General features: G+C 69.1%; 57 protein-coding genes, 1 tRNA gene and 2 pseudogenes (2 of these 60 only partly in view). 38 read left to right on the top strand and 22 right to left on the bottom strand.

What is annotated here, in order from left to right:
• Window positions 1–1,309, bottom strand: the 5' portion of a protein-coding gene (cobT, locus tag AC2SGK_RS02630; protein ID WP_488322046.1) for a cobaltochelatase subunit CobT. Its footprint begins 560 nt before the window's first position; only the first 1,309 of its 1,869 coding nucleotides appear in the window; its start codon is at window positions 1,307–1,309; the stop codon falls past the left edge of the window.
• Between the two features lie 126 nt (window positions 1,310–1,435).
• On the opposite strand from cobT, the gene AC2SGK_RS02625 reads away from it, so the two are divergent.
• Window positions 1,436–2,014, top strand: a complete 579-nt coding sequence (locus AC2SGK_RS02625; RefSeq protein WP_488322045.1) for an NADPH-dependent FMN reductase — start codon at window positions 1,436–1,438, stop codon at window positions 2,012–2,014.
• Here the strand turns inward: AC2SGK_RS02625 and AC2SGK_RS02620 are convergent.
• Window positions 2,011–2,601 carry a hypothetical protein gene (locus tag AC2SGK_RS02620; RefSeq protein WP_488322044.1) on the bottom strand — a complete coding sequence of 197 codons (591 nt, stop codon included), beginning with the start codon at window positions 2,599–2,601 and terminating at the stop codon, window positions 2,011–2,013. The genes AC2SGK_RS02625 and AC2SGK_RS02620 overlap by 4 nt on opposite strands.
• Complete coding sequence (gene cobS, locus AC2SGK_RS02615; protein WP_488322043.1) at window positions 2,601–3,572, bottom strand: cobaltochelatase subunit CobS; 972 nt, start codon at window positions 3,570–3,572, stop codon at window positions 2,601–2,603. The genes AC2SGK_RS02620 and cobS overlap by 1 nt, the downstream gene beginning before the upstream one ends.
• A gap of 157 nt (window positions 3,573–3,729) precedes the next feature.
• Here cobS and AC2SGK_RS02610 point away from each other — a divergent pair, with 157 nt between their 5' ends.
• The 10 genes from AC2SGK_RS02610 to AC2SGK_RS02565 all read left to right on the top strand — a co-directional run bounded on the left by AC2SGK_RS02610 (window position 3,730) and on the right by AC2SGK_RS02565 (window position 12,571).
• The gene (locus tag AC2SGK_RS02610) at window positions 3,730–4,284 is read left to right on the top strand and encodes a sigma-70 family RNA polymerase sigma factor (protein WP_488322042.1); all 555 of its coding nucleotides are present in this window, start codon (window positions 3,730–3,732) and stop codon (window positions 4,282–4,284) included.
• A complete protein-coding gene (locus AC2SGK_RS02605) occupies window positions 4,281–4,988 on the top strand; it encodes an anti-sigma factor (protein WP_488322041.1) in 708 nt (235 codons plus the stop codon). The genes AC2SGK_RS02610 and AC2SGK_RS02605 overlap by 4 nt, the downstream gene beginning before the upstream one ends.
• A gap of 104 nt (window positions 4,989–5,092) precedes the next feature.
• The gene (locus tag AC2SGK_RS02600; RefSeq protein ID WP_488322040.1) at window positions 5,093–5,659 is read left to right on the top strand and encodes a fasciclin domain-containing protein; all 567 of its coding nucleotides are present in this window, start codon (window positions 5,093–5,095) and stop codon (window positions 5,657–5,659) included.
• Window positions 5,660–5,868: 209 nt separating this feature from the next.
• Window positions 5,869–6,870: a DUF808 domain-containing protein gene (locus tag AC2SGK_RS02595; RefSeq protein WP_488322039.1), complete on the top strand. Its 1,002-nt coding sequence runs from the start codon at window positions 5,869–5,871 to the stop codon at window positions 6,868–6,870.
• 108 nt (window positions 6,871–6,978) lie between these two features.
• Window positions 6,979–8,292 (top strand): sn-glycerol-3-phosphate ABC transporter substrate-binding protein UgpB, encoded by a 1,314-nt coding sequence (gene ugpB, locus AC2SGK_RS02590; protein ID WP_488322038.1) that lies wholly within the window; start codon window positions 6,979–6,981, stop codon window positions 8,290–8,292.
• A 78-nt stretch (window positions 8,293–8,370) separates the two neighbouring features.
• Window positions 8,371–9,249 (top strand): sn-glycerol-3-phosphate ABC transporter permease UgpA, encoded by an 879-nt coding sequence (ugpA, locus tag AC2SGK_RS02585; RefSeq protein WP_488322037.1) that lies wholly within the window; start codon window positions 8,371–8,373, stop codon window positions 9,247–9,249.
• A complete protein-coding gene (gene ugpE / locus AC2SGK_RS02580) occupies window positions 9,249–10,097 on the top strand; it encodes a sn-glycerol-3-phosphate ABC transporter permease UgpE (RefSeq protein WP_488322036.1) in 849 nt (282 codons plus the stop codon). The genes ugpA and ugpE overlap by 1 nt, the downstream gene beginning before the upstream one ends.
• Before the next feature lies 1 nt (window position 10,098).
• A complete protein-coding gene (locus AC2SGK_RS02575; protein ID WP_488322035.1) occupies window positions 10,099–11,106 on the top strand; it encodes a sn-glycerol-3-phosphate import ATP-binding protein UgpC in 1,008 nt (335 codons plus the stop codon).
• A gap of 87 nt (window positions 11,107–11,193) precedes the next feature.
• Window positions 11,194–12,264 (top strand): M4 family metallopeptidase, encoded by a 1,071-nt coding sequence (locus tag AC2SGK_RS02570; protein ID WP_488322034.1) that lies wholly within the window; start codon window positions 11,194–11,196, stop codon window positions 12,262–12,264.
• 28 nt (window positions 12,265–12,292) lie between these two features.
• A complete protein-coding gene (locus tag AC2SGK_RS02565; protein WP_488322033.1) occupies window positions 12,293–12,571 on the top strand; it encodes a protealysin inhibitor emfourin in 279 nt (92 codons plus the stop codon).
• Here the strand turns inward: AC2SGK_RS02565 and AC2SGK_RS02560 are convergent.
• The 7 genes from AC2SGK_RS02560 to AC2SGK_RS02530 all read right to left on the bottom strand — a co-directional run bounded on the left by AC2SGK_RS02560 (window position 12,568) and on the right by AC2SGK_RS02530 (window position 17,608).
• Complete coding sequence (locus tag AC2SGK_RS02560; protein WP_488322032.1) at window positions 12,568–13,530, bottom strand: magnesium transporter CorA family protein; 963 nt, start codon at window positions 13,528–13,530, stop codon at window positions 12,568–12,570. The genes AC2SGK_RS02565 and AC2SGK_RS02560 overlap by 4 nt on opposite strands.
• A 130-nt stretch (window positions 13,531–13,660) precedes the next feature.
• Complete coding sequence (locus AC2SGK_RS02555; RefSeq protein WP_411837211.1) at window positions 13,661–13,858, bottom strand: CsbD family protein; 198 nt, start codon at window positions 13,856–13,858, stop codon at window positions 13,661–13,663.
• Window positions 13,859–13,918: 60 nt separating this feature from the next.
• Window positions 13,919–14,866: a 2-hydroxyacid dehydrogenase gene (locus AC2SGK_RS02550; protein ID WP_488322031.1), complete on the bottom strand. Its 948-nt coding sequence runs from the start codon at window positions 14,864–14,866 to the stop codon at window positions 13,919–13,921.
• The gene (locus AC2SGK_RS02545; protein ID WP_488322030.1) at window positions 14,863–15,192 is read right to left on the bottom strand and encodes a tRNA-binding protein; all 330 of its coding nucleotides are present in this window, start codon (window positions 15,190–15,192) and stop codon (window positions 14,863–14,865) included. Before AC2SGK_RS02545 ends, AC2SGK_RS02550 begins: the two co-directional genes overlap by 4 nt.
• Window positions 15,189–15,998 (bottom strand): pyrroline-5-carboxylate reductase, encoded by an 810-nt coding sequence (gene proC / locus AC2SGK_RS02540; protein WP_488322029.1) that lies wholly within the window; start codon window positions 15,996–15,998, stop codon window positions 15,189–15,191. The genes AC2SGK_RS02545 and proC overlap by 4 nt, the downstream gene beginning before the upstream one ends.
• 25 nt (window positions 15,999–16,023) lie before the next feature.
• Window positions 16,024–16,524 carry a type III secretion system chaperone family protein gene (locus AC2SGK_RS02535; protein WP_488322028.1) on the bottom strand — a complete coding sequence of 167 codons (501 nt, stop codon included), beginning with the start codon at window positions 16,522–16,524 and terminating at the stop codon, window positions 16,024–16,026.
• 139 nt (window positions 16,525–16,663) lie between these two features.
• On the bottom strand, window positions 16,664–17,608 hold the full coding sequence (locus tag AC2SGK_RS02530; protein WP_488322027.1) for an alginate O-acetyltransferase AlgX-related protein: 945 nt from the start codon (window positions 17,606–17,608) through the stop codon (window positions 16,664–16,666).
• A 116-nt stretch (window positions 17,609–17,724) separates the two neighbouring features.
• On the opposite strand from AC2SGK_RS02530, the gene cobD reads away from it, so the two are divergent.
• The 6 genes from cobD (at window position 17,725) to AC2SGK_RS02500 (ending at window position 21,813) form a co-directional block, all read left to right on the top strand.
• The gene (cobD, locus tag AC2SGK_RS02525; protein ID WP_488322026.1) at window positions 17,725–18,687 is read left to right on the top strand and encodes a threonine-phosphate decarboxylase CobD; all 963 of its coding nucleotides are present in this window, start codon (window positions 17,725–17,727) and stop codon (window positions 18,685–18,687) included.
• Window positions 18,688–18,752: 65 nt separating this feature from the next.
• On the top strand, window positions 18,753–19,214 hold the full coding sequence (locus tag AC2SGK_RS02520) for a hypothetical protein (protein WP_488322025.1): 462 nt from the start codon (window positions 18,753–18,755) through the stop codon (window positions 19,212–19,214).
• A 54-nt stretch (window positions 19,215–19,268) separates the two neighbouring features.
• A complete protein-coding gene (gene ppk2 / locus AC2SGK_RS02515; RefSeq protein ID WP_488322024.1) occupies window positions 19,269–20,171 on the top strand; it encodes a polyphosphate kinase 2 in 903 nt (300 codons plus the stop codon).
• A gap of 12 nt (window positions 20,172–20,183) precedes the next feature.
• Window positions 20,184–21,041, top strand: coding sequence for a PhzF family phenazine biosynthesis protein (locus AC2SGK_RS02510; protein WP_488322023.1), 858 nt, complete (start codon window positions 20,184–20,186; stop codon window positions 21,039–21,041).
• Window positions 21,038–21,331, top strand: a complete 294-nt coding sequence (locus AC2SGK_RS02505; protein WP_488322022.1) for a DUF1330 domain-containing protein — start codon at window positions 21,038–21,040, stop codon at window positions 21,329–21,331. The genes AC2SGK_RS02510 and AC2SGK_RS02505 overlap by 4 nt, the downstream gene beginning before the upstream one ends.
• 32 nt (window positions 21,332–21,363) lie before the next feature.
• The gene (locus AC2SGK_RS02500; RefSeq protein ID WP_488322021.1) at window positions 21,364–21,813 is read left to right on the top strand and encodes a tellurite resistance TerB family protein; all 450 of its coding nucleotides are present in this window, start codon (window positions 21,364–21,366) and stop codon (window positions 21,811–21,813) included.
• On the opposite strand, the gene AC2SGK_RS02495 is transcribed toward AC2SGK_RS02500, so the two are convergent.
• The 3 genes from AC2SGK_RS02495 to AC2SGK_RS02485 are packed head-to-tail and all read right to left on the bottom strand — an operon-like array spanning window position 21,802 to window position 25,153.
• Window positions 21,802–23,097: an NAD(P)/FAD-dependent oxidoreductase gene (locus AC2SGK_RS02495; protein WP_488322020.1), complete on the bottom strand. Its 1,296-nt coding sequence runs from the start codon at window positions 23,095–23,097 to the stop codon at window positions 21,802–21,804. The genes AC2SGK_RS02500 and AC2SGK_RS02495 overlap by 12 nt on opposite strands.
• Complete coding sequence (locus tag AC2SGK_RS02490) at window positions 23,094–24,449, bottom strand: glutamine synthetase family protein (RefSeq protein WP_408593331.1); 1,356 nt, start codon at window positions 24,447–24,449, stop codon at window positions 23,094–23,096. Before AC2SGK_RS02490 ends, AC2SGK_RS02495 begins: the two co-directional genes overlap by 4 nt.
• Window positions 24,446–25,153 carry a type 1 glutamine amidotransferase gene (locus tag AC2SGK_RS02485; RefSeq protein ID WP_488322019.1) on the bottom strand — a complete coding sequence of 236 codons (708 nt, stop codon included), beginning with the start codon at window positions 25,151–25,153 and terminating at the stop codon, window positions 24,446–24,448. Before AC2SGK_RS02485 ends, AC2SGK_RS02490 begins: the two co-directional genes overlap by 4 nt.
• 138 nt (window positions 25,154–25,291) lie before the next feature.
• On the opposite strand from AC2SGK_RS02485, the gene AC2SGK_RS02480 reads away from it, so the two are divergent.
• The 6 genes and pseudogenes from AC2SGK_RS02480 to AC2SGK_RS02455 all read left to right on the top strand — a co-directional run bounded on the left by AC2SGK_RS02480 (window position 25,292) and on the right by AC2SGK_RS02455 (window position 29,470).
• Window positions 25,292–26,437, top strand: a complete 1,146-nt coding sequence (locus AC2SGK_RS02480) for an aminotransferase class V-fold PLP-dependent enzyme (protein ID WP_488322018.1) — start codon at window positions 25,292–25,294, stop codon at window positions 26,435–26,437.
• Between the two features lie 57 nt (window positions 26,438–26,494).
• On the top strand, window positions 26,495–26,956 hold the full coding sequence (locus AC2SGK_RS02475) for a GNAT family N-acetyltransferase (RefSeq protein WP_488322017.1): 462 nt from the start codon (window positions 26,495–26,497) through the stop codon (window positions 26,954–26,956).
• Window positions 26,957–27,101: 145 nt separating this feature from the next.
• Complete coding sequence (locus tag AC2SGK_RS02470; protein ID WP_488322016.1) at window positions 27,102–27,839, top strand: calcium-binding protein; 738 nt, start codon at window positions 27,102–27,104, stop codon at window positions 27,837–27,839.
• 346 nt (window positions 27,840–28,185) lie between these two features.
• Window positions 28,186–28,407: pseudogene (locus AC2SGK_RS02465) on the top strand (integrase core domain-containing protein); the annotation flags it as partial.
• Window positions 28,408–28,427: 20 nt separating this feature from the next.
• A pseudogene (locus AC2SGK_RS02460) lies at window positions 28,428–28,735 on the top strand (DDE-type integrase/transposase/recombinase); the annotation flags it as partial.
• Window positions 28,736–29,393: 658 nt separating this feature from the next.
• Window positions 29,394–29,470, top strand: a tRNA-Arg gene (locus tag AC2SGK_RS02455).
• Between the two features lie 246 nt (window positions 29,471–29,716).
• Here AC2SGK_RS02455 and AC2SGK_RS02450 read toward each other — a convergent pair.
• A complete protein-coding gene (locus AC2SGK_RS02450) occupies window positions 29,717–30,778 on the bottom strand; it encodes an SDR family oxidoreductase (protein WP_488322015.1) in 1,062 nt (353 codons plus the stop codon).
• A 190-nt stretch (window positions 30,779–30,968) separates the two neighbouring features.
• Between AC2SGK_RS02450 and AC2SGK_RS02445 the strand changes: the two genes are divergently transcribed.
• The 8 genes from AC2SGK_RS02445 (at window position 30,969) to AC2SGK_RS02410 (ending at window position 38,602) form a co-directional block, all read left to right on the top strand.
• On the top strand, window positions 30,969–31,310 hold the full coding sequence (locus tag AC2SGK_RS02445; RefSeq protein ID WP_488322014.1) for a winged helix-turn-helix transcriptional regulator: 342 nt from the start codon (window positions 30,969–30,971) through the stop codon (window positions 31,308–31,310).
• A gap of 120 nt (window positions 31,311–31,430) precedes the next feature.
• Window positions 31,431–32,576, top strand: coding sequence for a hypothetical protein (locus AC2SGK_RS02440; protein ID WP_488322013.1), 1,146 nt, complete (start codon window positions 31,431–31,433; stop codon window positions 32,574–32,576).
• Window positions 32,577–32,675: 99 nt separating this feature from the next.
• On the top strand, window positions 32,676–33,758 hold the full coding sequence (fni, locus tag AC2SGK_RS02435; RefSeq protein ID WP_488322012.1) for a type 2 isopentenyl-diphosphate Delta-isomerase: 1,083 nt from the start codon (window positions 32,676–32,678) through the stop codon (window positions 33,756–33,758).
• A gap of 30 nt (window positions 33,759–33,788) precedes the next feature.
• Window positions 33,789–34,532 (top strand): fatty acid desaturase, encoded by a 744-nt coding sequence (locus AC2SGK_RS02430; RefSeq protein ID WP_488322011.1) that lies wholly within the window; start codon window positions 33,789–33,791, stop codon window positions 34,530–34,532.
• Complete coding sequence (locus tag AC2SGK_RS02425; RefSeq protein WP_488322010.1) at window positions 34,529–35,017, top strand: sterol desaturase family protein; 489 nt, start codon at window positions 34,529–34,531, stop codon at window positions 35,015–35,017. Before AC2SGK_RS02430 ends, AC2SGK_RS02425 begins: the two co-directional genes overlap by 4 nt.
• A complete protein-coding gene (crtY, locus tag AC2SGK_RS02420) occupies window positions 35,014–36,174 on the top strand; it encodes a lycopene beta-cyclase CrtY (RefSeq protein WP_488322009.1) in 1,161 nt (386 codons plus the stop codon). The genes AC2SGK_RS02425 and crtY overlap by 4 nt, the downstream gene beginning before the upstream one ends.
• The gene (locus AC2SGK_RS02415) at window positions 36,171–37,676 is read left to right on the top strand and encodes a phytoene desaturase (protein ID WP_488322008.1); all 1,506 of its coding nucleotides are present in this window, start codon (window positions 36,171–36,173) and stop codon (window positions 37,674–37,676) included. Before crtY ends, AC2SGK_RS02415 begins: the two co-directional genes overlap by 4 nt.
• Window positions 37,673–38,602: a phytoene/squalene synthase family protein gene (locus AC2SGK_RS02410; protein ID WP_488322007.1), complete on the top strand. Its 930-nt coding sequence runs from the start codon at window positions 37,673–37,675 to the stop codon at window positions 38,600–38,602. The genes AC2SGK_RS02415 and AC2SGK_RS02410 overlap by 4 nt, the downstream gene beginning before the upstream one ends.
• Here the strand turns inward: AC2SGK_RS02410 and AC2SGK_RS02405 are convergent.
• Window positions 38,584–39,459 (bottom strand): polyprenyl synthetase family protein, encoded by an 876-nt coding sequence (locus tag AC2SGK_RS02405; protein WP_488322006.1) that lies wholly within the window; start codon window positions 39,457–39,459, stop codon window positions 38,584–38,586. The genes AC2SGK_RS02410 and AC2SGK_RS02405 overlap by 19 nt on opposite strands.
• Window positions 39,460–39,629: 170 nt before the next feature.
• Window positions 39,630–40,619 carry a LacI family DNA-binding transcriptional regulator gene (locus tag AC2SGK_RS02400; RefSeq protein ID WP_488322005.1) on the bottom strand — a complete coding sequence of 330 codons (990 nt, stop codon included), beginning with the start codon at window positions 40,617–40,619 and terminating at the stop codon, window positions 39,630–39,632.
• A gap of 215 nt (window positions 40,620–40,834) precedes the next feature.
• Here AC2SGK_RS02400 and AC2SGK_RS02395 point away from each other — a divergent pair, with 215 nt between their 5' ends.
• The 6 genes from AC2SGK_RS02395 (at window position 40,835) to AC2SGK_RS02370 (ending at window position 46,843) form a co-directional block, all read left to right on the top strand.
• On the top strand, window positions 40,835–41,872 hold the full coding sequence (locus tag AC2SGK_RS02395) for an ABC transporter substrate-binding protein (RefSeq protein ID WP_488322004.1): 1,038 nt from the start codon (window positions 40,835–40,837) through the stop codon (window positions 41,870–41,872).
• Between the two features lie 55 nt (window positions 41,873–41,927).
• Window positions 41,928–42,734, top strand: a complete 807-nt coding sequence (locus AC2SGK_RS02390) for an ATP-binding cassette domain-containing protein (RefSeq protein ID WP_488322003.1) — start codon at window positions 41,928–41,930, stop codon at window positions 42,732–42,734.
• Window positions 42,731–43,966: a sugar ABC transporter permease gene (locus tag AC2SGK_RS02385; protein ID WP_488322002.1), complete on the top strand. Its 1,236-nt coding sequence runs from the start codon at window positions 42,731–42,733 to the stop codon at window positions 43,964–43,966. The genes AC2SGK_RS02390 and AC2SGK_RS02385 overlap by 4 nt, the downstream gene beginning before the upstream one ends.
• 16 nt (window positions 43,967–43,982) lie before the next feature.
• On the top strand, window positions 43,983–44,708 hold the full coding sequence (locus tag AC2SGK_RS02380; RefSeq protein WP_488322001.1) for an SDR family oxidoreductase: 726 nt from the start codon (window positions 43,983–43,985) through the stop codon (window positions 44,706–44,708).
• 22 nt (window positions 44,709–44,730) lie between these two features.
• Window positions 44,731–46,341, top strand: a complete 1,611-nt coding sequence (locus tag AC2SGK_RS02375; RefSeq protein ID WP_488322000.1) for an FGGY-family carbohydrate kinase — start codon at window positions 44,731–44,733, stop codon at window positions 46,339–46,341.
• 103 nt (window positions 46,342–46,444) lie between these two features.
• Window positions 46,445–46,843 (top strand): hypothetical protein, encoded by a 399-nt coding sequence (locus AC2SGK_RS02370; RefSeq protein WP_488321999.1) that lies wholly within the window; start codon window positions 46,445–46,447, stop codon window positions 46,841–46,843.
• A 285-nt stretch (window positions 46,844–47,128) separates the two neighbouring features.
• On the opposite strand, the gene AC2SGK_RS02365 is transcribed toward AC2SGK_RS02370, so the two are convergent.
• The 3 genes from AC2SGK_RS02365 to AC2SGK_RS02355 form a co-directional block, all read right to left on the bottom strand.
• On the bottom strand, window positions 47,129–48,130 hold the full coding sequence (locus tag AC2SGK_RS02365; RefSeq protein ID WP_488321998.1) for a TerC family protein: 1,002 nt from the start codon (window positions 48,128–48,130) through the stop codon (window positions 47,129–47,131).
• Window positions 48,131–48,340: 210 nt separating this feature from the next.
• Complete coding sequence (locus AC2SGK_RS02360) at window positions 48,341–50,587, bottom strand: methyl-accepting chemotaxis protein (protein ID WP_488321997.1); 2,247 nt, start codon at window positions 50,585–50,587, stop codon at window positions 48,341–48,343.
• Window positions 50,588–50,698: 111 nt separating this feature from the next.
• Window positions 50,699–51,355, bottom strand: a complete 657-nt coding sequence (locus tag AC2SGK_RS02355; RefSeq protein WP_488321996.1) for an HAD family hydrolase — start codon at window positions 51,353–51,355, stop codon at window positions 50,699–50,701.
• 128 nt (window positions 51,356–51,483) lie between these two features.
• Here AC2SGK_RS02355 and AC2SGK_RS02350 point away from each other — a divergent pair, with 128 nt between their 5' ends.
• Window positions 51,484–51,909, top strand: coding sequence for a GlcG/HbpS family heme-binding protein (locus tag AC2SGK_RS02350; protein WP_488321995.1), 426 nt, complete (start codon window positions 51,484–51,486; stop codon window positions 51,907–51,909).
• Window positions 51,910–51,918: 9 nt separating this feature from the next.
• On the opposite strand, the gene AC2SGK_RS02345 is transcribed toward AC2SGK_RS02350, so the two are convergent.
• The 3 genes from AC2SGK_RS02345 to AC2SGK_RS02335 all read right to left on the bottom strand — a co-directional run.
• Complete coding sequence (locus AC2SGK_RS02345) at window positions 51,919–52,572, bottom strand: ceramidase domain-containing protein (RefSeq protein WP_488321994.1); 654 nt, start codon at window positions 52,570–52,572, stop codon at window positions 51,919–51,921.
• Between the two features lies 1 nt (window position 52,573).
• Window positions 52,574–53,797, bottom strand: a complete 1,224-nt coding sequence (locus AC2SGK_RS02340) for a YeeE/YedE family protein (protein ID WP_488321993.1) — start codon at window positions 53,795–53,797, stop codon at window positions 52,574–52,576.
• A 93-nt stretch (window positions 53,798–53,890) separates the two neighbouring features.
• On the bottom strand, window positions 53,891–54,286 hold the end of the coding sequence (locus AC2SGK_RS02335; RefSeq protein ID WP_488321992.1) for a M10 family metallopeptidase C-terminal domain-containing protein. It continues 1,674 nt past the right edge of the window; 396 of the gene's 2,070 nt are visible here — the last part of the coding sequence; its start codon lies off the right edge, out of view — the gene reads right to left on this strand; it ends in the stop codon at window positions 53,891–53,893.

The following is a 54,286-nucleotide window of genomic DNA, read 5'->3' as shown; positions in this document are numbered from 1 at the left end:
CCTTGACGTTGCAGCGCTCAAGCGTGCGGGCCAGCACGTCGGCGCAGATCGCCGCGATGCTGATCGGGCGGCCGCGCATCGACCCGGAATTGTCGATCAGCAGCGTCACGACCGTGTCGCGGAACTCGGTGTCCTTCTCGATCTTGAAGGACAGCGGCATGGTGGGGTTCGCCACCACGCGCGCCAGACGGCCTGCGTCCAGGACGCCCTCCTCCTTGTCGAACTCCCAGCTGCGGTTCTGCTGGGCCTGCAGACGGCGCTGCAGCTTGTTGGCCAGGCGGCTGACCGCACCGCGCAGGGGCTCCAGCTGCTTGTCCAGATAGGCGCGCAGACGCTCCAGCTCGGCCGTGTCGGCCAACTCCTCGGCGCGGATCTCCTCGTCCCAGGTCTGGGCGAAGACGGTGTAATCGGGGCTGGCCTCGCTGACCGGCGGCGGCAGATCGGGCGGCATGTCGGCATCGGGCATCTCGGCCTCGTCCGCCATCTCCTCGTCCGAGCTGTCGTCCATGCTGACCTGGGCCTGACGCTCGTCCTGGGTCTGCTCCTGGCTGCGCTCGGGGCTGGCCTCGGCCTCCTCGCTATCATCCTGGTCGCGCGACTGGTTGTCGCCCGACTCCTCGTCCTGCTCGGCATTCTCCTCGGCGTCGTCATTCTCGGGCTGGTCGGGATCGTCGCCCAGCTGGTCGCCATAGCCCAGATCGCTGATGATCTGCCGCGACAGGCGCGAGAACGCCGCCTGATCGGCCAGCGCGCCGTTGACGTCGGCCAGCGCGCCCGCCGCCTGGCTCTCCACGAAGGGACGCCACAGGTCGGCCACATGCTGCGCACCGGCGGGCAGCGCGCGCCCCGTCGCCGCCTGCCGCAGGATATAACCCGCCGCGACCGACAGCGGCGCATCGGCCGGCGCCTTGATCTGGGCATAGCCCTTGCGGTCGGCCTCCGCGCCGATCCGCGCGTCGATGTTCGACAGCGCCCCAGGCATGTCCCGCGCGCCCAAGGCTTCGCAGCGCGCCGTTTCCATCGCGTCGTAGAGCTCGCGCGCCATGGGACCGGCCGGCGCGTAGCGCGCATGGGTGCCCGCGTCATGGTGCCGCAGCTTCATCGCCAGCGCGTCGGCGGTGCCGCGCGCCAGCAGCACCTCGTCGCGGCTCATCCGACGGCTGACCTGCGGCAGGCGCATCGTGTCGCCCGCGACGCCCGCCGGGTCCGCGCTGAAGGTCACGGTCAGATCCGCGTCGTCTGCCAGGGCGCGGGTCGCCTCGGTCAGGGCCTTCTTGAACGGATCGGCGGGATTGTCGGACTTTTTCATGGTCTTTATAGACCACCACCCGCCGCGCCAGACAAGGCCCCGCGACAACCCTGCGCGCAGCGATCGCTGAACCCGGGGCGGGTTTTGGGTGTTGGCTCCACTCATATGTCCTGCAGGAGCCCCGCCATGTCTAAACCCCGTATCGCCGTCATCATCAGCTCGACCCGCGAAGCCCGCTTCGCCGACAAGCCCGCCGCCTGGCTCATGGAGAAGGTCAAGGACCACGACGCGCTGGAGTTCGAGCTGGTCGACCTGCGCGAGCAGGACCTGCCCTTTTTCGACGAGGCCGCGTCGAACCTCTGGGCGCCCTCCAAGGACCCGCGCGCCGTCGCCTGGCAGCAGAAGCTGGCCGGATTCGACGGCTTCATGTTCGTGGTCGCGGAATACAACCGTTCGGTCACCGGGGCGCTGAAGAACGCGCTGGACCAAGCCTACAAGGAGTGGAACCGCAAGCCGATGACCGCACTGGCCTATGGCAGCCTGGGTGGCGCGCGCGCGATGGAGCAGCTGCGCCTGATCGCGATCGAGCTGCAGATGGTCCCCTGCCGCAACGCGGTCCATATCGGCGGCGGCGACTTCTTTAAGGTCTCGCCCTTGGGCGAGGACGCGCCCATCAGCACCATCGAGCAGAACCTGAAAGGCGCGCTGGACGCCACGCTGGAGGAGCTGGCCTTCTACGCCAAGCTGCTCAAGGACGCGCGCTAATCGCGGCAGACATCCGGGGTCCGGTCTTCGGGTCCCGCCCACTTGCTCAGCGCGATGCGCGAGGGGGCGCCGATCTCCTCGCGCCGGGTGCCGTCGCCCCGTTCGACGATGATCCGCCCCGACAGCAGGTTCCAGTCGCAGCGCAGGCTGCTGCCGTCGATGCGGTCATAGTTTTCCTGCGTGACGCCCGCCACGACCAGCGCGCCGCCACGCTCGGCCACGGTCAGGCACCGCGACCAAGCGTCGCTGCCGATGGCACTGTTGCCCGACACTATCTGCAACCCGCCCGCCGGGCTGACCTCCAGCACGGCGACCTGCCTGGCCATCGGTCCGGTCCAAGCGATTCCCCGCGCGACCAGCAGCGGCTTGCCCGCCCGGTCGTCGGGGGCGCCCGCCACGATCACCAGATCGGCCATGTCGGGGTCGGCCCCCGCCATCAGGATGGCGCGCTCCTCTCCCATGGTGACGGCCACCATGTCCAGCACCTGTACCGACAGGATGCGTGGCAGGACGGCGGCCTCATCAGGGGTCAGTTCGGCTGCGGCCGGCGCGGCTGTCATGAGCAGCAGCGCCAGCGCGGCCCGCATCAGCCGGCCTTAGCCGCCGCGCTTTCGGGCAGCTCCTCGTCGAACAGGCGCTGATAGAACTCGGCCACGGTCTGGCGCTCCAGCTCGTCGCACTTGTTCAGGAAGGTCAGGCGGAAGGCATAGCCCACATTGTCGAAGATCCGCGCGTTCTGCGCCCATGCGATGACCGTGCGCGGGCTCATGACCGTGGACAGGTCGCCCTGCATGAAGGCGGTGCGGGTCAGGTCGGCCAGCGTCACCATCTGCCCGATGGTCTTGCGGCCCTTCTCGGTGTTGTAATGGGGCACCTTGGCCAGCACGATTGCGGCCTCGGCATCGTGGCGCAGATAGTTCAGCGTGGCAACCAGCGACCAGCGGTCCATCTGGCCCTGGTTGATCTGCTGCGTGCCGTGATAAAGGCCGGTCGTGTCGCCCAGACCCACCGTGTTCGCGGTGGCGAAGAGGCGGAAATACGGGTTCGGCGTGATGACCTCGTTCTGGTCCAGCAGCGTCAGCTTGCCATCGGCCTCCAGCACGCGCTGGATCACGAACATCACGTCGGCGCGGCCCGCATCGTATTCGTCGAAGACGATCGCGGTCGGGTTCCTCAGCGCCCAGGGCAGGATGCCCTCGTGGAACACGGTGACCTGCTTGCCATCGACCAGCTTGATCGCGTCCTTGCCGATCAGGTCGATCCGGCTGACATGGCTGTCCAGGTTGACGCGCACGCAGGGCCAGTTGAGGCGGGCGGCCACTTGTTCGATATGCGTCGATTTGCCGGTGCCGTGATAGCCCTGGATCATGACGCGGCGGTTGTAGGCAAAGCCCGCCAGGATCGCCATCGTCGTGTCGGGGTCGAACTTGTAGGTGCTGTCGATCTCGGGGACGCGCTCGGTCCGTTCGGCAAAGCCGCGCACCTTCATGTCGCTGTCCAGACCGAACACCTCGCGCAGGTCGATCTCTTCGGTGGGTTTCGCGTTCATGTCCAGCATCGGCCCTAGCCCTTTCCATCACATCGGCGCATTGATCGCCCATTCGGCCAGCCGGTGCAAGGCGCGGCAGGTCCTTGCCGGGACCGGGCGGCGCGCGTTGACGCGCCGGGGACGCGTTCATAAGGTTGCCCCGACCTGTGATAAGGAAATCCCGGCCTTGAATGACGCCCGCCGTTCCGAACTGGAAACGCTGATCGCGCGCATCGCTCTGGGCGACCGCGAGGCGTTCGACGCCCTCTATGACGCGACCTCGGCCAAGCTGCATGCGGTCTGCCTGCAGGTCCTCAAGGACCGTCCCGAGGCCGAGGAGACCCTGCAGGAGGTCTATATCCGCGTGTGGCAAAGCGCCGCGCGCTATGCCAGCAACGGGCTGTCGCCGATGACCTGGCTGATCACCATCGCGCGCAACCGTGCCATCGACCGGCTGCGGGCGCGCGGATCGCGCCCCGCCACCGCCCCCGAGGACGCGGCCGCCATGATCGCCTGCACCGCGCCCGGCCCCGAATCGGCCACCATCATGGCCGAGGAGCGGCGGATGCTGGACGAATGCCTGTCCCGCCTGGCCGATGCCCAGGCCGGGGCGGTGCGCGCCGTCTATCTGGAGGGCGTCACCTATGCCGACCTGGCCGCCCGCGAGGGCATGCCCATCAACACCGTGCGCAGCTGGCTCAGACGCAGCCTGCTGCGGCTGAAGGACTGCGTGAGCCAATGACCCAGGACGCCCCCCTGACCCCCGAGCAGATCGACCAGGCCCTGGCGGCCGAACTGGCGCTCGGCCTTCTGGACGGCGACGAGGCGCGCGCGGCCCAGGCCCGCGCCGCCGACGACCCGGTCTTTGCCTGCGCGGTCCGCGACTGGCAGGAACGCCTGGCGGGCATGGCCGAGGCGCTGACCCCGGTAATGGCGCCCGCCCGCGCCCGCCAGGGCATCCGCGAGCGGCTTGGCCATTCGCAGCCTCCCCTGGCGACCGACCCGACCGCCCGCTCGCCCTGGTGGCGCGGCCCCTTCGGCATGCCGACCGGGCTGCTGGCGGTGGCGGCCACCGCGGCGGTGCTGTGGCTGCCGGGCCTTCAGGACGCGCCCGCGACGCCCGACTTTCAGGCCCGCATCATGTCGCAGGACCAGAGCATGGCCGTCATGGCCCGACTGGACGGCCGCGACATGGAGGTGGCGCTGGAAAGCGGGTCCCCGGCCCAAGGCCGTGACTGGGAGATCTGGTGGGTCGCGGCCGACGGATCGGCGCCGGTATCAATCGGGCTGGTGCCGCGCGACGGCGTGCTGCGCATGACCCTGCCCGAGGGGCTGGAGCCGTCCGCCGACATCCGCATCGCGCTGTCGGACGAACCCCAGGGCGGATCGCCCACCGGCCAGGCCACCGGGCCGGTCATGGCCATGGCCCCGCTCACGGCGTTGTGATCGCAAGTTGACCGGGGGGCGGCGCAACTATCCGCCGCCCCCCGCGTGTTTTGAGGCACAGGGCGCAGCATGGCCGCGCCCGAACCCAAAACCGGAGGACGTCCATGACCACCCGCTTTGCCAAAATCGGCGCTTCGATCATCGCTGTCACCATCGCCCTGGGCACGCCCGCCCTTGCCCAGAACACCATGGTCGGCGGGGCTGAGATGCTGCCCAGCCGCAACATCATCGAGAACGCCGTGAACTCGGCCGACCATACCACGCTGGTCGCCGCCGTGCAGGCCGCGGGCCTGGCCGAGACGCTGTCGGGCCCCGGCCCCTTCACCGTCTTCGCCCCTACCAACGCCGCGTTCGAGAAGCTGCCCGAGGGCACCGTCGAGACCCTGCTGGAGCCCGCCAACCTGCAGACGCTGCAGACCGTGCTGACCTGCCACGTCGTCCCGACCGAGGCGATGTCCAGCGCCGTGGGCCGCATGATCCAGCAGGGCGGCGGCTCGGCCCAGCTGGAGACCGTGGGCGGCTGCACGCTGACCGCCTCGATCCGCGCCAGCGACAACGCGCTGCAGATCGCGGACGAGAACGGCACTGTTGCCACTGTGCTGATCCCCGATGTCGATCAGTCGAATGGCGTGATCCACGTCATCGACACCGTGTTGCAGCCCGCGTCCTGATCCGACGAGACACGCAGCCGGTTGGGTGGACCCCGACTGTCCCCCGGTGACGCCCGACCGCAGGCCCGCGCAGCCCCCGCTGCGCGGGCCTTTCCCGTCTGCGGCGGCGTTTCGCGCGGTCGCGTGAAACCCCTTGCCCCGCGCCGCGTTGCGCGTTCCAGATGGGCTGCGGCAGGTCGTCGCGGCATGAAATATCAAGGGGACCTCGCATGAGCGGTCTGATCGCGCTGCTGGACGACGTGGCGGCAATTTCCAAGGTGGCTGCGGCCTCGATCGATGACGTGGCGGGCCAGGCGGCCAAGGCGGGGGCCAAGGCCGCGGGCGCGGTGATCGACGATGCCGCCGTCACGCCGAAATACATGAAGGGCTTCAACGCCGACCGCGAGCTGCCCATCGTCTGGAAGATCGCGCGCGGGTCGATCTTCAACAAGCTGGTCATCCTGCTGCCGGTGGCGCTGGCGCTGTCGGCGCTGGCGCCTTGGGCCATCCCGCCGTTGCTGATGCTGGGCGGGGCCTATCTGTGCTATGAGGGCGCGCACAAGGTCGCGCATCTGTTCCACAAGACCGACACCCATGACAGCGAGAAGCACATCCACCCCGAGGGCGACGGCGCCGCCCTCGAGGTGGAGCGGGTGCGCGGCGCGATCAAGACCGACTTCATCCTGTCGGCCGAGATCATGACCATCGCCCTGTCTACCATTCCCGTCGAGGACAGCCTGCTGATGAAGGGCGTCATCCTGGCGCTGGTCGCGGTGGCGATCACGGTGGCCGTCTACGGCTTCGTGGCGCTGGTGGTGAAGGCCGACGACATCGGCCTGCACCTGGCCCGGCGCGGCAGCGGCCCGCTGGCGGCCTTCGGGCGCGGCATCGTGCGGGTGATGCCGGGCTTCATGACCACGCTGACGGTGGTGGGCACCGCCGCGATGATCTGGGTCGGCGGGCAGATCATCGTCCACGGCCTGCACGAACTGGGCTGGCACGCGCCCTACGAGACGATCCACCATTGGGCCGATGCCGCCGCCGCCGCCCTGCCCGCCGCGCCGGGTGTCGCGGCCTGGGTCGTCACGGCCTTCTGCGATGGCGTCATCGGGCTGATCCTGGGCCTGGCGCTGATCCCCGTGGCCACGCGGATCATCTCTCCGCTGATCACGGCGGTGATGTCCGGTTTCGCGCAGGATCGGAAAAAACCGCAAGCGGACGAAACCCGTTGACCCAGACCCCGCGACGTCACAAGACTGTCGCATTGGTGTTGTAGTCCCGTCGCAAAGAGCCGTTAGGCGGGGCGGGACCGCAGCCCCACAAGGGAGGGAAAACAGACCATGATCCGATACAGCACCGCATCCGCGGTGGCGCTGATGGCGTCGCTGACCGCCGCACAGGCGGAAACGAACATCGAATGGTGGCACGCCATGGGCGGCGAGCTGGGCGCGAAACTGGAAGAAATCGCGCAGGGCTTCAACGACAGCCAGGACGAATACACCGTCACCCCCGCCTACAAGGGCACCTACCCCGAGACGATGACCGCCGCGATCGCCGCGTTCCGCGCGAACCAGCAGCCGGCCATCGTGCAGGTCTTCGAGGTCGGCACCGGCACCATGATGGCCGCCCAGGGCGCCATCGTCCCGGTCCACCAGCTGATGGCCGATCACGGCCAGGACTTCGACCCGTCGGCCTTCCTGCCCTCGGTCGTGGGCTATTACACCGACACCGACGGCAACATGCTGTCGATGCCGTTCAACAGCTCGACCCCGATCCTGTACTACAACAAGACCGTCTTCGAGAAGGCCGGCCTGGACCCGAACACCCCGCCCAAGACCTGGGCCGAGCTGGAGCAGTTCAGCAAGCAGATCATGGAGTCGGGCGCGGCGACCTGCGGCTTCACCACCCAGTGGATCAGCTGGGCCCAGACCGAGAACCTGTCGGCTTGGCACAACCAGCCCATCGGCACGTTGGAGAACGGCTTCGGCGGTCTGGACGCGCGCCTGTCGCTGAACGGCCCCGTGCAGGTCAAGCACTGGGAGAACCTCAAGCGCTGGTCCGACGAGGGCGTGTTCAAGTATGGCGGCCCGGTGGGCGCCGACAACGCGGCCCCGATGCTGTACTCGCAGGAATGCGCGATGATGATGGGCAGCTCGGCCAGCCGCGCGGGCGTCGTCGCCAACGCGACCGAGTTCGAGGTCGGCTACGGCATGCTGCCCTATTACGACGATGTCGAGGGCGCGCCGCAGAACTCGATCATCGGGGGCGCCTCGCTCTGGGTGCTGTCGGGCAAGACGGATGAGGAATACGCGGCCACCGCCGCCTTCTTCGAATACCTGACACAGCCCGAGGTGCAGGCCGATTGGGCCTCCTTCACCGGCTACCTGCCGATCACGCAGGCCGCCTATGACGCGCTGGAGGGCTACTACGCCGAGAATCCCGGCGCCGACACCGGCATCCGCCAGATCACCCTGAACGAGCCGACCGAAAACTCCAAGGGTCTGCGCTTCGGCAATTATGTCCAGATCCGCGGCGTCATCGACGAGGAGTTCGAGCAGCTCCTGGCCGGCGACAAGGACGCGCAGGGCGCGCTGGACGCGGTCGTCAGCCGCGGCGACGCGCTGCTGGAAGAGTTCCAGGCCCAGAACCAGTAAGGCTTCGCCCGACCACGGCCGGGGCCGCGCATCACGCGCGGCCCCGGTCTTTTCCCGTTCCACGTCCAGGGTCCCGCGATGAAGCGCACCATCTTCCGAAACCAGCTGCTGCCATGGCTGCTGCTGGCGCCACAGCTGATCATCACCTTCGTGTTCTTCCTGTGGCCCGCCGCCCAGGCCATCCGCCAGAGCTTCCTGCGCGAGGATGCCTTCGGCACCCGCACGACCTTCGTGGGCCTGGACAACTTCGCCCGCCTCTGGGGCAGCCCGGAATACCTCAACAGCCTGCAGGTGACGGCGGTCTTCGCGATCTCGGTCACGGTGCTGTCGATGGGGCTATCGCTGCTGCTGGCCATCGCGGTGGACCGGATGATCCGCTCGGCGCGGGTCTACACGACGCTGCTGGTCTGGCCCTATGCGGTGGCGCCTGCGGTGGCGGGCATCCTGTGGTGGTTCATCTTCAACCCCACCATCGGCATCATGCCCTATCTGCTGGACGGCCTGGGCTATGACTGGAACCACATCCAGGACAAGGGCGACGCCATGACCCTGGTCGTCATCGCCAGCGCGTGGAAGCAGATCAGCTACAACTTCCTGTTCTTCCTGGCGGGGCTTCAGGCGATCCCGGCCAGCCTGCGCGAGGCGGCGGCCATCGACGGGGCGGGCCCGGTGCGGCGCTTCTTCGACATCACCTTTCCGCTGCTGTCGCCGACGACGTTCTTCCTGCTGGTGGTGAACATCGTCTATGCGATGTTCGACACCTTCGGCGTCATCGACGCCACGACCGAGGGCGGCCCGGCACAGGCCACCAACATCATGGTCTACAAGGTCTATTTCGACGGCTTCGTCGGGCAGAACCTGGGCTCGTCGGCGGCGCAGTCGGTCGTGCTGATGATGCTGGTGCTGGTCCTGACGGTGATCCAGTTCCGCTATGTGGAAAAGAAGGTGGCCTACTGATGATCGAGAACCGTCCCTTCCTGAACCTCGCCGCCCACCTGACGCTGATCCTGGGGGTCTGCGTCGTGGCGCTGCCGGTCTGGGTGGCCTTCGTGGCCTCGACCCACAGCGCGACCGCCTTCATGTCGGGCACCATCCCGATGTGGCCGGGCGACCAGATGATCCAGAACTATGGCCAGATGCTGGGCGCGGGCGTCTCGACCAGCGGCACGCCGCCGGTCGGCACGATGATGCTGAACAGCCTGGTCATGGCCTTCGCCATCGCCATCGGCAAGATCGCCATCTCGGTCCTGTCGGCCTTCGCGGTGGTCTATTTCCGCTTTCCGCTGCGCGGCCTGGCCTTCTGGTGCATCTTCGTGACGCTGATGCTGCCGGTCGAGGTGCGGATTGTGCCGACCTTCCAGGTAGTGGCGGATCTGGGCATGCTGAACAGCTATGCGGGCCTCTCGATCCCGCTGATCGCCAGCGCCACGGCCACCTTCCTGTTCCGCCAGGTCTTCCTGACCATCCCGGACGAACTGACCGAGGCCGCCCGCATCGACGGTGCCGGCCCCATGAAGTTCTTCCGCGACATCCTGCTGCCCCTGTCGCGCACCAACATCGCGGCGCTGTTCGTGATCCTCTTCATCTATGGCTGGAACCAGTATCTCTGGCCGCTGCTGATCACCACCAGCAGTGACTATTACACCATCGTTGCGGGCATCAAGCGCATGGCCGACGCCGTGGACGGCGTCCCGCAATGGCACCTCGTGATGGCGACGGCGATGATGGCCATGATCCCCCCCGTGGTGGTGGTCATCGGCATGCAGCGCCTGTTCGTCAAAGGTCTCGTCGAGACGGAGAAATAAGATGGCATCCATCACCCTGAAGAACCTCGGCAAGGTCTATGCCGGAGGCGCGCGCGCCGTGGGCGGCGTCAACATCGACATCGCCGATGGCGAGTTCCTGGTCCTGGTCGGCCCGTCGGGCTGCGGAAAGTCCACCCTGCTGCGCATGGTTGCGGGGCTGGAGAGCATCAGCGAGGGCGAGGTCCGCATCGGCGACCGCGTCGTCAACGAGGTCGAGCCTGCCGATCGCGACATCGCCATGGTGTTCCAGAACTACGCCCTCTATCCGCACATGTCGGTCCGCCAGAACCTGGCCTACGGCCTGAAGAACCGCGGCACCCCCAAGGACGAGATCGAGCGTCGGGTCAAGATCGCCTCGGACATCCTGCAGATCGGCCCGTTCCTGGACCGCAAGCCGCGCGCCCTTTCGGGCGGCCAGCGTCAGCGCGTCGCCATGGGCCGCGCCATCGTGCGCGAACCGGCCGCGTTCCTCTTCGACGAGCCGCTGTCGAACCTGGACGCGAAACTGCGCGTCGCCATGCGTCTGGAGATCAAGGAGTTACAGAAACGCCTGCGAACCACCTCGATCTATGTGACCCATGACCAGCTGGAGGCGATGACCCTGGCCGACCGTCTGGTGGTGCTGAACGGCGGGCAGATCGAACAGATCGGCACGCCGCTGGAGGTCTATCGCCGCCCGGCCTCGGCCTTCGTGGCGGGCTTCATCGGCAGCCCCGCCATGAACCTGGTCGAGGCCAGCGCCGTGCCGCACCTGCCCGGCACCGGCCACGCGGGCCATGTGGGCATCCGCCCCGAGGACCTGACCGTCAGCGCCGACGGCCCCATCGACATGCAGGTCACCGCGGTCGAGGAGCTGGGCGCGCAGCGCCTGGTCCATGGCCGCACGGGCGATGCGCGCATCACCATCACTCTGCCCTCGGACGCGGCGCTGTCGGACCGGATGCGCCTGTCCTACCGCCCCGGCGCGCTGCACCTCTTTGCCAAGGACAGCGGCAAGCGGATGGACTGACGTGAATGAAACGTGAACGCCCGCCTCTTGCGGGGCGGGCGTTCCGTGCTACCCTAGGGCGACCCCAATGCGGAAAGGTCGCCTGCAATGTGCCTGTCCTTCGGCTGCTCCCACCACAATCCCATCGCCTGCATCGTGCCGCCCTACATGCTGCGCGTGCTGGCGCTGCGCGGCGATCCGGCCACCGCCGACATGGCGCGGACCCTGCTGCGCCATGACGAACAGCTGCGCGAGGAGCGCGCGGCCTGGGCCAGCCCGCCGCCCGCCCCGCAGGGCATCGCGCCCGATCTCGACCTGTGCTGCCCCGACCGGCGCATCCATGACGGCGAATTCCGCGCCGCCCTGCCCGGCCGCCTGGTGCGGGGCGAGGGCTACGCGCCCTCGGGCATTCCCGATGCCGACATGGCCTATGACAGCGCCGGACAGGTCTATGCGATGTTCGCCGAGGAATATGGCCGCAATTCGCTGGACGGGCGCGGCATGCCGCTGGTCGCCACCGTCCAGCACCGCCGCAACTACAACAACGCCTTCTGGGACGGGCAGCAGATGGCCTATGGCACGGGCGACGGAAAGATTTTCCGGACGTTCCTGCAACTGTCGGTCATCGCGCATGAGATGACGCATGGCGTCATCCAGCATTCCGGCGGGCTGATCTATGAGAACCAGTCCGGCGCACTGAACGAGCATGTGGCCGATGTCTTCGGCGCGCTGGCCGAACAGCGCGTGCTGGGCCAGACGGCGCATCAGGCCGACTGGCTGATCGGGCGCGGCATCCTGGGGCCAGGCATCAACGGCGTGGCGCTGCGCAGCATGAAGGCGCCGGGCACGGCCTATGCCGACGACCTGCTGGGCACTGATCCGCAGCCCTGGCATATGGATCAGTTCAACACCACGACCGACGACAATGGCGGCGTGCACATCAATTCGGGCATTCCGAACCACGCCTTCTACCTGTTCTGCAGCTATCTGGGCGGCAATGCGTGGGAGCTGCCGGGCCGCATCTGGTACCGGACGCTGCAGGACCTGAACAACCCCATGGCCGGCTTCTCCGATTTCGCCGACCAGACCCTGCGCAGCGCGGCGGCCCTGGCGGGCGCGGGCAGCCAGCAGGCGCTGCTGCTGCGGCGCGCGTGGAAACTTGTGGGAATCGCGGTCTGATCCTATGATCGGCGGACCGGAGGACCGCATGATCATCGAGATCCGCAGCCATGGCGGCTTCGGCGGCATCACCGCCGCCACGTCGCGCCGCATCGACACGGCCGCGCAGCCCGGCGACCGGGCCGATGCGCTGTGCACCGCCTTCGACCCGGATGCGCTGGCGCGCATGGCCGCCACCCCCTGCCCCGGCTGTCCCGACCGGATGCGCTATGCGATCACCGTCACCGACGCCACCGGCCCGCACAGCGTCACCCTGTCCGAAGGACAGATGCCGCCCGAGATGCTGGACATGCTGGACGACCTCTAGATCCAGTTCTTCCAACGCAGGAACAGCCAGGTGCCGACCGTGGTCACCCCCATCAGGGCCAGCGCGAAGCCGTAGCCCCAAGGCTCGTCCAGTTCGGGCATGTTGGTGAAGTTCATCCCGTAGATGCTGGCGATCAGCGTCGGCGGCAGGAACAGCGCCGCCACCACGGACAGGATGCGCACGGTGTTGTTCTGCTGCAGGTTGATCAGGCCAAGTGTGGTGTCCACCGCCAGACTGACCCGGCCGCCCAGGAAATCGGCGTGCACCTCCAGCGCTTGGATGTCGCGCATCTGGGCGCGGGTCGCGGCGCGCAACCGGCGGTCGTCGGGGCGGTCCTCCAGCGTCGCGGTGTGGAAGGCCAGCAGCCGCTCGACCGTCAGCAGCGCCAGACGCACGCGGGCCATGGTCTCGGCTTCGCGCCCCACATCCTGCAGCGCGGCCTGCAACCGCTCGGAGCCTGCGGCCACGGCGCGCCGCTCGAAGACCGAGGCCGTGGTCTGGTCCAGCATGCGCCCCGCCCCCTCCAGGATGTCGGCCAGCCGGGCGATGATCTCCTCGATCAGGCCCAGGAACAGCCGCCCTGGCGTGCCGCAGCCAAGGGACGACCGCTCGGCGCGTTCCGGGAAGGTCAGAAAGGGGCGCGGCGAATGGTGGCGCACCGTCACCAGCCGATCCGCCGACAGGATGAACGTAACCGGCATCGAGGTTCGGTCGCCGCCCGCGCGCTCTCCGGGCAACATGGCGGTCATGTAGTCCAGCCCGTCCTCGCGATAGAGGCGGTTGGACAGCTCGATCTCCTCCATCTCCGACAGGCTGGGGACGGGAACGCCCAAGGCGCGCAGCCGCGCGATCTCGGCATCGGAGGGCTGGATCAGGTCGATCCAGACCGCATCGGCCAGATCGCGGTCGGCCCCGAGGCGGGTCAGGCGGTTGTCCTGGACGGTATAGGCATAGTGCATGGGACGCCTCCGGCGATGTCGCCCCTTGGTGCCCCAGCCAGGGCGGACGATCAAGCCGATGCGGCAGGTCCCGCCCATGCGAAAGGGGCGCCCCGGTCGGAGCGCCCCTTCCCGCCTCGCGGCGATCGGATCACTTGTCGCGATAGTAGTCGTCGATCTCGCGATCCGCCTGATCCTTGGTCCAGCCGTACTTCTCCTGAAGCTTGCCGGCCAGCTTGTCCTTGTTGCCGTCGATCTGGTCCAGCTCGTCGTCCGTCAGCTCGCCCCACTTGACCTTGGTGGCGCCCTTCAGCTGCTTCCACTTGCCTTGGATGATATCCCAGTTCATGTCCGTCTCCTTTGCAGACGTTCCTATGCGGGAACAATGTCCGGGGCGGCGCCGGGTTCCTCAGCCGACCGCGTCGGGCAGGCTGGCCCCGTCCATGAAGGCCTGAAGGTTCGCCAGCGCCCGCAGGCCCATCCGGGTGCGGGTGTCGTCGGTGGCGGTGCCCAGATGCGGCAGCAGCGTGGCGTTCGGCGCATCCATGAGCGCCTGCGGCACATGCGGCTCGCGCGCATAGACGTCCAGCCCGGCCCCGGCGATGCGGCCGTCCACCAGCGCGGCGATCAGCGCGTCCTCGTCCACCACGTCGCCACGGGCGATGTTGACCAGCACGCCCTGCGGCCCCAGGGCCTCCAGCTCGGCCGCACCGATCAGACCGCGCGTGGCCGCCCCTCCCGGGACGGCGATCACCGCCACGTCGCAGGCCGAGAGCATCGCGCGCAGATCGCCGATCTGGCGGGCCGGAAACTCCAGCCCCGCGACGGTCGAGCGGTTGAAGAACACCACCTCCATCCCGAAGCCCAGATGCGCGCGCCGGGCGATGGCCTGGCCGATCCGGCCCATGCCGACGATGCCCACGGTGCGGCCCGACATCTCGGCGCCCAGCAGCTGCGTGGGGTTCCAGCCGGTCCAGCCGCCCGCACGCAGCAGGCGCTCGCCCTCGGACGCGCGGCGCAGCACCATCAGCATCAGCGTCAGCGCGATGTCGGCGGTGGCATCCGTCACCACGTCGGGCGTGTTCGTGACCGCCACACCGGCGGCGCGGGCGGCGGCGATGTCGATATGGTTGAACCCCGCGCCGAAATTGGCCAGCAGCCGGCAGCGCAGATCGCCCCGGAAGGCCTCCGCCCCGAAGGCGTCGCCGAGCGTCGGGATGATCGCGTCATAGTCGCGCATCGCCTGCCCCGCCTGATCGACGGTCAGGGGCGTGTTGTCGCGGAAAGTCGCGTCGCAGGCCGCGCGAATGGCGGCGGTGGCGCGGTCGGTCATCGGGCGGGTGACAAGAACCTTCAATAGAGGCGGCCTCCGTTGGGGACGGGCAGGTCGGGGCGGATCAGCACGACCTCGTTGTCGGGGTCGGGCACGCCCAGGACCAGCACCTCGGACATGACGGGGCCGATCTGGCGCGGCGGAAAGTTCACGACGCAGAGGACCTGGCGGCCGACCAGCGTTTCGGGGTCGTAATGGCGGGTGATCTGGGCCGAGGACTTTCGCTCGCCCAGATCGCCCAGGTCCAGCCACAGCTTGATCGCGGGCTTGCGCGCCTCGGGGAAGGGTTCGGCGCGGGTAATGGTGCCCACGCGGATGTCGACCTTCAGGAAATCGTCGAAGCTGATCATGCGCGGCCCAGCTCCCGCCCGCGTTCGGTCGCGGCGGAGACGGTGCGGACGATCAGCGGCGTCAGGCCCGCGCCCTCGTCCATCAGCACCGCCAGCCCCGCCGCGGTCGTCCCGTTGGGCGAGGTCACGTTGCGGCGCAGCACAGCCGGGTCCTCGTCCGCATGGACGGCCAGCGCACCGGCGCCCGCCACGGTCGCGCGCGCCAGCTCCAGCGACAGCGCGGGCGACAGGCCCTGCGCGGCGCCTGCGGCGGCCATCGCCTCGATCAGGTGGAACACATAGGCCGGGCCGCTTCCCGACAGGCCGGTGACGGCGTCCATCTGGCCCTCATGCTCCAGCCGGACGACGCGGCCCACGGCGCGCATCAGCGCCTCGGCCAGGTCCAGATGCGCGGGCGTGGCGGCATCGTTGCCGATCATGGCCGAGATGCCCTGCCCAATGGCCGCGGGCGTGTTGGGCATCACCCGGATCACCGGGGCGCCGGGAAAGGCCGCCTCGAAGGTCGCGATGGTCGTGCCCGCCGCGACCGAGATCACCAGGCTGTCCGCCAGGTCCGGCATCGCGGCCAGCGCCTCGCCCATCATCTGCGGCTTGACCGCCAAGACCACCACCGCCGGATCGGCGGGCAGGTCGGCATTCACCCGCAGGCCCCGGTCCTGCCATTCGGGTGCCAGGTTCGGGTCCAGCACCGTGACCGCGCCGGGTTCCAGCCCCTGCGCCAGCCAGCCGGTCAGCATCGCGCCCCCCATGCGCCCGCAGCCCACCAGCACCAGTCCGCGCCGATTGATGTCGTCGAAATCCGCCATGATCCTGCCCCTCCCCTGCAGCCCCTCAGGCCCGTCCGTAGGTCGGCCCGAACGCGATGTCCAGCGCGGCGGCCGGGCCGCGCCCGCCCCGCGACACCAGCTGGAACGACGGATAGAACCGCTCGCAGGCGGTCAGGGCCGCGGCGATGATCCGGTCCACCTGATCGGGATGGGCCACCGCGTCGCCCGCCAGCACCAGCCCATAGCGCCAGACCATCTGGCCCTGATCGGCCCAGAAGGTGAAGCCCCCCTCCCAGACCCGGTCGTTGGCCAGGTTCACGACCTCCAGTACGGCGGGCAGGCGGTCGGCGGGCGGCGCGAAGTCGAAGCTGCAGATCAGCCGCAGCACCCGGTCCTCGGGCGACCAGGCCAGCGTCAGCGCATAGCCGCGCCACAGCCCCTGCAGCACCATCGCGATCTGGTCGCTGGCGGGGCGGTCGAAGTCCCAGTGGCGATGGGTGGCGATGGCCTGGACGATGTCGATGGGATGGGCGCCTTCGGTCAGCGCCTCGTCGGTGATCTGCATCGCTGCCCCTTCCTGACCCGGCCCGGGGCCCTCCATCTGTCGGGGGACGCACAACCTACGGCGTAGGTCCCCCTTGGTTCTTACCAGATATCGTGGCAGCTCGGGGCGGGACAGTAAAGGGTGAAACCGCCCCGACCGGTCAGGGCCGGGCCAGCCGCGCCCCATCCACCAGCTGTGTCCACAGCGCCGGGAAGGCGGCATCGGGGTTCGTCGCGCGGCCCAGCATCAGCGGATAGGCCAGAAAATGCGGCCGCTCGGCATCGGGGCGGGTGGTGGCGAAATAGCGTTCGGCCAGACCGGTCACGATGTCATGCGGGGCGATGGCCGCGACCATCTCCTCATGGAAGAACGGCGTGCGGCAGAAGACGATGCTGCGCCAGTAGCGCGCCAGTTCGGGCAGCAGCGACCTGAAGAACGAATCGCCGAAGATCAGCAGGGTCCGCTCGGTCAGCGCATTGGGGCTGTCCACCAGCTGGATGATGCCCATGTTGCCCGCCTGCACCCCGTTCGTGGCGGACCGGATACCCGGCAGGTGCGGCTGGCGGGCGCGCATCTCGGCGATGGGGGGCGTGCACTGGACGCCCAGATCGCCCACATGCGAGGCCGGTTCGGACAGTTCGGCCGTCAGTCTTTCCACCGTGGGCGTCGGATCGACGCCCAGCAGGATGCGCGCCACATCGGCCGCGACATGCATCCCGCCGATCGGGCTGTAATGCGTGTCGGTCATGCATTGCCGGTCGGGATGGCCAGCGATCAGCGGCAGCGGATAGTGGATGCCCATGGGCCGCACCGCCTCGGGCAGGGCGCGCTCCAGCACCGAGGCGACGCTTCCCGGCGGAAAGCCCTCGGCAAAGACGATCGGGTCGGGAAAGACCCATTGCCCATAACTGATGCCGCGCTCGGCGCACCAACCGCCGCGCGCGGCATGGTTGGCCAGAAAGACCGCCACCGCCGCCGGATCGGCCGCGGTTCCGTCGGCCGCGAACATCGTCTGGTTGTGATTCCCTCCGACCAGAACCAGCCGCCCGTCTGGCATGCGGCGGATGTCGGGCGGGATGATCTGTCCGGTCGCGTCGTCCGACATGGGGCCTCCTGTCACGATGGTTGAAGCCGTGCCACGGCACCCGGCCGCCGCGACCGCCACGCATTGCCTGCGCGCGTCCCCTGCCCTAGCAAGGGCGCGGAACGACGGGGGGCGGCATGGCGCGCGATCACGGGGGCAATCTGGATGCGGCGGTCGCGCGCTTCGGGCCGGGGGACTGGATCGACCTCTCGACCGGGATCAACCGGCGGCCCTGGCCGGTGCCCGTCCTGCCCGATCACGCCTGGCGTGCCCTGCCCACCGCCGCGGACGAGGCGCGGCTGATCGACGTGGCGGCCGCATACCTTCGCTGTCCGCCCGAACGGGTGCTGCCCATGGCGGGGGCGTCGGCCGCGATCCAGATCCTGCCGCGCGTCGTCGCGCCGGGCCGGGCGGCGGTGCTGACGCCCAGCTACAACGAACACGCGGCCAGCCTGCGCGCGGCGGGCTGGCAGGTGAGTGCCGCCCCGGACATCGCCGCGATGGAGGGGGCCGATCTGGCCGTGGTGGTCAACCCCAACAACCCCGACGGCCGCGCGTGGAGCCCCGCGCGTCTGAGCGCGCTGGCGGGTCGGGTCGGCACGCTGGTCGTGGATGAGAGCTTCGCCGATCCGCGGCCGGACCTATCGCTGATCCCGGTCCTGCCCGAGAATGCCGTGGTGCTGCGCAGCTTCGGCAAGTTCTGGGGTCTGGCGGGGCTGAGGCTGGGTTTCGCGGTCGCGCGGCCGGACCTGCTGGCCGCGCTGCGCGAGGCGGCGGGGCCCTGGGCCGTGGGCGGTCCGGCCCTGGCCATCGGGGCCGCGGCCATGGCGGATGCGGCCTGGGCCGATGCGGCCGTGACCTATAACGCCGAGGCCGCGCTGAACCTGGACCGGCTGGCCCTGCGCGGCGGCTGGCGGCCCGTCGGGGGCACGCATCTGTTCCGCCTCTACGACACGCCCGATGCGCGCGCGGCGCAGGAGACGCTGGCCCGCGCACATGTCTGGACGCGGCGCTTTCCCTATTCCGACCGCTGGCTGCGCCTTGGCATTCCGGGCGACCGCGACGAGTTCGACCGGCTGGAGGCCGCGCTGCGATCCTGACCCGCCCTCTGGCGCAGGCGGCCCGGCTGCGCCATCCTGCGCCCGACACCGCCCGAGGAGACCCGATGCGCCTGCTGACGATGCTTGTGATGCTGGCCGCCGCGCCCGTGCTGGCGGATGCGCCGCTGGTGGTGCTGGACAGCACGCAGCTGCCCTTCGACCTGGGGCCGGGCCATCCCGCCAACAGCCCCGCCCGCCCCGGCAACGCGCCCCACTCCGCCTGGAACAGCGCCGGCAACACCGCCAATTCCGCGCAGGTCGCCGGCAACCGCCCCACCGACCCCGAGAACGAGCAGAGGGTGATCTTCACCGCAGACGGCTCGGTCGTGGGCTATTACGCGCCGAATGCCGGGGGGGTGCTGAACCTGTTCGACCTGTCGGGCCGACGCGTCGCCTATCGCCCCGCGCGCGGCACGCAGAGCCTGTTCACCACCGACGGCGCATGGTGCGGCACCGTGGACGGGCTGCGCGACGGCGGGATGGTGCTGGCGGTGACGCAGAATTGTGCCCGCCGCTTCCTGCGCTGACATGGAAATGTCGCACCCCGCCCCTAGATGCCTGTTCAGGACGCGGAGGGCTTGATGAGCGACTACAAGGACTGGCTGAGCGACGAGCTGCAGGACTGCCTGGACGAGGAGATGGAGCTGGAGATGGAGGATGCGGTCCTGTCGGCCGAGATCCGCCGCATCTATCGCAGCCATCACCCCGACCGGATGGACCGCCGGGTCTATTTCCGCGAGCTGCTGCGCCTGCAGTCCGAGCTGATCCGCCTGCAGAACTGGGTCGCCCATCATGGCGAACGCGTCGTCGTGCTGTTCGAGGGCCGCGACAGCGCCGGCAAGGGCGGCGTCATCAAGCGCATCACGCAGCGCCTGAACCCGCGCGTGGTCCGCGTGGTCGCCCTGCCCGCCCCGTCGGACCGCGAGAAGACGCAGTGGTACTTCCAGCGCTATGTGCCGCATCTGCCGGCGGGCGGAGAGATCGTGCTGTTCGACCGCAGCTGGTACAACCGCGCGGGCGTCGAGCGGGTGATGGGTTTCGCCACCGAGGACCAGGTCGAGCAGTTCTTCCAGGACGTCCCGGAATTCGAGCGCATGCTGGTCCGGTCGGGCATCCGGCTGGTGAAATACTGGTTCTCGATCACGGATGAGGAGCAGCAGATGCGGTTCCAGATGCGCATCCATGACCCGATGAAGCAGTGGAAGCTGTCGCCCATGGACCTGCAGTCCCGCGTCCGGTGGGAGGCCTATACCAAGGCCAAGGAGGACATGTTAGAGCGCACCAACATCCCCGAGGCGCCTTGGTACATCGTGCCCGGCAACGACAAGAAGCGCGCGCGTCTGAACTGCATCGACCACCTGCTGGGCCTGATCCCCTATGGCGACGTGGACCATGAACAGATCACCCTGCCCGACCGCGTCTTCAACCCCGATTATGAGCGCGACGCCGTCCCGCGGGAGCTGTATGTTCCCCAGAAATACTGAAACGGGGCGACGATGCTGGAATACCATGTCTATGACGTCTTTACCGACCGGGCCTTCGCGGGCAATCCGCTGGCCGTTGTCATGGGGGCCGACGCGCTGAGCACGCGGCAGATGCAGACCATCGCCCGCCAGTTCAACCTGTCCGAGACGATCTTCGTCATGGCGCCGCGCGACCGCGCCCACCGCGCCCGCGTCCGCATCTTCCTGCCGCTGGCGGAGATCCCCTTTGCGGGCCATCCCACCATCGGCTGCGCGCTGCACCTGTCGGCGGGCGACGGCGATCTGGTGCTGGAGGAGGAGGCCGTGCCGGTCCCGGTGACCATCCGCGACGGCCTGGCCGAATTCGCGGCCCCCGTGCTGCCGCAGCTGGGCGATGCGGTCGCGGCCGATCTGGCGGCGGCGGGTCTGGGCCTTGGCGTGGATCAGGTGGGCTTCGGCACGCACCGTCCGGTCGTAGCCCATGCGGGGCCGGCCTTCATCTTCGTGCCGCTGCGCGACGCCCAGGCCCTGGCCGATGCCCGCCCCGCGGGGGCCGCGTTCGAGACGCTGACGGCACGGGTCGGCAAGGTCTATGCCTATGCCCCCGACGGCGCGGGGTTCCGCGCGCGCATGTTCGCCCCCGGCAGCGGCGTCCCCGAGGACCCCGCCACCGGATCGGCCACCGCGACCCTTGCCGCGCCCCTTCTGGCTGCGGGCGTCCTGCCCGAGGGCGAGACGCAGCTGTCCCTGCGCCAGGGGGGCGAGATGGGGCGCCCCTCCCAGCTGGGCCTGCGCATCACCGTCAGCGGCGGCGCGCTGGCGCAGGTCCGCGTGTCGGGCCGCGCCGTTCCCGTGGCCCAAGGCCGCATCCGCATTCCGGAGGACACATGACCAAGGCCTATTGGATCGCCCATGTGACGATCGACGACCCCGACGCCTATGCCGCCTATCGCCGGGCCAATGCCGCCCCCTTCGCCGAATTCGGCGCGCGCTTCCTGGTGCGCGGCGGGCCGCAGCAGGTGGTCGAGGGCCAGGCCCGTCCCCGCAGCGTGGTGATCGAGTTCCCGTCGCTGGAGGCGGCACAGGCCTGTTACGACAGCCCTGGCTATCAGGCGGCCAAGGCGCTGCGCGAGCCGGTCTCTGCCGCAGATGTGATCATCGTCGAGGGCTGGCCCGGCTAGACCCCCGGGCCGCGCAGGGGCATCTTGCGCAGATGTTCATGGACCTTCTGACACGCCTGATGGGCGAGGCCCCCGCGCCGATCGACCGCGACGAGGCCGAGCTGGCCATCGCCGCGCTGCTGGTGCGCGTGGCGCGGGCCGACGATCATTACGATCAGGCCGAACGCGAGCGCATCGAACGGGTGCTGGCCTGTCGCGGCCTGACCCCGGATGCCGCGCGCGCCCGGCGGCTGCGCGCCGAGGCGTTGGAGGCCGAGGCCAGCGACACCGTCCGCTTTACCCGCCAGATCAAGGACCGGATCGCGCTGGAGGATCGTCGTGCCGTTCTGGCCGCGCTGTGGGAGGTCGCCTATGCCGACAGCAGCCGCGGCGCGGATGAGGACAGCCTGATCCGCCTGGTCTCCAGCCTGCTGGGCCTGACCGACCGCGATTCGGCAGAGATCCGGCAGCAGGTGCTGGCCCGGATGGGCCTAGAACCCTAGCCGGTCGCGCAGCCCGAACCACGCCATCCCCGCCACCAGCAGCGGCTTGCGCAGGGCCGCGCCCCCCGGAAAGGGCCGGGTGGGCACGGCGGCCATCGCGTCGAAGCGTTCGGCCCGGCCCGCCACCGCCTCGGCCATCAGCCGCCCCGCCAGCGTGGCCAGGGCCACCCCATGCCCGGAATAGCCGCTGGCCGACAGGCAGTTCGGCGCGGGACGGGTGAAATAGGGCATGCGGTTCATGGTGATGGCCAGCGTCCCGCCCCAGGCATGGGTCAGGGGCGTGTCGCGTAGCTGCGGATAGACCGACAGCAGATGCGGGCGCACCACCGCCGCGATGTCGCGCGGAAAGCGGTAGGTCACCGTCTCTCCGCCCCCGAAGACCAGCCGCCGGTCGTCATCGACGCGCCAGTAGTTCACCACGAATTTCGTGTCCGCCACTGCGATGCGGTCCGGCAGGATCTCGGGGTGGTCATCCAGCGGCGGGGTCGCGACGATGTAGTTGTTGATGGGCATGACCCGCGCGGCCACGCCCCGGTCCAGATCGCCCAGATAGCCGTTGCAGGCCAGAATGACGTGATCGGCCCGCAGCACGCCCTGATCGGTGCGGATGATGCTGGGCGCGCCATGGATCAGCCCGGTGACCTGCGCGCGCTCATGGATCACGACGCCCGCCTGCTGCGCCAGCCGCGCCATCCCCAGAGCCAGCGCCAGCGGCTGGACGTGCCCCGCGCCGCGGTCCAGATCGCCGCCGACATAGGCCGCGCTGCCCAGGGCCGCCGCCAGACCGTCGCGGTCCAGAGGCGTGACACGATCGTAGCCGTAATGCCGCGCCAGATGGTCGGCCATGTGGCGGGCATGGTCGACCTCCGCCCCGCTACGGCAGGCATGGGCGATGCCGTCGCGGACCGGCACGCCCGCTTCGGCGGCTATGCTGCGGACGGCGGCCTTGGCCTCCTCGGCCAGGTCCCACAGGCGGCGGGCCATGTCGGGACCGAGGTTCGCCTCCAGCCAGTCGACCTCCTGCCGCTGGCCCGAGCCGATCTGGCCGCCGTTGCGGCCCGATGCGCCAAAGCCCACGCGCTGCGCCTCCAGCACCCGGACCGACAGGCCCCGCCGCGCTAGATGCAGCGCGGCCGACAGCCCGGTATAGCCCGCCCCGATCACCGCCACATCCGCCCGCGCCTCGCCTCGCAGCGGCGGCAGCTCGGGCTGCGGCCCGCATTGATCGGCATAGAGGCTGGGCGGATAGGCCCCTAGCCTGTCGTTCAGGTGCAGCAGGTTCATACGTTCAGCAGCAGATGTTCGCGTTCCCACGGGCTGATGACCTGCAGGAACTCTTTGTATTCATTGCGCTTGACCGATTCGTAGACGGCGCAGAAATCCTCGCCCAAGACGCCGCGCATCGGCGCGCTCTCGGACATCAGGTCCAGCGCGTCGCCCAGGTTGTAGGGCAGCTCGTCCTCGGACATGTAGGCGTCGCCCAGGCATTCGGCGCGCGGGTTCTCGGCCTCCAGCAGGCCCAGATAGCCGCAGGCCAGGCTGGCCGCGATCCCCAGATAGGGGTTGCAGTCCATCCCCGCCAGCCGGTTCTCCAGCCGCCGCGCCTCGGGCCCCGAGATCGGCACGCGCAGGCCCGTGGTGCGGTTGTCGCGCCCCCATTCCAGGTTGATCGGCGCCGCGAAGTCCGGGACATAGCGGCGATAGCTGTTCACATAGGGCGCCAGCAGCGCGATGGCCGCGGGCAGGTGCTTCTGCATGCCGGCGATGAAATGCAGGAAGGCCGGCGTCTCGCGGCCCTTGTCGTCGGAGAAGATGTTCCGCCCCGTCGCCACATCCGTCACCGAATGGTGGATGTGCATGGCGCTGCCCGGCTCGCCCTCGATGGGCTTGGCCATGAAGGTCGCGAAGCAGTCATGGCGCAGCGCGGCCTCGCGGATCAGCCGCTTGAAGTAGAAGATCTCGTCGGCCAGGGCCACCGGATCGCCGTGGTTCAGGTTGATCTCGACCTGGCCCGCGCCGCCCTCCTGCAGGATGCCGTCGATCTCGAAGCCCTGCGCTTCGGCAAAGTCATAGATGTCGTCGATGACCTTGCCGTATTCGTCCACCGCGGACATGGAATAGGCCTGCTTCGCCGCAGCGCGCCTGCCCGTGCGGCCCATGGGCGGGATGATCGGCTGGTTCGGGTCGATGTTGCGCGCGACCAGGAAGAACTCCATCTCGGGCGCCACGACCGGGTTCCAGCCCTTGTCGCGATAGAGCTGCACCACGCGCTTCAGCACGTTCCGGGGCGCGATGGGCATGGGGTTGCCCTGCTGGTCGGTCGCGTCATGGATGACCTGGATGGTCCAGTCGGCGGTCCAGGGCGCGGCAGTGGCAGTGGAATAATCCGGCACCATCACCATGTCCGGTTCGGTGAAGGCGCCCGACGGGTTGTCGGCCCATTCCCCGGTGATCGTCTGCAGAAAGATCGAATTGGGCAGGTAGAACTGGTTCTGCCGCGCGAATTTCGACGCGGGCATGGCCTTGCCGCGCGCCACGCCCGCCATGTCGGCCACGATGCATTCGACCTCGTCCAGGCGGCGCCCGGCCATGAAGTCGCGCGCGGCCTGGGGCAGTTTCTCGGTCCAGTCGCTCATGCGGCACCTTTGTCGGGTCGCGCCAGGGCGCGGGGTTGCTTGAAGAAGGCCTCGATCCGGTCGGCCAGCACGGCGGCGCCGTCGGCCTGCCCCATGCGGGCCGCAGCCCCGGCCAGCAGGTCGTCCGGCACGACGCCCTTGGCGCGGGTGTCCATCAGGCCCTGGATGAAGTCGTCGCGGAATTCGGGATGCGCCTGCACGGTGAAGGCCCGGTCGCCATAGATCAGCGCGGCATTCTCGCAGAAGGCGTTGCGGCCCGCGACCTGCGCCCCCGGCGGCAGGGCCACGACCTGGTCCTGGTGCCAGGCGTTCAGCGTGACGGGCTGGCCGCCGAAATCGTAATCCTGCGCGCCCACGGCCCACCCGCCGGGATGCTTGACCACCGTGCCGCCCAAGGCCTGCGCGATGATCTGGTGGCCGAAGCAGATGCCGACCATCGGCACGCCTGCGTCATGGGCGCGGCGGATGAACGCCTCCAGCGGCGGGATGAAGGCGTGATCCTCATAGGCGCCGTGGCGCGATCCGGTCAGCAGCCAGCCGTCGGCGTCGTGGATGTCGTCCGGAAACGCCATCCCCTCGACATGCCAGGTGGTGAAGGTGAAGCCGCGACCGTCCAGCAGGCGCATGAACATATCGGGATAGTCGCCCAGGCTCTGCTTCAGCTGCGCCGGCGACTGGCCGCATTGAAGGATGCCGATCCGCATGGAAAACCTTGATGTTGCTTGCGCCCGAAGCCTAGTCGCCCCGCGGGGGGCGCCGCAAGGGGGGCGTTTGCGGCTTTTGGCGGTCTGGCCGGGCCGCGCTGCAGGCGCTAGGCTGCCCGCAAACGGAAAGGATGCCCCATGCCCCATCAGCGCCCCGAGATCGACCCGGACGGGCTAGACGAATTCTCGGTCGTGTTCACCGACCGGTCCCTGAACCACATGTCGAAACGCTTTCAGCAGGTCATGCGCGACCTGTCGGCGGGCCTCTGCGAGGTCTATGGCGCGGCCCATGCCGTGATCGTGCCGGGCGGCGGCAGCTACGGCATGGAGGCCGTCGCCCGCCAATTCGGGCGCGACGCCCATGCGCTGATCGTCAGGAACGGCTGGTTCAGCTATCGCTGGAGCCAGATCTTTGACGCGGGCGCCTTTGCGCGCGAGGTAACCGTGGTCAAGGCCCGCCCGCAGGGGAACGCGCCCCAGCCCGCCTATGCGCCGCCCCCCATCGACGAGGTCGTGGCCCGCATCCGCGAGACGCGCCCCGACGCGGTGTTCGCGCCCCATGTCGAGACCTCGGCCGGGCTGATCCTGCCCGACGACTACATCGCCGCGCTGGCCGATGCCGCGCATGAGGTGGGCGCGCTGATGGTGCTGGACTGCATCGCATCGGGGGCGGTCTGGGTGGACATGGCGGCCACCGGCGTGGACGTGCTGATCTCTGCCCCGCAGAAGGGCTGGTCGGCATCGCCCGCGGCGGGCCTGGTCATGCTGTCGGAGCGTGCCGCCGAACGGCTGGAGACGACGACCAGCGACAGCTTCGCGCTGGACCTGAAGAAATGGCGCGCGATCATGCAGGCCTATCTGGACGGCGGCCACGCCTATCACGCAACCATGCCCACGGACGCGCTGCTGGGCCTGCGCGACGCGATGGAGGAGACCCGCGCCATGGGGTTCGACGCCGCGCGCGACGCGCAATGGCGGCTTGGCCGGGCGGTGCGCGAGGCGCTGGCCGCGCGCGGCATCCGCTCGGTCGCGGCAGAGGGCTTCCAGGCGCCGGGCGTGGTGGTCGGCTATACCGACGATCCGGAGGTGAAATCGGGCCGCGCCTTCGCGGCGCAGGGCACACAGATCGCGGCGGGCGTGCCCCTGGCCGTGGACGAGGGGGCCGATTTCTCGACCTTCCGGATCGGGCTCTTCGGTCTGGACAAGCTGGCCGATGTGGACGGCACCGTGGCGCGGCTGTCGCCGGTGCTGGACCGGGTGCTGGGCGGCCCCCGGACCGTTTGACCTGCGCGTCAGGTCGGGCTAGTGCCCGGCCTGACACCATTTCCGACAGGACCCGACATGACGCTGACGATCGCCGCGGAAAGCCCGCTTGGGGCGGATCTGGACCAACTGTTCCAGCGCCACACCGCCGAGATGCATGCCGACACGCCCCCCGAATCGATCCACATGCTGCCCAAGGAGGCGCTGGCCGATCCGGCCATCCGCTTCCTGGTCATCCGCGACGCGGGCCAGCCCGTCGCCATGGGCGCCGTGAAGGCGCTGGAGCCGGGTTCGGCCGAGGTGAAGTCCATGCATGTCCTGGCCGAGCATCGCGGCCGCGGCCTGTCCCGCATGCTGCTGCGCCGCATCATCGAGGACGCCCGCGCGGCCGGGTTGCAGCGCCTGTCGCTGGAAACCGGGGTCCAGCCGGGCTTTCTGGCCGCCCGCGGCCTCTATGCGCGCGAGGGCTTCACCGAATGCCCGCCCTTCGGCAGCTATCGCGCGGACCCGAACTCGGTCTTCATGACGCTGCTGCTGTAAGGGCGCATGCCCAAGACCCAAGACCCAAGACCCAAGACCCAAGACCCAAGACCCAAGACCCAAGACCCAAGACCCAAGATTCACATGATGTCGCACCCGCGCCAAGCATGACCTGCACGGCGGCGTGAGAGGCAGGGGCGGTCACATGGGCTATGAATTGGCGTTCATCGTCAACTGGCTGATCTTCGGCGGTCTGACACTGCTCTATGCTGACCCGTTCGACCTGTTCGGCGGCGATGACGACCCGAAGGCCGAAGACCCCGTCGACACGACCGGGGAGGCCCTGATCGGAACCGATGCCCCCGAGACCCTGACGGGAGGCCATCTGGACGACGCCCTGATCGGGCTGGGCGGCTACGATCTGCTGATCGGCGGCGCCGGGAACGACGGGATTGAGGGCAATACCGGAGACGACACGCTGCGCGGCGGCAATGGCGATGACCTGCTGGCCGGGGGCGCTGGCACCGATCTGATCGAGGGCGGCGCGGGCAACGACGTGCTGTCCAGCGACCGGCTGGACGACGACGCCCAGTGGGAGCGTGGCTGGGAGGAGACGCTTTCGGGCGGCGACGGCGACGATGCGCTGTTCTTCCTGGGCGATGACATCGCGATCGGCGGGGCGGGACAGGACGTCTTCTCGATGATCGTGGCGCCCGAGGGCGGCCTGGCATCGCTGCGCGACTACGACCGCGAGGCCGACCGCATCACGCTGCACGCGACGTTCGACGCCGACAGCCCGCCAGGGGTCGGCGTCAGCGCCGATGCTGTCTCGGGCATCACGACGGTGCTGCTGAACGGCCGGGCGGTGATGGAGGTGCGGGGCGTATTCACCGCCGCGCAGGTGGACGTGGGCCTGCGGCAGACCGATGAGCTGCCCTTCTGAGCGCGTCACTATCGCTTTCAAATCCTCCGCGACCGTTGCCAAGACCGGTTGGCGCGGCACCGTAGCTCAGCTGGATAGAGCAGCCGCCTTCCGGTCAGATCATGCCGCCTCGCTCACCATTGCTGACGGTTGTATCATCTGAGAAAATCAGCGCCTCCGCTTGATCGGCGCCGCCGTTGGATGCCATGTAATTGCATCGTCGATTGCATTGAGGTCGTCATGGCAAAGCACAAAATGACCTTCACCAAAGGCCCCATTCCGCGCTCGGATACCAGATCTCCGCAGCCTACGCCGCCCAACTTGTCGCAATGGGCGATCGGCTCCACGAAACAGAGGCGTTCCACTGATCGCCCATGCCCGCGATCTGATCGCGGCCTGGGTCACCGACTACAACACCGCGCGGCCCCACTCGGCCCTCGGCTACCAGACCCCCGCAGGCTTTGCTCTGCACCTGACCACCGCAATCGCCCGTCCCGCTGCACGCGATGAGGGTTCCGCGCGCCGGGCGATTGCTCAACCCACGCCGAAAGGCGTAAATCAGCTACCGGCTCCGGTCGCGGCTGGATGAAAGTTCAGTGGCAGGTCAGCGTCTACCGCATCTATTGCGCGCTGGAACTGAACCTGCGGATCAACCCCGCAAGCGGCTGAAGCGGGACAAACCGGAGGCTCTGGCCGTGCCGGATGCGCCAAACATGACCTGGTCGATGGATTTCATGGCTGATCGCTTCGGCGATGGCCGCCAGTTTCGGCTGCTGAACGTGCTGGACGACTTCAACCGCGAAGGTTTAGCCATCGAGGTCGACTTTTCGCTGCCAGCGGAGCGGGTCATCCGAAGCCTTGACCGGATTATCGAGTGGCGTGGCAAGCCCGGAACGATATCGGTGGCATCACACCCGCCATGAAACTGAAAATGGCCGCGTGAATTCTACAGATGCATCCCGCTAAGAATGGGGGGATTACCCGAGGACGTGTTCCGCGCCTATCGAACGGCGAACATGGCACAATGGCGCGGTGTGCTTTGCACTCTCGTCTCGCCCGTGTTGCCCAATGGTTACTGATCAAGAAGACGAGTTTGCAGTTCGGGGTATTCTCACGGGCGGGCGAGTGCGTCGCGCGAGCGCTCGGCAGGCCAGACGGCTGGCTCGGCCATGACTACGCGAAGACGCGCCTGGAAATGGCCGAGGAGGCCGCAACGGCGAAGAGCGTTTACATTTTCCTCGTCGATTACCTTGCGGCCTGTGACAGTGGCATCGGCGCGAAGGCACGGTAACGTCCGCCGAATTGTTCCTTGCGATGAAAAGCACGCTTCGCGACCTGTCAAACCTGATCTCGATGAAAGACGTGCCGGGGAACGCGCGGGCGGCATCGCGAGTTTCTGGCTCGCCGCGTGGTTCTCGTCGTGCATGACCTTGGGGCATTGGCCGGGGTCACGTTCGTAGATGGTCCCGTCTCGACAGTCCCTGAACAAGCATCGTTGCTTGCGTAAATGGAGGATCAGCGGTCGCGCCTCCCACCTTGCCCAACCGCGACTGACCGTTTAAACGTCAACCCCGTGGCCCCGTAGCTCAGCTGGATAGAGCATCCGCCTTCTAAGCGGATGGCCGCACGTTCGAGTCGTGCCGGGGTCGCCATTTGCATCGCAATTGCATAGTGTCAAAAATAGACGATAAAAACGCTTGTAACCTAATCGGTTAGAGCAAGGGACCAGCGACCTTCCAAGCGGCGGGTCGGGGGTTCAAGTCCTCCCGGGGTCGCCATGACATCCGCCCATGCAGCGCGAGGCAGACGCCCCCGTCAGGTGGCTTGCGGACCATCGCGAAAGCTGCGCTTTCGGATGCCGCGCCGGTCCATCGGGACCGGCACCGCACCCGCCGGCATCACGGGATGATGCGGTCGGCGCGCAGCCGCGCGAACAGATCCATGAAGGCCGCGTCCGTCGCCTGATAGCCGGTGAAGCCCATACGGCGGCTTTTCGACATGTCCGTCACCACCTCGATCGGCCGGCCCAGATCGGCGTCCGTGTGCCAAGGCGAGGCCAAGCGCGACAGGTCGGCCTCGACCAGGCCGTGGCGCGCGGCGATCTGGGCCCAGACCGAGGCGTCGTCCTTCATCTGCGTCTCCAGCGGACGGGGCGTGCCGTCAAAATCCTCGGCCGCGATCCCGAAGGCGTCGGCGATGCGATGCCACATCCACTTCCAGCGGAACACGTCGCCGTTGACGATGTTGAACGCCTCGTTACGGGCCGCGGGGGTCCCGGCGGCCCAGATCACCTGCCGCGCCAGCTGGCGCGCGTCGGTCATGTCGGTCAGCCCCTCCCACTGCACGGCCGAGCCGGGAAAGCGGAAAGGCCGCCCCGTCTCACGGCAGATCGTGGCATAGACGGCCAGGGTGGTGCCCATGTTCATCGTGTTGCCGATGGCCTTGCCGATCACGGTATGCGGGCGGTGCACGCTCCAGCCGAAGCCGTCGCGGGCGGCGGCGGCGAAGACCTCGTCCTCCTGCGCATAGTAGAAGTTCGCGACGTCCAGCCGGCCCTGATCCTCGCGGAAGGGCGTCTGCGGCAGCCGGCCCTGGCTATAGGCCTCGAACGGCCCCAGGTAATGCTTCAGCCCCGTGACCAGCGCGACATGCCGCACCGATCCCGCGGGCCTCACCGCATCCAGGACGTTGCGCACCATGGCGCCGTTGACGCGGATGTTCTCGGCCTCGGTCGGCATCCTCAGCCACGAGGTCAGGAAGACATGCGTGGGCGCGATCCCGTCCAGCGCGCGGGCCAGGCCCTGCGGGTCCAGCAGGTCCGCGGCCACGGGCAGCACGCCGGGCTGATCCTGCGGCCTGCGGCTGAGGCCGTGGACGGTCCAGCCCTCCTCCACCAGCTGCGCGGCGATCGCGCTGCCCTGAATGCCGGTACCGCCGACGACGAGTGCGGTTCGTGTCATCCTGTCTCTCCGTTCCGATGCTCACCCGGCGAGGTAGGCGCTTGCGATCCGCGCTTCCAGAAGGCACCGTTCCGGGACGTAGGAACCCGGAGATGACCACCCGTGAGCGAAGACCCGTCCGATCAGGAATGGCGCGAGGACTGCGCCCCCCCGCCGCGTCCTGGACCTGTTCGCGACCAAATGGACCAGCATGATCCTGCACACGCTGCACGCCCGCCATCAGGGCGCGGCGCGGACCGGCGTCCTTCACCGCAGCCTGCCCGGCATTTCCAAGAAAATGCTGGTCCAGACGCTGCGCGACATGGAGGCCAGCGGACTGATCACCCGCCATGTGGAAGGCACCGTGCCGCCGGCGGTCGAGTACCGCCTGACGGCCCTAGGAACGCGCTTCGTCGATTTGGTGGAGCGGGTCTATGACTGGGGGCGCAGCAATGCGGATGCGCTGGATCTCTTGGGCGAACGGTCGACCTCGCGGCGTCGGATGTCGGGCGGTGCCACGGGTTGGCGGCCCGGCCCGGACTCCACGAACTGACGCCGGGCAAACGGGCAACCGGAGCCGTTAACGTAACTTTTTCATGGACATCGGCGGGGTGACTGTGCTTGCGTCGGGATCGAAGACATCACGCGAATTTCAACTTGCAGGATATTCACAGTGACCGACCCCATCCAATCCGGCCGCTGCGCGATTATCTATTTCATCGATCCGCCGCATCTGATCTCGCCCGCCATTCCGCTGCTGCTGTCGATCAGGCGCCACCATCCCGAGGCGACGGTGATCCCCTACACCCCAAAGGATCGGCTTCGGGACATACCCGAGCGGGTCAGGGCCTTCCACGAACGGATGGGCGCGCCGATCCGCGAGCTGACGCAGGAGCTGGCCTTCAGCCGCAAGCGTTACGACAAGCCCTATCTGCACGGCAACAAGCTGCTGGCAGCGGCCGAGGAGCGCGACACCGAATTCGCGATCTTCTTGGACACCGACACCTATCTGGCCCGGCCGCTGGACGCCGAGGCGCTGCTGTCGCCCGACCATGTGGCCGTGGTGCCCGAATCCGTCGCGGGATTCGCGCGGCGCTTCATCGAGATCTGGGATGCGACCTATGCGATCTTCGGCCTGACCACCCCGGTCGAGCGGGTCCGGATGCTGCGCACCGACCGCGAGCATCCGCCCTATTTCAACGCCGGAATGGTGGCCTTCCCCGAGGTCGCGCCTTCCGGTCAGCGGTTCGGGGCGCTGTGGCTGGACACGGCCATGACGATCGACTTCGACCCCTCGGTCGATGACGAGGCCAAGCGGCCATGGCTGGACCAGGCATCGCTGCCGGTCGCCATCGCCCGGTCGGGGGCGCGCTTCCGCGAGCTGGATCGGGCGCACAACTATCCCGTCGATGGCACGGACTTTCCGCCGCGCGAGGATGTTCGGCTCTATCACTATCACGGCATGGAGCGGCTGGAGGAGGCCGGGCACACCGCCGAGATCGAGGATCTGCTGGTCGGCAGCGGCCTGTTCCGCTCGCTGGAGCATTTCCTGGAACCGCTGCGCCGCAAGCGCGAGGAGGCCGCCGTCTACTGGAAGCAGATCGGCGACGAGGCTGAGGCGCGGCGTGTCATCAAGAAGCAGATGGAGGGCGTCGAGCGGTCCGGGCTGAGCCCGTTGAAGCGCCAGATCCAGCAGTCCAAGGCGCGCGAGGTCGCGCTGCGCCAGACCTGCGCCGAGATCGTCGAGGAGGTCTTCTACGATGACGGCTGGCTTCAGGCGGCGAACACCCGGACGATGAAGGCCGCGGGCCGGGGCTGAGGCCGGGCTGCGCCGCGACAGTTCGCCCCCTTGGAACGGGGGCTGGAAGGCGGCAGCCATTGGCGCGATAGTCGGGCAACCCTAACGAATGGCCATTCCATGACCGAGATCTCGCGCCGCAAGTCCGACCATCTGAGGATCGTCGCCGAAGGGCGCGGCGCGCAGGACCGGCTGGACAGCGGCTTCGACGCCATCCGCTTCCGGCACCTGGCCCTGCCGGAGCTGGACATGGCGCGGATCGACTGCGGCACGCGCTTCCTGGGGCGGGCGCTGGATGCGCCGCTGCTGATCTCGGCCATGACCGGCGGCCCGGAGGAGGCCGAGGCCATCAATATCCACATCGCCGAGGCCTGCGCCCATCACCGCATCGCCCTGTCGGTCGGCTCGCAGCGCATCGCGGTCGAGGCGGGCGGCCATGGCGGCCTGGGCGCCAGCCTGCGCGCCCGCGCGCCCGACATCCCGATCCTGGGCAATATCGGCGCGGTGCAGCTGAACTACGGCTTCGGCCCAGATCAGGCCGCCCGCGCGGTCGAGATGATCGGCGCCGACGCGCTGATCCTGCACCTGAACCCGCTGCAGGAGGCGATCCAGGAGGGGGGCGATCGCGACTTCTCGGGCCTGCTGGACAAGATCGCGGCGCTGGTCAGTGCGCTGCCCGTCCCCCTGGGCGTCAAGGAGGTCGGCGCGGGCCTCTCGGCCCCCCTTGCCCGGCGCCTGACCGAGGCGGGCGTCATCATCCTGGACGTGGCCGGCGCCGGCGGCACCAGTTGGGCGCGGGTCGAGGCCGAACGCGGCCCGGCCCGCCTTCAGGCGCTGGCCGCGCCCTTCCATGACTGGGGGATCCCCACCGCGGCGGCGCTCCGCGCGGTCGCGCCGAAGATGCGGCCGGGTCAGGTCCTGATCGGATCGGGCGGCGTGCGCCACGGGCTGGACGTGGCGCGGGCCGTCAGGCTGGGGGCCGATCTGGCCGGACAGGCCGCGGGCGCCCTGCCCGCCGCCCGTCACAGCACCGAGGCCCTGGTCGCGCATCTGGACGATGTCGTGACCCAGCTGCGCATCGCCATGTTCTGCACCGGATCGGCCGATCTGGCGGCCCTGCGCCGCGCGCCGCTGCTGGAGCGCGACGCGGGCGGCCAATGGTCGCAAGCATCGGGGATGGAAACCGGCGATGCGGGGCTGTAGCCTGCCGCCATCGCCGGTCCGGGGGACACCATGAGCGCGAATGCCCTGCCCAAGGCGGAACTGACCGTCACCAGCCTGGCCGTGTCCGGGACCATCATCCTGGCCTGGCTGGCCCTGCACGTCCACACGCTGTGGTTCCTGGACGCCGCGGCCCATCCGCTGCTGGCGGCGGCAAGCTTCGCGGGCCTGACCTGGCTGTCGGTGGGGCTGTTCATCATCGCCCATGACGCGATGCACGGATCGGTCGTGCCGGGCCATCCGCGCTGGAACGCGCGGATCGGGCAGCTGGTCCTGTGGCTCTATGCCGGGTTCTCGTGGCGCAAGATGATCGTCAAGCACATGGCCCACCACCGCCACGCCGGCACCGATGACGACCCCGATTTCGACCATGGCGGGCCGGTCCGCTGGTACGGCCGCTTCATCGGCACCTATTTCGGCTGGCGCGAGGGGCTGCTCCTGCCGGTGATCGTCACGACCTATGCGCTGATCCTGGGGGATCGCTGGATGTATGTGGTCTTCTGGCCGCTGCCCTCGATCCTGGCCTCGGTGCAGCTGTTCGTCTTCGGCACCTGGCTGCCGCACCGGCCGGGGCATGATGCCTTTCCCGACCGCCACAATGCCCGGTCGTCGCGGGTCAGCGACTCGGTGTCGCTGCTGACCTGCTTCCATTTTGGCGGCTATCATCACGAACATCACCTCTATCCCACCGTGCCGTGGTGGCGCCTGCCGCGCACCCGTGCCAGGGCGGACCGGAAGAAAGGGACCCCCGCATGACCAATCTGCTGATCGTCGTCGCCACCGTGCTGGTGATGGAGCTGATGGCCTATTCCGTCCATCGCTGGATCATGCACGGCCCCCTGGGCTGGGGCTGGCACAAGTCGCACCATGAGGAGCATGACCACGCGCTGGAGAAGAACGACCTCTATGGCGTGGTCTTCGCGGTGATCGCCACGATCCTGTTCACGGTGGGCTGGATCTGGTCGCCGGTCCTGTGGTGGATCGCGCTTGGCATGACGGTCTATGGCCTGATCTACTTCGTGCTGCATGACGGGCTGGTCCATCAGCGCTGGCCCTTCCGCTACATCCCCCGGCGCGGCTATTTCCGGCGTCTGTATCAGGCGCACCGGCTGCATCACGCGGTCGAGGGGCGCGACCATTGCGTCAGCTTCGGCTTCATCTATGCGCCGCCGGTCGACAAGCTGAAGCAGGACCTGAAGAATTCCGGCGTCCTGCGCGCCGAGGCGCAGGAGCGGTCGTGACCCCCGACATCCTGCTGGCCGGGGCGGGCCTGGCCAACGGGCTGATCGCGCTGGCGCTGCGGGCCGCGCGGCCCGACCTGACCGTGGTCCTGCTGGACGGGCGCGACGGACCGTCGGACGGGCATACCTGGTCCTGTCACGATCCCGACCTGTCGCCCGCCTGGCAGGCCCGCATCCATCCGCTGCAACGCGGGCGCTGGTCGGGCCAGCAGGTGCGCTTTCCCACCCACGCGCGCATGCTGCGCACCGGATACGGCTCGCTGGACGGGGCGGCGCTGGCGCGGGCGGTGACCGATGCCGGGGCCGAAATCCGCTGGAACAGCGCCATCGGCGCGCTGGATGCGAAGGGCGCGACCCTGACCGACGGCACCCGCATCGCCGCGCCCTGCGTGCTGGACGGGCGCGGTGCGCAGGCCACCCCGCACCTGACCGTGGGTTTCCAGAAATTCGTGGGCATCGAGCTGGAGACCGACGCCCCCCATGGCGTCGCCCGCCCGATGATCATGGACGCGACCGTCACGCAGGAGGACGGCTACCGCTTCATCTATCTGCTGCCCTTCACCCCGACGCGCATCCTGATCGAGGATACGCGCTATTCCGATGGTGGCGATCTGGATGACGACGCGCTGGCGCAGGCGTCCCACGACTATGCCCGCGCGCAGGGCTGGACGGGCCGTGAGGTGCGGCGCGAACGCGGCATCCTGCCCATCGCGCTGGCCCATGACGCGGCGGGGTTCTGGGACGATCATGCCGCGGGCGCGGTGCCGGTGGGCCTGCGGGCGGGGTTCTTTCACCCGGTCACCGGCTATTCGCTGCCCTATGCGGCGCAGGTCGCGGACGTGGTGGCCGCCCTGCCCGGCCGGCCCACCACCGACGCGGCCCGCGCGGCCATCCGCGATTACGCCCTGGGGCGCGCGCGTCAGGACCGGTTCCTGCGCCTGCTGAACCGCATGCTGTTCCGCGGCTGCCCGCCCGATCAACGCTATACGCTGCTGCAGCGCTTTTACCGCATGCCCGAGGGGCTGATCGAGCGGTTCTATGCCGGGCGCCTGACCGCGGCCGATCAGCTGCGCATCGTCACCGGCAAGCCCCCCATCCCCATCGGCACGGCGCTCCGCTGCCTGCCCGAACGCCCCCTTCTGAAGGAAGACGCATGAACGCCCATTCGCCCGCAACCAAGACGGCCATCGTGATCGGAGCAGGCTTCGGCGGCCTGGCCCTGGCCATCCGCCTGCAATCGGCGGGCATCGCCACGACCCTGGTCGAGGCCCGCGACAAGCCCGGCGGGCGGGCCTATGTCTGGCACGATCAGGGCCATGTCTTCGACGCGGGCCCCACCGTCATCACCGACCCCGATGCGCTCAAGGAGTTGTGGGCGCTGACCGGGCAGGACATGGCGCGCGACGTGACGCTGATGCCGGTCTCGCCTTTCTATCGGCTGATGTGGCCGGGCGGGAAGGTGTTCGACTATGTGAACGAGGCCGATCTACTGGAGCGCCAGATCGCCCAGTTCAACCCGGACGACCTGGAGGGATACCGCCGCTTTCGCGATTACGCGGAGGAGGTGTACCAGGAGGGCTATGTCAAGCTGGGCACCGTGCCCTTTCTCAAGCTGGGCCAGATGCTCAAGGCCGCGCCCGCGCTGATGAAGCTGGAGGCCTACAAGTCGGTCCATGCCAAGGTCGCGACCTTCATCAAGGACCCCTATCTGCGGCAGGCGTTTTCGTACCACACGCTGCTGGTGGGCGGGAATCCCTTCTCGACCAGTTCGATCTATGCGCTGATCCACGCGCTGGAGCGGCGCGGCGGAGTCTGGTTCGCCAAGGGCGGCACCAACCGGCTGGTCGCGGGCATGGTCGCGCTGTTCGAACGGCTTGGCGGGCAGATGCTGCTGAACGCCAAGGTCGCGCGGATCGACACGGACGGGCCGCGCGCGACCGGCGTGACCTTGGCGGACGGGCGCGCGCTGACCGCGGACATGGTCGCCAGCAACGGCGACGTGATGCACAACTATCGCGACCTTCTGGGCCATACCGCCCGCGGGCAGAGCCGTGCAAAGTCGCTGGACCGCAAACGCTGGTCCATGTCGCTCTTCGTGCTGCATTTCGGCCTGCGCAAGGCGCCCAAGGACGTGGCGCATCACACCATCCTGTTCGGCCCCCGCTACAAGGAGCTGGTGAACGAGATCTTCAAGGGCCCGAAGCTGGCCGAGGATTTCTCGCTCTATCTGCATTCGCCCTGCACGACCGACCCGGACATGGCGCCTCACGGCATGTCCACGCATTACGTCCTGGCCCCGGTGCCGCACCTGGGCCGGGCCGAGATCGATTGGGCGGTCGAGGGGCCGCGCTATGCCGACCGCATCCTGGCCAGCCTGGAGGAGCGGCTGATCCCCAATCTGCGCGCCAACCTGACCACGACGCGCATCTTCACCCCGTCCGATTTCGCCACCGAGCTGAACGCCCATCACGGCAGCGCCTTCTCGGTCGAGCCGATCCTGACGCAATCGGCCTGGTTCCGGCCGCATAACCGCGACAAGACGATCCGCAACTTCTACCTGGTCGGCGCGGGCACCCATCCGGGCGCGGGCATTCCGGGCGTCGTGGGTTCGGCCAAGGCCACGGCCCAGGTGATGCTGGCCGACCTGGCGGACGCATGAGCGATCTGGTCCTGACCTCGACCGAGGCGATCACCCAAGGGTCGCAGAGCTTCGCCACCGCCGCCAAGCTGATGCCGCCCGGCATCCGCGAGGATACGGTGATGCTCTATGCCTGGTGCCGCCATGCCGATGACGTGATCGACGGTCAGGCCCTGGGCAGCCGCCCCGAACTGGTGGACGACCCGCGGGCGCGGCTGGCCGATCTACGCGCCGACACGCTGGCGGCGCTGCAGGGCGACGGCCCGGTGACGCCGCCCTTCGCGGCGCTGCGCGCGGTGGCGCGGCGGCACGACTTTCCCGATGCCTGGCCCCTGGACCTGATCGAGGGCTTTGCCATGGATGTCGAGGCGCGCGATTACCGCAGCATCGACGACGTTCTGGAATATTCCTATCACGTCGCGGGCATCGTCGGCGTCATGATGGCCCGCGTGATGGGCGTGCGCGAGGATGCCGTCCTGGACCGCGCCTGCGATCTGGGGCTGGCCTTTCAGCTGACCAACATCGCGCGCGACGTGATCGACGATGCGGCCATCGGGCGCTGCTATCTGCCGGGGGACTGGCTGGATGAGGCGGGGGCAAGCATCGACGGTCCGGTGCCGTCGCCCGGACTCTACGGCGTGATCCTGCGGCTGCTGGACACGGCAGAGCCCTATTACGCATCGGCCCGCGTGGGTCTGGCGGACCTGCCGCCGCGTTGCGCCTGGTCCATCGCCGCCGCGCTGCGCATCTATCGCGCCATCGGGCTGCGCATCCGCAAGGGCGGGCCCGAAGCCTATCGGCAGCGGATCAGCACCTCCAAGGCGACCAAGGTCGCGCTGCTGGGCGTCGGAGGGTGGGATGTCGCGCGCTCACGCCTGCCGGGGGCGGGCGTCACGCGGCAGGGCCTGTGGACCCGGCCGCATCACGCTCAGGCGCGCACGCCATAGGGCAGGACACGCTCCAGCAGGGCCGCGATCTCGGGGGCCTGCAGGCGCTTGCTGCGCAGCATCGCGTCCAGCTGCGCTCGGCTGGCCTCATAGTGGCGCGACACGTTCTGCATGTCGGCCACGGCCAGCAAGCCGCGCTTGGGTCCCGGCGCTGCGGCGTCGCGGCCCACATCCTTGCCAAGCGCCGCCCGGTCGCCGATCACGTCCAGCAGGTCGTCATAGGACTGGAACACCCGGCCCAGCTGACGGCCGAAGGCGATCATCTGATCGCGGTCCTCGTCGTCGAAATCCTTGACCACGGCCAGCATCTCCAGCCCGGCGATGAACAGAACGCCGGTCTTGAGGTCCTGCTCGCGCTCGACACCGGCGCCGCTCTTGGCGGCATGCAGGTCCAGGTCCTGGCCCGCGCACAGACCCTGCGGCCCCAGGGCGCGGGTCAGGATGCGCACCAGCTGCGCGCGCACCGCGCCGGACGCGCCGCGCGCGGTGGCCAGCACGGCCATGGCCTCGGTGATCAGGGCGATGCCGCCCAGCACGGCCCGGCTCTCGCCATGGGCGACGTGGGTGGCGGGCTGGCCGCGGCGCAGCGCGGCATCGTCCATGCAGGGCAGGTCGTCGAAGACCAGCGAGGCCGCATGCACCATCTCGATGGCGCAGGCGGCATCGACGATCGTCTCGCAGACCCCGCCGGACGCGTCCGCCGCCAACAGCAGCAGGTTGCCCCGGAACCGCTTGCCCGAGGACAGCGCCGCATGGGACATGGCCGCGCCTAGCGGCGCCGATACGGCGCCGAAGCCCGCGGCGATCTCGTCAAGTCTGGTCTGCAGCAGAATGGAGTGGTTGACGTCTCGTCTCATCAGTGCCTTCGCGCTTGGGTTCTGACCGGGCGAGAGGGCGGCGCGGCAGGCCGACGTACCCTCCACCGTCAACAACCCCCATGTTGGAACGGTTCGGGGGGGATTGCACGCCTTTTCGACAGGGCCGTGATGCCGCGCGGCATTTTGTCGTGGCCCGGCGGCGCCTCCGCTCAGCCGGTGCAGCGCATCAGGCAGGGAACCAGCGTGGCCGCGGGGGCCAGGTCGCGCGCACCGATCATGTCGAAGACGCGGGTCAGCATCGTGCCGACATCCTGCTCGACCATGCCGACATTGCCCGGCAGCCGCGCCGCGAAGGCGTCCCAGTCAAAGCAGCCATAGCGCACCGGCCCCGCCCCCTGCGGCAGCTCCGCCATCCAGCGCACCACCCCCTCCAGCGCGATGGTCGAGTTCACGAACAGCCCCACCGGCCCGTCGGGGCACCACCCCGCCAGCGCCTGCGCCACCTTGTCGGCGGAGTATCCGGGCATCATCCGGTGATCCTCGGGCACCGCGATCCCGCGGCGGTCATGTTCGGCCAGAAAGCCCCGCAGGCGCGCGGCGGTGTTGTGATCGCCCGGCCGTCCACCGACAAAACGCAGCGGCCCCGGCGCGTCGCAGCGGTCCAGGATCACCGCCGCCAGCGCCTGCGCCGCCGCGAAGTTGTCCGAGATCACCGACGGCGCCGCCGTCCCCGGTAGATCGAGGTTGATCGACTGCACCCCCGCCGCCGCGCAGAAGCCGCTGATCCGGTCCGGGTCCGTGGCGCCCGTCGCGATCACGCATTCCGCCTGCCATGAGACCAGTTCCTTGGCGGCCTCGAACTCCAGCTCGGGGTCGCGCTGCGTGCAGGTGACCACGGGAAAGAACCCCCTGGTGCGGGCTTGGGCCTCGAACCGTTCGGCGATCTGTCCGAAATAGCGGTTGTCGTATTTCGGGACGATCATGCCGACGATATGCGAACGCTCCCGGCGCAGCAGGCTGGCCTGGCTGTTGACCGCATAGCCCTGCTCCTCGGCCAGCGCCTTGACCCGCTCGGCCAGGCGCTGGCTGATTCGCCGCTTCTGCCAGGTGCCGTTCAGGATCGCGCTGACCGCACTGGGCGAGGCCCCGGCCAGCTGCGCCAGGTCGTAGATGGTCGTGCGCCGTGAATCCCTGTCCATGACCTGTCCCTTTCGTCAGGGCCGATCCGGCCCGCAAATGCCATATTGACTTGGTGCAACCGATGTAGCAAGTTTGCGCAATCGGTTGCGCTTGGTCGCGTCGCCGATGGCGCATTGGAGGATGTGCGGGAGGAGGACCCGCGGCGACCCGGCGTGACCGGCGGCGCGCGGCCCTTCCTGCGGCGGGTGAAGGCCCTGTTGAGGAGGAAGACAGCATGACCAGGATCACGTCGCTTGCAGCGACTTCGGCATTGGCGCTCGGCCTTGCCGCGACCGGGGCGGCGGCGCAGACCGTCGCCTTCCTGATGCCCGACCAGGCATCGACCCGCTACGAGGAGCATGACTGGCCCGGCTTCCAGGCCGCCATGGCCGAGAAATGCCCCGACTGCACGCTGATCTATCAGAACGGTAACGGCGACGTGGCGCTGCAGCAGCAGCAGTTCAACTCGGTCCTGGCGCAGGGCGCCACGGTCGTGGTGCTGGACCCGGTCGACTCGGCCGCGGCCGCAGCCCTGGTCGAGATCGCGCGCGCCCAGGATGTCCGCGTCATCGCCTATGACCGGCCAATCCCGGACACGCCGGCCGATTTCTACGTCTCGTTCGACAACGAGGGCATCGGCTATGCCATTGCTCAATCGCTGGTCGAGCATCTGCAGGCCCAAGGCGTGCCCGAGGGCGCGGGCGTGCTGCAGATCAACGGCTCTCCCACGGATGCGGCGGCGGGGCTGATCCGCGACGGCATCGACCGCGCGCTGGACGCCTCGCCCTACAAGACGCTGTCGGAATACGACACGCCGGACTGGGCGCCCCCGCGCGCGCAGGAATGGACGGCGGGCCAGATCACCCGCTTTGGCGACCAGATCACCGGCATCGTCGCGGCCAATGACGGCACCGGCGGCGGCGCCATCGCTGCGCTGAAGGCCGCCGGCACCGACCCCCTGCCCCCGGTGACCGGCAACGACGCCACAATCGCCGCGCTGCAGCTGATCATCGCGGGCGATCAGTACAACACCATCTCCAAGCCCTCCGAGATCGTGGCGGCGGCCGCGGCCGACGTGGCCGTCCAGCTGCTGAACGGCGAGACGCCCGAACCCACGACCGAGCTCTACAACACGCCCTCGCAGCTCTTCGTCCCCGAGGTCGTCACCCGCGAGAACATCAAGGAGGTGATCTTCGACGGCGGCATCCAGACCGCCGAGGAGGTCTGCACCGCCGAATACGCGGATGCCTGCGCCGAGCTGGGGATCCAGTGACGCCCGCGCGCGGCGGCCCGTGCCGCCGCGCGTCCCCGCGCCCAGAGAGGTCATCATGTCCAGAAAACCCGAAAGCCCCGCCAAGGGCGACCTGATCCTGCGCCTGCGCGGCGTGGGCAAGCAGTTCGGCGCCGTCACCGCGCTGGACGACATCGCCCTGGACGTCCATGCCGGAGAGGTCGTGGCCCTGGTCGGCGACAACGGCGCGGGCAAGTCCACGCTGGTCAAGGTGCTGGCCGGCGTCCACCAGCCCACATCGGGCACGATCGAGTATCTGGGCCGGCCCGTGACGCTGGACAATCCCGGCCGCGCGCTGGAGCTGGGCATCGCCACGGTCTTTCAGGACCTGGCGCTGTGCGAGAACCTGGACGTGGTCGCGAACCTGTTCCTGGGCCACGAACTCTCTCCCTGGCACATGGACGAGGTGCAGATGGAGGTCCGCGCCTGGACCCTGCTGCAGGAGCTGGCGGCGCGCATCCCCTCGGTGCGCGAACCCATCGCCTCGCTCTCGGGCGGGCAGCGGCAGACGGTGGCCATCGCGCGCTCTCTGCTGCTGGACCCGCACATCATCATGCTGGACGAACCCACCGCGGCTCTGGGCGTCGCGCAGACGGCCGAGGTGCTGAACCTGATCGAGCGGGTGCGCGACCGCGGCCACGGGGTTATCCTGATCTCGCACAACATGGAGGACGTGCGCGCGGTCGCCGACCGCATCGTCGTCCTGCGGCTTGGCCGCAACAACGGCGTCTTCACCGCCGAAAGCTCGCATCAGGAGCTGGTCGCCGCCATCACCGGCGCCAGCGAGAACTCGGTCTCGCGCCGGGCGGCGCGCAAGATGGACATCATGGAGGGCCAGTCGTGACCCAGCCAACCCAACTCGACCGCGCCGACAGCCGGGTCCGCCACGACGCGGGCATCGCGGGCGCGCTGCGCGGCTTCGTCGATCAGGTCCGTTCGGGCGACTTGGGCATGCTGCCCGTGATCGTCGGCCTCGTCATCATCTCGACCGTGTTCACGGTGCTGAACCCGGTCTTTCTGGCGCCGAACAACCTGGTCAACCTGCTGTTCGACGCGGCCGCCGTGGGCTTCATCGCGCTCGGCGTGGTCTGCGTGCTGCTGCTGGGAGAGATCGACCTGTCTATCGGCTCCATGAGCGGCCTGGCCTCGGCCATCACCGGGGTGCTGTGGGTCAATGCGGGCATGCCCCTGCCGGTCACGATCCTGGCCGTCGTGGCCACCGGGGCGGCGGTCGGGCTGATCTACGGCTTCCTGCGCAACCAGTTCGAGATGCCGAGCTTCGTCGCCACGCTGTCGGGACTGCTGGCGCTGCTCGGAGCGCAGCTCTACCTCCTGGGGCCGACGGGGTCGATCAACATGCCCTTCACCTCCTCGCTGGTGCGCTTTGGGCAGATCCTGATCCTGCCGGGCTGGGCCTCCTATCTGGCGGCACTGCTGCCGGGCGCCATGATCGTGCTGGGCGCGATCCGCACCAACCGCCGCCGCAGCGCCGCGAACCTCTCGGCCGCGGGCCTCAGCATCGCGCTGGCCAAGGCGGTGCTGCTGACCGCGGCGCTGATCTTCGCGGTCTGGTATCTGGAGCGCGGCCGCGGCGTGCCGCTGATGTTCGGGATCTTCGTGCTGGCGGTCGCCGCGCTGAACTATGCGCTGACGCGGACGCAATGGGGCCGCTGGATGTTCGCGGTGGGCGGCAATGCCGAGGCCGCGCGCCGCTCGGGCATCAACATCCGCCGCATCCGCCTGTCGGCCTTCGTCATCTGCTCCAGCCTGGCGGCGCTTGGCGGGGTCTTCGCGGCGGCGCGCCTGGCCTCGGCCAGCCAGCAGGCCGGCACCGGCGACGTGAACCTGAACGCCATCGCGGCGGCGGTCATCGGCGGGACATCACTCTTCGGCGGGCGCGGATCGGCCTGGTCGGCGCTGCTGGGGGTGCTGGTCATCATGGCCATCTCGAACGGGCTCACGCTTCTCAATCTCAGCTCGTCGCTGCGCTACATGATCACGGGGGCGGTGCTGGCCATCGCGGTGATCGTCGACTCGCTGGCGCGACGCTCCCGGGCCAGCAACGGCCGGGCCTGACGGAAAAGGAACCATCATGGCGAAACTGCAAGGCAAGACCGCGGCCATCACCGGGGCGGCATCGGGGATCGGGCTGGAATGCGCCCGCATCCTGATCGAGGAAGGCGCCCAGGTCGTGCTGATCGACCGCGCCGCCGACCGGCTGCACGACCTCTGCGGCCAGCTGGGGCCCCAGGCCCATCCGCTGGTCGTGGACCTGCTGGACGGGCCGCAGGTCTCGGGCATGGCCCCGCGGATCGAGGCGCTGGTCGGGCCGCTGGACATCTTCCACGCCAATGCCGGCGCCTATGTCGGCGGTCCCGCGGCCGAGGGCGACCCCGATCAGTGGGACCGCATGCTGAACCTGAACATCAACGCCGCCTTCCGCAGCGTGCGCGCCGTCCTGCCCGGCATGATCGGGCGCGGCGCGGGCGATGTGATCCTGACCAGCTCGGTCGCGGGCGTCGTCCCGGTGGTCTGGGAGCCGATCTACACCGCGTCGAAATTCGCGGTCCAGGCCTTCCTGCACGCGACGCGCCGCCAGGTCGCGCCGCAGGGCATCCGCTTGGGCGCGGTCCTGCCCGGCCCGGTGGTCACCGCCCTGCTGGACGACTGGCCCAAGGAGAAGATGGAGGAGGCGCTGGCCAACGGCTCGCTGATGCAGCCGCGCGAGGTGGCCGAGGCGGTGCTCTTCATGCTGACCCGCCCCAAGGGCGTCGTCATCCGCGATCTGGTCATCCTGCCCAACAGCGTCGATCTGTGACGACAAGCCTCCGGAGGCCCCCATGTCAGACCCCCGCTTCCTGATCGGCGTCGATGTCGGCACCGGCAGCGCCCGTGCCGGCGTCTTCGACGCCCAGGGCTGCATGACGGCCAGCGCCGCCCATCCCATCGCGATGCACCGCGAGGGCGGATCGATCGCCGAACAGTCGGGGGCCGATATCTGGGCCGCCGTCTGCCGTGCCGTGAGCGCCGCCCTGGCGCAGGCCGGCGCGCGGCCCGAGGAGATCGCCGGGATCGGCTTCGACGCGACCTGTTCGCTGGTGGTGCTGGGGCCGGAGGGAGCGTCGCTGCCGGTGGGCGACGCCGCCCATCCCGAGCGCAACGTGATCGTCTGGATGGACCATCGCGCGGTCGAACAGGCCGAACGCATCAACGCGGGCGGGCACCGGGTGTTGGACTATGTCGGCGGGCGCATCTCTCCCGAGATGGAGACGCCCAAGCTGCTCTGGCTCAAGGAGCACCGCCCCGACACCTATGCCGCCGCCTGGCAGTTCATGGACCTGACCGACTTCCTGACCTGGAAGGCCAGCGGCGATCTGGCGCGGTCGATCTGCACCGTCACCTGCAAATGGACCTACATGGCGCATGAACGGTCCTGGGACGCGGACTACTTCCGCTCCGTGGGCCTGGGCGATCTGACCGATGACGGTTTCGCCCGGATCGGGGCGCGGGTCGTCGATGCAGGCTCGGCCCTGGGCCGGGGTCTGACAGCCAAGGCCGCGCGCGATCTGGGCCTGCGCCCCGGCACCCCGGTCGCGGCGGGGCTGATCGACGCGCATGCGGGCGGCATCGGTTCGGTCGGACCCAAGGGCGGCGGCGGGGCCGAAGCGAACCTCGCCTATGTCTTCGGTACCTCCTCCTGCACGATGACCTCGACGCAGCAGCCGGTCTTCGTGCCGGGGGTCTGGGGACCCTACTTCTCGGCCATGGTGCCGGGCCTCTGGCTGAACGAGGGTGGGCAATCCGCCGCGGGCGCCGCGATCGAGCAGCTGCTGGACCACCACCCCCACGCGCCCGAGGCCACCCGTCAGGCGCAGCAGGAGGGGCTGTCCCTGCCCGCCTGGCTGGCCCGTCAGGCCGAGGCGCGGGCCGGAGACAACCCCGCCGATCTGGCCGGCGGGCTGCATGTCGTGCCCGAATTCCTGGGCAACCGCGCCCCCCATGCCGACCCGCACAGCCGCGCTGTGGTCGCGGGCCTGGGGATGGAGCGCGACCTGGACAGCCTCATCGCGCTCTACGTCGCGGGGCTCTGCGGGCTGGCCTACGGGCTGCGCCAGATCGTCGAGACCCAGGCCGCCGCGGGCGCGCCCGTGCAGGGCATCGTGATCAGCGGCGGCGCCGGACGCAGCCCGATGATCCGGCAGCTGCTGGCCGACGCGACCGGCCTGCCCCTGGCCGGACCCGAGACCGAGGAGCCGGTCCTGCTGGGCTCGGCAATCCTGGCGGCAGTGGCGGGCGGCGTTGCGCCCGACATCCCGCAGGCCATGGCCCGCATGTCGCGCTTCGACGCCCGCTTCGCCCCGCGCGACGGGGCGATCCGCGCGATGCACGACCGGCGCTATGCGATCTTTCGGCAGCTGCAGGATGCCGCACGCGAGGCCGCGCGGGGATGAGGGACCGGCGGTTCCCCGCCGCCTCACGCAGTTGGGAAGGCCGTCCCGGCTCCATTCGCCGCCTGCGTCGTTATGATATGGTCCGTTACGACAGGAGTTCGCCATGTCCCGCCTGCGCAGGCTTGCAACCGCCACCGCCGCCCTGACCATCGCCCTTGCAGGAACCGCATCGGCCGATCCCGGCAAGGGCCGCGGCCATGACCGCGACCGAGGCCATCATGCCCGCAACGCAGCGCATGGCTGTCCGCCGGGCCTTGCCAAGAAATCCCCGGCCTGCGTGCCGCCCGGACAGGCCCGCCACCACGAGATCCGCTACGGCCGCGACGTGGGCGACCGTCTGCGCATCGGCGATTACGTTCTGGTGCGGGACCCGGCCCGCTTCGATCTGCAGCGCCGCGACGGCTGGCGCTACTATCGGTCCGGCGACCGGGTCTATCGCGTCGATGCGGAAACGCAGCAGATTCTCGCGGTGATCAATCTGGCCCGCGCACTGCTGAACTGACGGCGGCATCGGACCGGACCACGCGAGCCTACGGCGCGGCGGTATGGATGTGCAGTCGCATGTCCATGCACTCAGCACGGGTTCCGGCGTGTTCGAGATGTATCGGGGATGGTTCGCTTGCCCTGTCGCAACCACGCCTGCGAACAGTCGCTGCGCGGTCGGAAGCGTATCCAAGCAGCGCCAGACCGGGCGTGCAGCATGCGAACCGAAATCATGGCGTCCGCAGGGATCGGATAGCCCAAAATGCAGATCGGCGGCCACGCGGGCCGCCGATCCGTCTTTTCGTCAGCTGCGATTCTCGCCGAACGGCAGCGGCTCGGGCGCCTGACCGCGGGTCTTCGCCAGAGAGACGACGACGCCGATGGTCAGGATCACGAAGGTGATGCCCAGCGACCAGGCCGGCGGGAACTTCTCCCAGCCCATCAGATCGGCAATGAAGATCTTGGAGCCGATGAAGATCAGCAGAATCGACAGCGCGTACTTCAGATAGGCGAAGCGGTGCAGGATTGCCGCCAGCGCGAAGTAGAGCGCGCGCAGACCCAGGATCGCGAAGATGTTCGACGTGTAGACCAGATAGGGATCGGTCGTGATCGTGAACACCGCCGGCACCGAATCGACCGCGAAGACCAGATCCGCGACCTCGATCACGATCAGCGCCAAAAGCAGCGGCGTCGCCCAGCGGACCAGCTTGCCGGTCTTGGGATCGGGCAGCTTGACCATGAACGCATGGCCATGCAGCTCGTCGGTGACGCGCATGCGGCGACGCAGCCATTTCAGCGCCTTGTTGTCGGCCATGTCGGTGTGGTCGTCACTGGCGAACAGCATCTTGATGCCGGTGAAGATCAGGAACAGGGCAAACAGGTACAGCACCCAATGATAGTTCTCGACGATCGTCGCACCGAGGCCGATCATGATGCCGCGCAGCAGGATCACGCCTAAGATGCCCCAGAACAGCACCCGGTGCTGATATTCCCGCGGGATCGCGAAGAAGCTGAAGATCAGCGCGATGACGAAGATGTTGTCCATCGCCAACGTCTTCTCGACGATGAAGGCGGTCAGGTACTGCGCCGTGGCCTCGCCGCCCATCGACCAGTAGATGAAGCCCGAGAAGGCGATGCCCAGAGTGATGTACATCGCCGAAAGCTTGAGGCTCTCGGCGATGCCGATTTCATGGTCGTCCTTGTTCAGGACGCCCAGGTCGAAAACCAGCAGCGCGATGACCACCGTAATGAACAGCAGCCACATCCACATGGGCTTGCCGAGAAATTCGGTCAGAAGAAGATCCACGATACCCTCATCAGTGTGATTGACGCACCGTGCAAGGGAGCAGAGTTGGGCCGCCGATGCACCGAGCACGCTCGATGCGGTCCGACATCGCGAAGCAATCCCCATTGGATCGCCGCGCCAGAGGGGCCCGGTCCCGCCTTCACTTTATGGCGTCATCCGGTCGCATTTGCAAGAGGGCGCCGGTGAGGCGACGTCGTATCTCCGACGCCGTCAGAACTCCATCACCGACGTCCGCCCCGTTCCGGTCAGGCGTATCGGGCGCGCCTCGACCGCGAAATCGGGCGCAAGCGACGGCTTCGGCGTCTCGGCGGTCATGCCGTCGACCGTGAAGGCGCCGATCTCGCGCGACAGGGCTTCGGCCTGCTGGCGCAGCGTCATCGAGGCGGCGGTCGCCTGTTCGGCCACGGCGGCGTTCTGCTGGGTCACCTGGTCCAGCTGGTTCACGCCCGTGTTGATCTCGGAGAGCCCCACCGACTGATCCGCCGCGGCCTGGGCGATGCCTGCGATCTGCTCGGAGACCTCGGCGGCTTTCTGGACGATGACCGCCAGGCTCTCGCCGGTGCGGCCGACCAGTTCGGACCCGCTGCGGACCTGCGCCGCGCTCTCCGAGATCAGGCCGCGCACCTCGCGCGCCGACTCGGCCGCGCGCTGCGCCAGACCCCGCACCTCGGAGGCCACGACCGCGAAGCCGCGTCCCGCCTCGCCCGCCCGCGCAGCCTCGACACCCGCGTTCAGCGCCAGGAGGTTGGTCTGGAAGGCGATGTCGTCGATGACGCCGATGATCCGGGTGATCTGCTCGGAGGAGCGCTCGATCCCGCGCATGGCGCCCACGGCCTCGGAGACGACGGCGGCGCTGGTCCGGGCGATGTCACGGTTCTGGCTGCTGGCCAGCTCCGCGTCGCGGGCACGGCCTGCGGTCTGGCGCAGGCTCTCGTTCATCTCGTTCAGGGCGGCGGCGGACTGCTCCAGCGTGGCGGCCTGGGTCTCCGCGCGACTGGACAGCTCGCCTGCGGCGGTGTTGATCTCGTCCGCGCCGCCGCGGACCTGCTGGGCCACGTCGGCGATGCGGCGGATCGTCTGCGCCAGTCGCGACACGACGCCGTTGAAGGCCAGCCGCAGCGAATCATAGCCCTCGGGGAAGGGATCATGCGCCGGGCTGTCGATGCGGTGGGTCATGTCGCCCGCCGCCAGCCGTTCCAGCCCGGAACCGATCTCGCGCACGACGCGGGACTGGCGGTCGGCCTCGGTCTGCGCGGCGGCCTCGCGCTCGGCGCGATGGGCGGCCGCCTCGGCCTCCAGCCGGCGCGCCTCCTGGGCGTGACCGCGAAAGACCTGCATGGCCCCGGCCATCGCGCCCAGCTCGTCGCGCCTGTCGGCATGGGGAATGGGCGTGTCCAGATCGCCCTTGGCCAGACGGCGCATGGCAGCCGTCAGCGCCTCGACCGGGCGCGAGACGACGCGCGCCCCGAACCACACCACTGCCAGCGTCGCCAGCAGCAGAAGCACAGCGGCCAGCACAGCCCGCTCGCGCGTCTGCGCGACGGGCGCCATCACCGTGGCGCGGGGGACCTGCATGACCAGGGTCCACTGCTCCTCGACGCCCACGAAATCGACTGGGGCGTGCAGGACCATCATCTCGGCGCCGCCAACAGTGGCGTAATGCATGGGCGCCCCGGCCAGCAGCGCGCGATCGGCATCCGACACGGCCTGCCCCAGCAGGGCGGCGTCCTGATGCGCGATCCACAGCCCGCCCGAGCTGATCAGCCGGACCCGACCCTCGCCGAAGGGACGCAGCTGGTCGATCCGCGCCGAGAGCTGCGCCAGCGAGAGGTCCGCAGTCAGGATGCCCACGGGACGGCCCTGGGGCCGCACGACCCCGCTGACCGTGGCCATGAGGACGTCCTGGCCGTTGACGGCATAGAGATAGGGCGGCGTGATCAGGCTGCGATCCTCGCGCATGGGGCGCGCATACCAGCTGTCGGTCCCGGCCTCGGGGCTCATGTCAAGCTGCTCGACCGCGACGGTGCCGTCCGGCATGTGATAGAAATAGGGCACGAAGCGCCCGGCCGCGTCGGAATAGGAATGCCCGATCGCGGCGCTGTCCGGCCCCCAGGCGTCGGGTTCCAGCGCGAGGGTCATGCCGACCAGATCGGGCCGCGTCTCCAGGATGCCCGTCACGACCTCTCCCAGCAGGTCGCGATCGGGCTGGGCCTGCACCATCACCCCCTCCACGGCGGCGACGCCGGTGCGGACCAGTTCGGTGACCCCGCTCATCTCGCGGGTCAGGGTTGCGGCATATTCGCCCATCATCGCGCGGGCCTGATCCTCGGCTTGGCGCATGGCGGCGCGCGACATGAGGGTGGTGGTCAGCGCGATCACCGCAAGGACGGCAAGCGCCGTCATCGCGGCGGCCGAGACGGCCAGCTTGGCACGGATGGACATGGACGGTAGCGGCATGCGGTCCCTCCTTCGAGGTGGATCGTGAATGGCATCGATCCCCGGGCTAGCACGCCACAGGTTAGCGAACTGTTACCCCGCACCCCCGATTGCCCGGCATTTTCGACAGTTTCACCGCCCCGCCTCCAGCCGCGCCAGCAGGGCCGGAAACGCCGACCAGCAGGCCAGCCCCGGCGCGTCCGGATCGCCCGGCAGGCCCGTCAGGTGCGAGCCGCCCGTGTAATGGACGACCCGCATGCCCGCCGCCCGAGCCGCCTCCAGACCCGCCGCGCTGTCCTCGATCACCAGGGCATGGGCGGGCGGCGTGCCCATGCGGTCGGCCGCGAACAGGAACAGGTCGGGCGCGGGCTTGCCGCGTGCCACCTGGCTGGCGGTGAAGACATGCGGGCCGAAGCGGTCGGTCAGTCCCAGGAGCGACAGGGTCCGCGCCACCCGCGGCGGGCTGGAGGAGGTCGCGACGCAGACCGGTCGGTCCAGCGCCGCCATCATGGCGGGAAAGCCCGGCGTCGCGGTCAGCCCGGCCTCGAACCGCGCCAGAAGGCGGCTGCGATAGCTGGCCTCGAAATCGGCGGGCAGGTCGCGGGCGAAGCGCGTGCGGATGCTGGCCGCGACGGTCGGAAAGCTGCGCCCCAGGAAGTCGCGCCGCACGTCCTCCGCGGTCACCGCGATGCCCAGCCCGGCCAGCTGGTCGATCAGCACCTCCGCCGACAGCACCTCGCTGTCGGCGATCACCCCGTCGCAGTCGAAGATGATCAGATCCACCCGCATCGGCCCCGCCCCCCTTGCCCGTCCCGCAGGCTTAGCGCCGATCGGGCGGACGCGAAAGCCGTCACCGGCTGGCATGTCCCGGCAGGGGGTGGCATGGTCCCGCGACCCATAGCAAAGGCGAGGAACCGATGACACTGACACTGGACATGGCCCGCAAGCTGGCCGATGCCTGCCTGGAGAAGGGCCGCGCGCTTGGCCTGAACCCGCTGACGGTCGCGGTGGTCGATGCGGGCGGGCATCTGGTCGCGCTGCTGCGCGAGGATGTCACCAGCCCGATGCGCCCCGACATCGCGCAGGGCAAGGCCAAGGGCGCCGTCGCGATGGGTGCGGGGTCGCGCACGCTGTTCGACCGGGCGCAGGCGCAGCCCTATTTCATCCAGTCGATGAACGCGCTGGCGGGCGGCATGCTGGTCCCGGTGCCGGGCGGCGTGCTGATCCGGCAGGACGGTCGCGTCATCGGCGCCCTGGGCGTGACCGGCGACACGTCGGACAATGACGAGGCTTGCGCGGTGCACGCCATCGAAAGCCTGGGCCTGTCGGCCGATCCGGGCTGAGGGCGGACCTCAGACGGTGGCGTCGCCGCGATGGCGGCGCCAGACCTCGATCATCCAGGCCAGCATGACGGCGTTCAGGATGTGCCACAGGAAATGCGTGCCCATGGGCAGGACCGCGCAGCTGGCCTGATCCAGCGTGCGGAACGTGAGGGACAGGATCAGCACCCCCGCCCCGACCGCCAGACCCCGCGCGACGCGGGGCAGCCGATTTCGGAGCAGCAGCGCATAGATCAGAATCAGCAGCGGGACCGGTGCATAGCCCGCCGACGATCCCAGCCCCGGCACCATCGAAAACAGCGGCACGGTCAGCGCGGCATAGGGCAGAAAGCCTGCCGTCACCAGCGCCGCCACCCACGGCCGGGCGCCCAGGAAGTCACGCGTCGCCGCGAAGACGTAGAGAAGGATGAAGACCAGGATCGGCAGCACGTCCAGCAATCCGGTCAGGCGGTTCGCATGGGTATGGAACAGCCACGACCCCAGGCCGATCACGAACAGCACCCCGGCCAGCGCGCGCCCCATGGCCATGCCCGGCCCGCGCAGCCGCCCCGCCATGATCAGCGCGGCGAGGATGAAGGCCAGGTTCGTCAGCGCGTTGACAGGCTCTGACCAGTAGTCCGGCCCGGTGCGTTCGCAATAGGCGTCGACCGGGTCCAGCCAGCCCATGTCAGCCATCCGCCCGGCTGGTGCGACGCTCCATGAAGAACCACGGCCGCATCTTCACGCCCAGCACGTTGCCCGCGAAGGCCGCGACGACCCACAGATATCCGTGCAGGCTGCCCGAGGCGATCCCCGAGAAATAGGCGCCGATGTTGCAGCCGTAGGCAATTCGCGCGCCATAGCCCAGCATCAGCCCGCCGATCACCGCCGCCAGCACCGAGCGCAGCGGGATCCTCAGCGATGGCGCGAAGCGCCCGGCCAGCGCGGCGGCCAGCATCGCCCCCGCGATGATGCCGGAATCCATGACCGAGGTGATGTCGGCAAAGACGCTGGACTGCAGCGCCTCGGCATTGGCGGGACGCTGCCAGTAGCCCCAGGCCGAGACGTCGATGCCCAGGGGCTGGGCGATCTTGGCACCCCAGAGCGAAAAGGCCGAGGTGATGCCCCAGGGCCGCCCCGAGATCACCAGCGTCAGGAAGTTCAGCAGCGCCAGCGCGACCGCCCCCGCCACCAGCGGCCAAGGCCCGCGCAGCCACCGCGCCAGCCCGTGGCGCGGGCTGTCGGGAGCCCGCTCCAACGCGCCGTGGCGGCGACGCTCGACGGCCACGGTCAGCGCGGCGATGGCGCCGAAGATCGCCAGCGACAGCGCGATGCCGCCCCAGGGGCCGAGCGGCTGCCACAGGGCCATCGGCTCCAGCGCGGGCAGGCCGGCCCACCAGTCGAAATGCGCCGTGGCGGTCACCGAACCGATGATGAAGAAAACCAGCGTGATCAGCATGCGCGCATTGCCGCCCCCAGCGGTGAACAGCGTCCCCGAGGCGCAGCCGCCGCCCAACTGCATGCCGATGCCGAAGATGAAGGCCCCCGCCAGCACGCCGAAGCCGGCCGGAGAGATCAGGCCGCGCACATCGTTGCCAAACAGCGTCCCCGAGGCCAGGGACGGGAAGAACAGCACCACCGCGATTGCCAGAAGCAGCATCTGCACCCGCAGCCCCCGGCCCCGCCCCTCCAGGATGAAGACCCGCCAGGCGGAGGTGAAGCCGAAGGCCGCGTGATAGAGCGCGATGCCCAACGCCCCCCCGATCAGGAACAGCGCACCCATCGCCGGGCCCTGCACAACGGCCAAGGCCAGCGTGCCCAGAACCAGGACGATCAGCGCGACCATGCCCGGCGCACCAAGCGGCGGCAGGCCCAGACCGGATTGCGGGGCAAGGCAGTTCGCATGGACCATGACGGCTCCTTCGGACTGGACAGGATGACGGGGGCGCGACCCGGACGGGTGAACCCGCACGCCAACGCCGCTCCCCCCGGTCCGGTTCACCCCCTAGAGGATGAAGTCGTCCGCATCCGGCATGTGCCGCCCCGCCAGGCGGATCACCATGTCGGGCAGGCGGTCGCCCGTCACGTCGATCAGCAGATGGGTCTCGGCACCGCGATGCTCGAACCGGATCTCGCGACCGCCGGTCAACGGGGCGCGGCCGATCAGGTCCAGGTCCAGCGCAGACAGGTCCAGCCGGTCCTGACCGGGGGCAAAGTCGGTGATCAGATCGGCGGCCGCGCGCGTGCTGTCCGACAGGCGGGTGAAGACGAAGACGTCCGCACCGATACCACCCGCCATGATGTCCGCACCGGCGCCGCCGACCAGGATGTCGGCGCCCTGCTGCCCGAACAGCCGGTCCGCCCCCAGACCACCCTCCAGCCGGTCGCCGCCGCTCTCGCC

It is taken from the genome of Paracoccus sp. NIOT.M2S5SZ12, assembly GCF_057748165.1.
This window is presented reverse-complemented; position numbering and strand designations above follow the sequence as displayed.

Bases quoted from the DNA above. Each gene is read 5' to 3' on its own strand.
- AC2SGK_RS02625 (WP_488322045.1), top strand. From the start codon at position 1,436: ATGTCTAAACCCCGTATCGCCGTCATCATCAGCTCGACCCGCGAAGCC.
- AC2SGK_RS02620 (WP_488322044.1), bottom strand. From the start codon at position 2,601: ATGCGGGCCGCGCTGGCGCTGCTGCTCATGACAGCCGCGCCGGCCGCA.
- cobS (WP_488322043.1), bottom strand. From the start codon at position 3,572: ATGCTGGACATGAACGCGAAACCCACCGAAGAGATCGACCTGCGCGAG.
- AC2SGK_RS02605 (WP_488322041.1), top strand. From the start codon at position 4,281: ATGACCCAGGACGCCCCCCTGACCCCCGAGCAGATCGACCAGGCCCTG.
- AC2SGK_RS02600 (WP_488322040.1), top strand. From the start codon at position 5,093: ATGACCACCCGCTTTGCCAAAATCGGCGCTTCGATCATCGCTGTCACC.
- AC2SGK_RS02595 (WP_488322039.1), top strand. From the start codon at position 5,869: ATGAGCGGTCTGATCGCGCTGCTGGACGACGTGGCGGCAATTTCCAAG.
- ugpB (WP_488322038.1), top strand. From the start codon at position 6,979: ATGATCCGATACAGCACCGCATCCGCGGTGGCGCTGATGGCGTCGCTG.
- ugpA (WP_488322037.1), top strand. From the start codon at position 8,371: ATGAAGCGCACCATCTTCCGAAACCAGCTGCTGCCATGGCTGCTGCTG.
- ugpE (WP_488322036.1), top strand. From the start codon at position 9,249: ATGATCGAGAACCGTCCCTTCCTGAACCTCGCCGCCCACCTGACGCTG.
- AC2SGK_RS02575 (WP_488322035.1), top strand. From the start codon at position 10,099: ATGGCATCCATCACCCTGAAGAACCTCGGCAAGGTCTATGCCGGAGGC.
- AC2SGK_RS02570 (WP_488322034.1), top strand. From the start codon at position 11,194: ATGTGCCTGTCCTTCGGCTGCTCCCACCACAATCCCATCGCCTGCATC.
- AC2SGK_RS02565 (WP_488322033.1), top strand. From the start codon at position 12,293: ATGATCATCGAGATCCGCAGCCATGGCGGCTTCGGCGGCATCACCGCC.
- AC2SGK_RS02560 (WP_488322032.1), bottom strand. From the start codon at position 13,530: ATGCACTATGCCTATACCGTCCAGGACAACCGCCTGACCCGCCTCGGG.
- AC2SGK_RS02555 (WP_411837211.1), bottom strand. From the start codon at position 13,858: ATGAACTGGGATATCATCCAAGGCAAGTGGAAGCAGCTGAAGGGCGCC.
- AC2SGK_RS02545 (WP_488322030.1), bottom strand. From the start codon at position 15,192: ATGATCAGCTTCGACGATTTCCTGAAGGTCGACATCCGCGTGGGCACC.
- proC (WP_488322029.1), bottom strand. From the start codon at position 15,998: ATGGCGGATTTCGACGACATCAATCGGCGCGGACTGGTGCTGGTGGGC.
- AC2SGK_RS02535 (WP_488322028.1), bottom strand. From the start codon at position 16,524: ATGCAGATCACCGACGAGGCGCTGACCGAAGGCGCCCATCCCATCGAC.
- AC2SGK_RS02530 (WP_488322027.1), bottom strand. From the start codon at position 17,608: ATGTCGGACGACGCGACCGGACAGATCATCCCGCCCGACATCCGCCGC.
- cobD (WP_488322026.1), top strand. From the start codon at position 17,725: ATGGCGCGCGATCACGGGGGCAATCTGGATGCGGCGGTCGCGCGCTTC.
- AC2SGK_RS02520 (WP_488322025.1), top strand. From the start codon at position 18,753: ATGCGCCTGCTGACGATGCTTGTGATGCTGGCCGCCGCGCCCGTGCTG.
- ppk2 (WP_488322024.1), top strand. From the start codon at position 19,269: ATGAGCGACTACAAGGACTGGCTGAGCGACGAGCTGCAGGACTGCCTG.
- AC2SGK_RS02510 (WP_488322023.1), top strand. From the start codon at position 20,184: ATGCTGGAATACCATGTCTATGACGTCTTTACCGACCGGGCCTTCGCG.
- AC2SGK_RS02505 (WP_488322022.1), top strand. From the start codon at position 21,038: ATGACCAAGGCCTATTGGATCGCCCATGTGACGATCGACGACCCCGAC.
- AC2SGK_RS02500 (WP_488322021.1), top strand. From the start codon at position 21,364: ATGTTCATGGACCTTCTGACACGCCTGATGGGCGAGGCCCCCGCGCCG.
- AC2SGK_RS02495 (WP_488322020.1), bottom strand. From the start codon at position 23,097: ATGAACCTGCTGCACCTGAACGACAGGCTAGGGGCCTATCCGCCCAGC.
- AC2SGK_RS02490 (WP_408593331.1), bottom strand. From the start codon at position 24,449: ATGAGCGACTGGACCGAGAAACTGCCCCAGGCCGCGCGCGACTTCATG.
- AC2SGK_RS02485 (WP_488322019.1), bottom strand. From the start codon at position 25,153: ATGCGGATCGGCATCCTTCAATGCGGCCAGTCGCCGGCGCAGCTGAAG.
- AC2SGK_RS02480 (WP_488322018.1), top strand. From the start codon at position 25,292: ATGCCCCATCAGCGCCCCGAGATCGACCCGGACGGGCTAGACGAATTC.
- AC2SGK_RS02475 (WP_488322017.1), top strand. From the start codon at position 26,495: ATGACGCTGACGATCGCCGCGGAAAGCCCGCTTGGGGCGGATCTGGAC.
- AC2SGK_RS02470 (WP_488322016.1), top strand. From the start codon at position 27,102: ATGGGCTATGAATTGGCGTTCATCGTCAACTGGCTGATCTTCGGCGGT.
- AC2SGK_RS02450 (WP_488322015.1), bottom strand. From the start codon at position 30,778: ATGACACGAACCGCACTCGTCGTCGGCGGTACCGGCATTCAGGGCAGC.
- AC2SGK_RS02445 (WP_488322014.1), top strand. From the start codon at position 30,969: ATGATCCTGCACACGCTGCACGCCCGCCATCAGGGCGCGGCGCGGACC.
- fni (WP_488322012.1), top strand. From the start codon at position 32,676: ATGACCGAGATCTCGCGCCGCAAGTCCGACCATCTGAGGATCGTCGCC.
- AC2SGK_RS02430 (WP_488322011.1), top strand. From the start codon at position 33,789: ATGAGCGCGAATGCCCTGCCCAAGGCGGAACTGACCGTCACCAGCCTG.
- AC2SGK_RS02425 (WP_488322010.1), top strand. From the start codon at position 34,529: ATGACCAATCTGCTGATCGTCGTCGCCACCGTGCTGGTGATGGAGCTG.
- AC2SGK_RS02415 (WP_488322008.1), top strand. From the start codon at position 36,171: ATGAACGCCCATTCGCCCGCAACCAAGACGGCCATCGTGATCGGAGCA.
- AC2SGK_RS02410 (WP_488322007.1), top strand. From the start codon at position 37,673: ATGAGCGATCTGGTCCTGACCTCGACCGAGGCGATCACCCAAGGGTCG.
- AC2SGK_RS02405 (WP_488322006.1), bottom strand. From the start codon at position 39,459: ATGAGACGAGACGTCAACCACTCCATTCTGCTGCAGACCAGACTTGAC.
- AC2SGK_RS02400 (WP_488322005.1), bottom strand. From the start codon at position 40,619: ATGGACAGGGATTCACGGCGCACGACCATCTACGACCTGGCGCAGCTG.
- AC2SGK_RS02395 (WP_488322004.1), top strand. From the start codon at position 40,835: ATGACCAGGATCACGTCGCTTGCAGCGACTTCGGCATTGGCGCTCGGC.
- AC2SGK_RS02390 (WP_488322003.1), top strand. From the start codon at position 41,928: ATGTCCAGAAAACCCGAAAGCCCCGCCAAGGGCGACCTGATCCTGCGC.
- AC2SGK_RS02380 (WP_488322001.1), top strand. From the start codon at position 43,983: ATGGCGAAACTGCAAGGCAAGACCGCGGCCATCACCGGGGCGGCATCG.
- AC2SGK_RS02375 (WP_488322000.1), top strand. From the start codon at position 44,731: ATGTCAGACCCCCGCTTCCTGATCGGCGTCGATGTCGGCACCGGCAGC.
- AC2SGK_RS02370 (WP_488321999.1), top strand. From the start codon at position 46,445: ATGTCCCGCCTGCGCAGGCTTGCAACCGCCACCGCCGCCCTGACCATC.
- AC2SGK_RS02360 (WP_488321997.1), bottom strand. From the start codon at position 50,587: ATGCCGCTACCGTCCATGTCCATCCGTGCCAAGCTGGCCGTCTCGGCC.
- AC2SGK_RS02355 (WP_488321996.1), bottom strand. From the start codon at position 51,355: ATGCGGGTGGATCTGATCATCTTCGACTGCGACGGGGTGATCGCCGAC.
- AC2SGK_RS02350 (WP_488321995.1), top strand. From the start codon at position 51,484: ATGACACTGACACTGGACATGGCCCGCAAGCTGGCCGATGCCTGCCTG.
- AC2SGK_RS02345 (WP_488321994.1), bottom strand. From the start codon at position 52,572: ATGGGCTGGCTGGACCCGGTCGACGCCTATTGCGAACGCACCGGGCCG.
- AC2SGK_RS02340 (WP_488321993.1), bottom strand. From the start codon at position 53,797: ATGGTCCATGCGAACTGCCTTGCCCCGCAATCCGGTCTGGGCCTGCCG.